54 protein-coding genes (1 of these 54 cut by a window edge) are annotated in these 56,284 nt (G+C 64.4%); 28 read left to right on the forward strand and 26 right to left on the reverse strand.

The window, feature by feature from the left end; all coding sequences use genetic code 11:
* The 8 genes from CFB24_RS23415 to CFB24_RS16690 all read left to right on the forward strand — a co-directional run.
* The coding region (locus CFB24_RS23415) for a hypothetical protein (RefSeq protein ID WP_210190744.1) at positions 1-279 on the forward strand (279 nt) is incomplete at its 5' end.
* 122 nt (positions 280-401) lie between these two features.
* Positions 402-827: a phage tail protein gene (locus CFB24_RS16660; RefSeq protein ID WP_088521777.1), complete on the forward strand. Its 426-nt coding sequence runs from the start codon at positions 402-404 to the stop codon at positions 825-827.
* A 7-nt stretch (positions 828-834) separates the two neighbouring features.
* Positions 835-1,056, forward strand: coding sequence for a tail protein X (locus tag CFB24_RS16665; protein WP_088521778.1), 222 nt, complete (start codon positions 835-837; stop codon positions 1,054-1,056).
* Positions 1,049-2,092 carry a phage late control D family protein gene (locus CFB24_RS16670; protein ID WP_088521779.1) on the forward strand — a complete coding sequence of 348 codons (1,044 nt, stop codon included), beginning with the start codon at positions 1,049-1,051 and terminating at the stop codon, positions 2,090-2,092. Before CFB24_RS16665 ends, CFB24_RS16670 begins: the two co-directional genes overlap by 8 nt.
* A 50-nt stretch (positions 2,093-2,142) precedes the next feature.
* Positions 2,143-2,922: a glycoside hydrolase family 19 protein gene (locus CFB24_RS16675; protein WP_088521780.1), complete on the forward strand. Its 780-nt coding sequence runs from the start codon at positions 2,143-2,145 to the stop codon at positions 2,920-2,922.
* A 28-nt stretch (positions 2,923-2,950) separates the two neighbouring features.
* Positions 2,951-3,163 carry a hypothetical protein gene (locus CFB24_RS16680; protein ID WP_088521781.1) on the forward strand — a complete coding sequence of 71 codons (213 nt, stop codon included), beginning with the start codon at positions 2,951-2,953 and terminating at the stop codon, positions 3,161-3,163.
* Positions 3,164-3,253: 90 nt separating this feature from the next.
* Positions 3,254-3,595, forward strand: a complete 342-nt coding sequence (locus CFB24_RS16685; protein ID WP_088521782.1) for a hypothetical protein — start codon at positions 3,254-3,256, stop codon at positions 3,593-3,595.
* A 287-nt stretch (positions 3,596-3,882) separates the two neighbouring features.
* A complete protein-coding gene (locus CFB24_RS16690; RefSeq protein ID WP_244593242.1) occupies positions 3,883-4,713 on the forward strand; it encodes a DNA adenine methylase in 831 nt (276 codons plus the stop codon).
* Between the two features lie 134 nt (positions 4,714-4,847).
* Here CFB24_RS16690 and CFB24_RS16695 read toward each other — a convergent pair whose 3' ends face one another.
* From CFB24_RS16695 to CFB24_RS23150, 3 genes are all read right to left on the reverse strand, one after another.
* Positions 4,848-5,243: a type II toxin-antitoxin system HicB family antitoxin gene (locus CFB24_RS16695; protein WP_088521784.1), complete on the reverse strand. Its 396-nt coding sequence runs from the start codon at positions 5,241-5,243 to the stop codon at positions 4,848-4,850.
* Positions 5,244-5,272: 29 nt separating this feature from the next.
* Positions 5,273-5,467 carry a type II toxin-antitoxin system HicA family toxin gene (locus CFB24_RS16700; protein ID WP_088521785.1) on the reverse strand — a complete coding sequence of 65 codons (195 nt, stop codon included), beginning with the start codon at positions 5,465-5,467 and terminating at the stop codon, positions 5,273-5,275.
* Positions 5,468-5,601: 134 nt separating this feature from the next.
* Positions 5,602-5,772, reverse strand: coding sequence for a hypothetical protein (locus CFB24_RS23150; protein ID WP_158255248.1), 171 nt, complete (start codon positions 5,770-5,772; stop codon positions 5,602-5,604).
* A 215-nt stretch (positions 5,773-5,987) separates the two neighbouring features.
* Here CFB24_RS23150 and mauJ point away from each other — a divergent pair, with 215 nt between their 5' ends.
* Positions 5,988-7,022 carry a methylamine utilization protein MauJ gene (mauJ, locus tag CFB24_RS16705; protein WP_141098475.1) on the forward strand — a complete coding sequence of 345 codons (1,035 nt, stop codon included), beginning with the start codon at positions 5,988-5,990 and terminating at the stop codon, positions 7,020-7,022.
* A 474-nt stretch (positions 7,023-7,496) separates the two neighbouring features.
* On the forward strand, positions 7,497-12,803 hold the full coding sequence (locus CFB24_RS16710; protein WP_088521860.1) for an NACHT domain-containing protein: 5,307 nt from the start codon (positions 7,497-7,499) through the stop codon (positions 12,801-12,803).
* Between the two features lie 903 nt (positions 12,804-13,706).
* Here CFB24_RS16710 and arsC read toward each other — a convergent pair.
* From arsC to CFB24_RS16750, 8 genes are all read right to left on the reverse strand, one after another.
* Entirely contained in the window at positions 13,707-14,141 is a 435-nt protein-coding gene (arsC, locus tag CFB24_RS16715) for an arsenate reductase (glutaredoxin) (protein ID WP_088521787.1), read from the reverse strand.
* Entirely contained in the window at positions 14,134-15,207 is a 1,074-nt protein-coding gene (gene arsB / locus CFB24_RS16720; protein WP_088521788.1) for an ACR3 family arsenite efflux transporter, read from the reverse strand. Before arsB ends, arsC begins: the two co-directional genes overlap by 8 nt.
* Before the next feature lie 108 nt (positions 15,208-15,315).
* Positions 15,316-15,672, reverse strand: a complete 357-nt coding sequence (locus CFB24_RS16725) for an ArsR/SmtB family transcription factor (RefSeq protein ID WP_088521789.1) — start codon at positions 15,670-15,672, stop codon at positions 15,316-15,318.
* Positions 15,673-15,720: 48 nt separating this feature from the next.
* Positions 15,721-15,957, reverse strand: a complete 237-nt coding sequence (locus CFB24_RS16730) for a thioredoxin family protein (protein ID WP_088521790.1) — start codon at positions 15,955-15,957, stop codon at positions 15,721-15,723.
* Positions 15,958-15,972: 15 nt separating this feature from the next.
* On the reverse strand, positions 15,973-17,025 hold the full coding sequence (locus tag CFB24_RS16735) for a permease (RefSeq protein WP_088521791.1): 1,053 nt from the start codon (positions 17,023-17,025) through the stop codon (positions 15,973-15,975).
* Positions 17,022-17,318, reverse strand: a complete 297-nt coding sequence (locus tag CFB24_RS16740; RefSeq protein ID WP_088521861.1) for an ArsR/SmtB family transcription factor — start codon at positions 17,316-17,318, stop codon at positions 17,022-17,024. The genes CFB24_RS16735 and CFB24_RS16740 overlap by 4 nt, the downstream gene beginning before the upstream one ends.
* A gap of 145 nt (positions 17,319-17,463) precedes the next feature.
* Positions 17,464-18,318 (reverse strand): transglutaminase-like domain-containing protein, encoded by an 855-nt coding sequence (locus CFB24_RS16745; protein WP_088521792.1) that lies wholly within the window; start codon positions 18,316-18,318, stop codon positions 17,464-17,466.
* Positions 18,319-18,411: 93 nt separating this feature from the next.
* On the reverse strand, positions 18,412-18,711 hold the full coding sequence (locus CFB24_RS16750) for a hypothetical protein (RefSeq protein WP_244593240.1): 300 nt from the start codon (positions 18,709-18,711) through the stop codon (positions 18,412-18,414).
* A gap of 654 nt (positions 18,712-19,365) precedes the next feature.
* Here CFB24_RS16750 and CFB24_RS16755 point away from each other — a divergent pair.
* The 5 genes from CFB24_RS16755 (at position 19,366) to CFB24_RS16770 (ending at position 29,404) form a co-directional block, all read left to right on the forward strand.
* Complete coding sequence (locus tag CFB24_RS16755; RefSeq protein ID WP_244593239.1) at positions 19,366-19,662, forward strand: cold-shock protein; 297 nt, start codon at positions 19,366-19,368, stop codon at positions 19,660-19,662.
* Positions 19,663-19,752: 90 nt separating this feature from the next.
* Positions 19,753-19,887 carry a hypothetical protein gene (locus CFB24_RS23950; RefSeq protein ID WP_264582810.1) on the forward strand — a complete coding sequence of 45 codons (135 nt, stop codon included), beginning with the start codon at positions 19,753-19,755 and terminating at the stop codon, positions 19,885-19,887.
* Between the two features lie 21 nt (positions 19,888-19,908).
* On the forward strand, positions 19,909-20,238 hold the full coding sequence (locus CFB24_RS16760) for a hypothetical protein (RefSeq protein ID WP_088521793.1): 330 nt from the start codon (positions 19,909-19,911) through the stop codon (positions 20,236-20,238).
* A complete protein-coding gene (locus CFB24_RS16765) occupies positions 20,231-20,710 on the forward strand; it encodes a hypothetical protein (protein ID WP_088521794.1) in 480 nt (159 codons plus the stop codon). The genes CFB24_RS16760 and CFB24_RS16765 overlap by 8 nt, the downstream gene beginning before the upstream one ends.
* A 156-nt stretch (positions 20,711-20,866) precedes the next feature.
* Complete coding sequence (locus CFB24_RS16770) at positions 20,867-29,404, forward strand: glycoside hydrolase family 94 protein (protein WP_244593238.1); 8,538 nt, start codon at positions 20,867-20,869, stop codon at positions 29,402-29,404.
* A gap of 121 nt (positions 29,405-29,525) precedes the next feature.
* Here the strand turns inward: CFB24_RS16770 and CFB24_RS16775 are convergent, their stop codons facing one another.
* The 3 genes from CFB24_RS16775 to CFB24_RS16785 all read right to left on the reverse strand — a co-directional run bounded on the left by CFB24_RS16775 (position 29,526) and on the right by CFB24_RS16785 (position 31,277).
* Positions 29,526-30,044, reverse strand: a complete 519-nt coding sequence (locus CFB24_RS16775; RefSeq protein ID WP_141098476.1) for a hypothetical protein — start codon at positions 30,042-30,044, stop codon at positions 29,526-29,528.
* Between the two features lie 95 nt (positions 30,045-30,139).
* On the reverse strand, positions 30,140-30,574 hold the full coding sequence (locus tag CFB24_RS16780) for an RrF2 family transcriptional regulator (RefSeq protein ID WP_088521797.1): 435 nt from the start codon (positions 30,572-30,574) through the stop codon (positions 30,140-30,142).
* Between the two features lie 100 nt (positions 30,575-30,674).
* Positions 30,675-31,277: a helix-turn-helix domain-containing protein gene (locus CFB24_RS16785; protein ID WP_158255247.1), complete on the reverse strand. Its 603-nt coding sequence runs from the start codon at positions 31,275-31,277 to the stop codon at positions 30,675-30,677.
* Positions 31,278-31,645: 368 nt separating this feature from the next.
* On the opposite strand from CFB24_RS16785, the gene CFB24_RS16790 reads away from it, so the two are divergent.
* The 7 genes from CFB24_RS16790 to CFB24_RS16820 all read left to right on the forward strand — a co-directional run bounded on the left by CFB24_RS16790 (position 31,646) and on the right by CFB24_RS16820 (position 37,555).
* The gene (locus CFB24_RS16790) at positions 31,646-31,810 is read left to right on the forward strand and encodes a hypothetical protein (RefSeq protein ID WP_244593237.1); all 165 of its coding nucleotides are present in this window, start codon (positions 31,646-31,648) and stop codon (positions 31,808-31,810) included.
* Between the two features lie 218 nt (positions 31,811-32,028).
* Positions 32,029-33,114, forward strand: coding sequence for an ABC transporter substrate-binding protein (locus tag CFB24_RS16795; protein WP_088521800.1), 1,086 nt, complete (start codon positions 32,029-32,031; stop codon positions 33,112-33,114).
* A gap of 10 nt (positions 33,115-33,124) precedes the next feature.
* A complete protein-coding gene (locus CFB24_RS16800) occupies positions 33,125-34,141 on the forward strand; it encodes an ABC transporter permease (protein WP_088521801.1) in 1,017 nt (338 codons plus the stop codon).
* Positions 34,135-34,923, forward strand: a complete 789-nt coding sequence (locus tag CFB24_RS16805; RefSeq protein WP_088521802.1) for an ABC transporter ATP-binding protein — start codon at positions 34,135-34,137, stop codon at positions 34,921-34,923. The genes CFB24_RS16800 and CFB24_RS16805 overlap by 7 nt, the downstream gene beginning before the upstream one ends.
* A 12-nt stretch (positions 34,924-34,935) precedes the next feature.
* Entirely contained in the window at positions 34,936-35,943 is a 1,008-nt protein-coding gene (locus tag CFB24_RS16810; protein WP_088521803.1) for a CoA transferase subunit A, read from the forward strand.
* The gene (locus tag CFB24_RS16815) at positions 35,940-36,734 is read left to right on the forward strand and encodes a CoA-transferase subunit beta (protein WP_088521804.1); all 795 of its coding nucleotides are present in this window, start codon (positions 35,940-35,942) and stop codon (positions 36,732-36,734) included. The genes CFB24_RS16810 and CFB24_RS16815 overlap by 4 nt, the downstream gene beginning before the upstream one ends.
* A 35-nt stretch (positions 36,735-36,769) precedes the next feature.
* Complete coding sequence (locus tag CFB24_RS16820; RefSeq protein ID WP_088521805.1) at positions 36,770-37,555, forward strand: enoyl-CoA hydratase; 786 nt, start codon at positions 36,770-36,772, stop codon at positions 37,553-37,555.
* 15 nt (positions 37,556-37,570) lie between these two features.
* On the opposite strand, the gene CFB24_RS16825 is transcribed toward CFB24_RS16820, so the two are convergent.
* From CFB24_RS16825 to CFB24_RS16850, 6 genes are all read right to left on the reverse strand, one after another.
* Positions 37,571-38,593, reverse strand: coding sequence for a sulfate/molybdate ABC transporter ATP-binding protein (locus CFB24_RS16825; RefSeq protein ID WP_088521806.1), 1,023 nt, complete (start codon positions 38,591-38,593; stop codon positions 37,571-37,573).
* Complete coding sequence (locus tag CFB24_RS16830) at positions 38,590-39,612, reverse strand: sulfate ABC transporter permease (protein ID WP_088521807.1); 1,023 nt, start codon at positions 39,610-39,612, stop codon at positions 38,590-38,592. The genes CFB24_RS16825 and CFB24_RS16830 overlap by 4 nt, the downstream gene beginning before the upstream one ends.
* 17 nt (positions 39,613-39,629) lie before the next feature.
* Positions 39,630-40,532, reverse strand: coding sequence for an ABC transporter permease (locus CFB24_RS16835; protein ID WP_088521808.1), 903 nt, complete (start codon positions 40,530-40,532; stop codon positions 39,630-39,632).
* Positions 40,533-40,592: 60 nt separating this feature from the next.
* A complete protein-coding gene (locus CFB24_RS16840) occupies positions 40,593-41,678 on the reverse strand; it encodes a sulfate ABC transporter substrate-binding protein (RefSeq protein WP_088521809.1) in 1,086 nt (361 codons plus the stop codon).
* Positions 41,679-41,933: 255 nt separating this feature from the next.
* On the reverse strand, positions 41,934-43,832 hold the full coding sequence (locus tag CFB24_RS16845; RefSeq protein ID WP_088521864.1) for a family 2A encapsulin nanocompartment cargo protein cysteine desulfurase: 1,899 nt from the start codon (positions 43,830-43,832) through the stop codon (positions 41,934-41,936).
* 177 nt (positions 43,833-44,009) lie between these two features.
* Positions 44,010-44,960, reverse strand: coding sequence for a family 2A encapsulin nanocompartment shell protein (locus tag CFB24_RS16850; protein WP_088521810.1), 951 nt, complete (start codon positions 44,958-44,960; stop codon positions 44,010-44,012).
* A gap of 363 nt (positions 44,961-45,323) precedes the next feature.
* Between CFB24_RS16850 and cysK the strand changes: the two genes are divergently transcribed.
* Both cysK and epsC read left to right on the forward strand, forming a co-directional pair.
* Complete coding sequence (cysK, locus tag CFB24_RS16855; RefSeq protein WP_088521811.1) at positions 45,324-46,295, forward strand: cysteine synthase A; 972 nt, start codon at positions 45,324-45,326, stop codon at positions 46,293-46,295.
* Between the two features lie 92 nt (positions 46,296-46,387).
* Positions 46,388-47,233 (forward strand): serine O-acetyltransferase EpsC, encoded by an 846-nt coding sequence (gene epsC / locus CFB24_RS16860; RefSeq protein WP_088521865.1) that lies wholly within the window; start codon positions 46,388-46,390, stop codon positions 47,231-47,233.
* Between the two features lie 147 nt (positions 47,234-47,380).
* Here epsC and CFB24_RS16865 read toward each other — a convergent pair whose 3' ends face one another.
* Positions 47,381-47,809, reverse strand: a complete 429-nt coding sequence (locus CFB24_RS16865; protein WP_088521812.1) for a DUF6691 family protein — start codon at positions 47,807-47,809, stop codon at positions 47,381-47,383.
* Positions 47,810-47,813: 4 nt separating this feature from the next.
* Positions 47,814-48,245 (reverse strand): YeeE/YedE family protein, encoded by a 432-nt coding sequence (locus CFB24_RS16870; protein WP_088521813.1) that lies wholly within the window; start codon positions 48,243-48,245, stop codon positions 47,814-47,816.
* Positions 48,246-48,632: 387 nt separating this feature from the next.
* Between CFB24_RS16870 and CFB24_RS16875 the strand changes: the two genes are divergently transcribed.
* Genes CFB24_RS16875 through CFB24_RS16890 form a run of 4 tightly spaced genes read left to right on the forward strand, consistent with a single transcriptional unit; the run spans position 48,633 to position 52,667 of the window.
* The gene (locus tag CFB24_RS16875) at positions 48,633-49,616 is read left to right on the forward strand and encodes a class I SAM-dependent methyltransferase (protein ID WP_088521814.1); all 984 of its coding nucleotides are present in this window, start codon (positions 48,633-48,635) and stop codon (positions 49,614-49,616) included.
* A complete protein-coding gene (locus tag CFB24_RS16880) occupies positions 49,613-50,206 on the forward strand; it encodes a dimethylsulfonioproprionate lyase family protein (protein WP_088521815.1) in 594 nt (197 codons plus the stop codon). The genes CFB24_RS16875 and CFB24_RS16880 overlap by 4 nt, the downstream gene beginning before the upstream one ends.
* The gene (locus CFB24_RS16885) at positions 50,203-51,375 is read left to right on the forward strand and encodes a PLP-dependent transferase (protein WP_206605477.1); all 1,173 of its coding nucleotides are present in this window, start codon (positions 50,203-50,205) and stop codon (positions 51,373-51,375) included. The genes CFB24_RS16880 and CFB24_RS16885 overlap by 4 nt, the downstream gene beginning before the upstream one ends.
* Before the next feature lie 8 nt (positions 51,376-51,383).
* Positions 51,384-52,667 (forward strand): O-acetylhomoserine aminocarboxypropyltransferase/cysteine synthase family protein, encoded by a 1,284-nt coding sequence (locus tag CFB24_RS16890; protein WP_088521817.1) that lies wholly within the window; start codon positions 51,384-51,386, stop codon positions 52,665-52,667.
* 92 nt (positions 52,668-52,759) lie between these two features.
* On the opposite strand, the gene CFB24_RS16895 is transcribed toward CFB24_RS16890, so the two are convergent.
* The 4 genes from CFB24_RS16895 to CFB24_RS16910 form a co-directional block, all read right to left on the reverse strand.
* Positions 52,760-53,122, reverse strand: coding sequence for a hypothetical protein (locus tag CFB24_RS16895; RefSeq protein WP_088521818.1), 363 nt, complete (start codon positions 53,120-53,122; stop codon positions 52,760-52,762).
* A gap of 23 nt (positions 53,123-53,145) precedes the next feature.
* Entirely contained in the window at positions 53,146-54,024 is an 879-nt protein-coding gene (cysE, locus tag CFB24_RS16900; RefSeq protein ID WP_088521819.1) for a serine O-acetyltransferase, read from the reverse strand.
* Positions 54,025-54,081: 57 nt separating this feature from the next.
* A complete protein-coding gene (locus CFB24_RS16905; protein ID WP_088521820.1) occupies positions 54,082-54,552 on the reverse strand; it encodes a thiol-disulfide oxidoreductase DCC family protein in 471 nt (156 codons plus the stop codon).
* Between the two features lie 92 nt (positions 54,553-54,644).
* Positions 54,645-56,284, reverse strand: the 3' portion of a protein-coding gene (locus tag CFB24_RS16910; RefSeq protein ID WP_088521821.1) for a C2 family cysteine protease. The gene runs 1,018 nt beyond the window's last position; only the last 1,640 of its 2,658 coding nucleotides appear in the window; its start codon lies beyond the right edge, outside the window — the gene reads right to left on this strand; it ends in the stop codon at positions 54,645-54,647.

Here is a 56,284-nt window from a genome sequence, read left to right on the forward strand (position 1 = left end):
CTATTCCATCAAGAGCGTCGAGCCGGACGGGCTTGGCCGCATTGTTTGTTCGATCCTCAAGGCCTGAAAATGGGTCTCCCCGGCCTCGCTCTCCTCATCATCGCGACCCAGGCGCTTCGCGCCCGTTTTGGCGCCGATGTCGTCATCAAGATGCAACCGGACGCCCCCGTCGAGATCGCGGCGAAGACGGTCTGCCTGTTCCTGGAGCGAGCCTCCGGTAAGCCGATCGGTGGATTTGGCGAGGGCGGCTCTCGATGCTCTGATCATCAAGGCGCGTAAGGCGCGCGCCGAATTGAGAAAGCTCTCCGCCGTCGCAGCTTCGCCGGGCGCGGGCGAGGCCCCCTCGTTCGGCTCGCTCCACCGCAACTCCTTCACGACAGGTCCGCAGGGGGAATAGGCCCGTGCTCTATCAGCTTGGCGCGCTCACGCTGGACGTGGCGCCATTCAACACGCATGAAGTCGAGCGCGAAGCCGGGTTCGACTTCGCGGCCAAGGACGTCGTCGGCGGCATGAAGCCGCGCGAGCCGATGGGCGAGGCGGATGAAACGATCACGCTGGAATGCAGGCTGTTCCCGCATCGCTTCGGCGGCCTCTCCGGACTGTCGGTGCTGGACGGCATGCGCGCCAGCGGTCAGCCGCAGATCCTCGTGCGTGGCGACGGACTGAATCGTGGCTGGTTTCTGATCGACAAGGTCAAGGAGACCGACGCCTTCCTGACGCGGGAAGGAATCGGACGGCAGATCGACGTGTCGATCAGCCTCACGCGATCCCCCGTCGGCGCCAGCGCCGGATCGATCCTCTCGACGCTGATGTCCTTGTTCCGGTGAGGCAGCCATGGCCACCGAAATCCTGACCTTCAACGGCTCCACGCCGCTCGATCTGCTGCTCTGGCGGCGCTATGGCCGCGACGTCGTCGGGCTGGTCGAACAGACGCTGGTCGCGAATCCACATCTGGCCGGGCTCGGCGTCTGCCCGCCGCGCGGCACGAAAGTGCTCGTGACCGTCCCGGCGGCACAGCAGGAGACCGCGACCAGGACGGTGTCGCTCTATGACTGACGTCTCGCGCGGCGCCTATTATCTCATCTCGATCGATGGCAGGCCGGTCACGGCGAATTTCGCGCCCTACCTGCTGTCGATGACGATCCGCGATACCGAGGGCGGCAAAAGCGACAGCCTCGATCTTGAGATGGATGATCGCAACGGCCAGATCATCCTGCCGCGCACCGGGGCGATGGTCAATGCGGAGATCGGCTGGAAAGGCGGCGGCTGCATCACCTTCGAGGGCAAGACAGACGAGCCGCATAGCCGGGGCTCGCGCGGCGGCGGCATGACGCTGTCGCTGAACGCCAAGAGCGCCGATCCGAAAGGGAAGGGCAAGGAGCCGCAGAGCCGCCACAAGGACAAGGCGAAGTTTGGCGATGTCGCCAAGGAATGGGGCAAGAAGATCGGCTATTCCGTGCAGGTCCATTCCGCGCTGTCGGCGATCTCGCGCGATTATTGGGAGATGGCCAACGAGTCGTTCCACGCCTGGGGCGCGCGCATCGCCCGCGAGATTGGCGCGACGTTCAAGGTGCAGGGCGGCAAGGCGGTGTTTGTGCCGCGCGGCGGCGCCAATGCGGCCTCGGGCGCGGCGCTGGCGACCGTTTACGCCACGCGGCCTGGCAACATTATCAACTGGGACCTCACGCCCTGTTTCAACCGCATGGCCTATCAGCAGTTCTCGGCGCGCTGGTACGACATCAAGAAGGCGCGATGGGTCACGGAGAAGGTCACCAGCGGCGGCGACGCGCTGGCGGACCTTACGCATCGGTTCAAGGCGACCGACAAGGATCACGCCAAGCAGCTCGCCAGTTCGAACAAGGACGAGGCCGACCGCGAGAAGGGCGGCGGAACTGTCATGATCATCGGTGAGCCAGCCGCACGTTCGCAGGCGACATGCGTCGTTTCGGGCGTCCGCGCCGGCATCAATGGGTCGTACCGCATCACCGAGGCGGCGCACACTTACACGCGCGGCGGCGGCTACGACACGGAAATGACGCTCAAGCAGCCAAGCGGCGACGCCGGCTCAGACAGCCGTAAGGCGTCGAGTTAAGCGCCCGCTCCTCAATCAACATCTTCTCCACGACCTGAAAGGACCAGCCGATGGCTGACGTGTCCAAAATTTTGCTCGCCATCGAACCGCACGCGAGGCCGGCGATCATCGCCGGCCTCGCCAATGCCTTTCTCGATTGCATCAACCGCGCCGATCTCGCGACGCAGCTGCGCCAGGGGCATTTTCTCGCCCAATGCGCCCACGAGTCCGACGGCTTCCAGACGACAGTCGAATATGCGTCGGGCCGCGCCTACGAAGGTCGCCGCGATCTCGGCAACGAGGAGCCCGGCGATGGCGTTCGCTACAAGGGGCGCGGCCTGATCCAGCTCACCGGCCGCGCGAACTATCGCAGCTTCGGGGCGATGCTGGGGCTTAACCTCGAAAGCGATCCCGCGCGTGCCGCCACATTCCCAGCTGCCGCGCTCGTCGCCGCCGCATATTGGCGCGCGCGGCGGATCAACGACTACGCCGACCATGACAGTATCGAAGGCGTCACGCGCAAGGTCAATGGCGGCCTGAACGGGCTCGCCAGCCGCAAGGCCTATCTGGCCCGGGCGAAGCACGCGCTCGCCGATCTCAAGGGCGCGCTGACGGCTCGCGCGGCGGAGGAGACGGCGAAAGCCAAAGCGAAAGCCAAGAGCGCTGCGGCTTCCATGACGGCCGGCGCTGCGACGACCGCCGCCGCGCCTGTCGCGCCGGACCATGTGCAGCTCGGCGCGCTGGTCATCTTGGGCCACCTTGGCGACCATCGCCAAGAAGGCGGTGCGGTAACCGCGCCCTTCCTCATCACCGGTTCCTTGCGTCGCTCGCCGGCCGGCGACGCGAGGTGATTCACCGCGCCGGCGCGAAGGAAAAATCATGTCCGCCATCGAAGACCTCGAAACCGCCTATGAAGCGATCCAGAAGGCGGTGTCCGACGCCGTCGCCAAAATCCAGTCGCAGAGCGCCGCGCTCGCCAGCGCCGTCGCTGCGAACGATCCCACGAAGATCGAAAGCATCGCCCAAGAGCTGACCGCGACGGCCGCCACGCTGGAAGCCGCCGTCAACCCGCCGGCGACGGCTGCGAGCTGATCGCGCGGAATCATTATGGCCGGGGCGCGCCGCCCCGGCTTTTCACACTGAACGACCCGGGCGGCGGCTCCTGGGCGAAGGAATTGAGCCATGGCGGATGCGGGCGGCGGCTTGGGGCAGAGCGAGACGGCGATCATTGGAATGGCGACGACGGTGCTCGCGGGATTCCTGGGAAAATTCTGGGACCACCTTTTTGGCGGTCACGCTGCAGCGGAAAAACAGCGAGCCGAAGCACGGAAGCTCCTCGAGGATGCCTTCGATGAAAAGACGCGAGCACTGATCGATAGCTACGGCAAGATGATCGATGATCTGAAAGAGTTCTACGAAAACCGAATCACAGAGCTGCGCGCTGATGTCGACCACTGGCGCGGCGAGACGATCTCGCTCCGCAAAGCACTGGACGCGCTGCGAGCCAGGGCGGCGGGGCAATAAATGGCGACGGCGATCAAAAAGACCGAATAGAAACGCCGGCTTCGAGCGATCGAGAAAGCCTTACGCGCTGGCGCTTGCTCGCCGTGCGTCGAGACGAGCCCGCGCGATCATGGCGCGCTCGTGGAGAAAATTGACTGAATATCCGCCGGCTCCCTCAGAAAGCGGGGGCCGGAAGCCGGACGCGGGCACAGTTTGGCGACCAACCCGCGCAGCGCCACCAAGGATAACGCTCCCCCGCCGCCGTCGACGGCTCGCGCAGGGTGCCAGAATCCTGGTTATAAGAAAACATGCAATCTGAAATGGACCTTGGAGACAGCCAATCTCGGCTACGCGTTGTCAGACCGGCGCGCCCGGCGGCAGGTTATATCGGAGGGAAAAAACAGCTGGCGGAACGGCTATCTCGGTTGATCGATCAGACTCCACATGATCTTTATGCCGAACCTTTCGTTGGGATGGGTGGAGTCTTTTTGCGACGGGTCCGCGCGCCTGATGTCGAGGTAATTAACGATCGCTCTCAGGACGTGGCCAATTTCTTCCGGATCCTGCAACGCCATTACGAGCCTTTCTTTGACATGCTAAAATGGCGGCTCACGTCGAGGGCCGAATTTGATCGGCTGCTGTCACAAGACCCGACGACGCTGACCGATCTTGAACGTGCTGCGCGGTTTCTCTACCTGCAGCGCTTGTCTTTTGGCGGTAAGGTTTCCGGCCGAACCTTCGGCTATTCTCTCACCGGCCCTGCGCGGTTTGATACGACCAAGCTCGGCGTGCTCCTCGAGGCGATCCATGATCGACTTGCGGGTGTGACAATAGAATGCCTCGACTGGCGCGATTTCATCGCGCGGTGGGATCGGCCCGGCGCGCTGTTTTTTTGTGACCCGCCATACTTTGGGACAGAGCGCTATTATGGAGCGGGGCTCTTTTCTCAGGCGAGCCATGCGGAAATGGCCGAGGCCCTTGGCGGCTTGAAAGGCAACTTCATCTTGACGATTAACGACCTGCCGCAGACGCGCGAGATCTATGCTGCTTTTCGGCTCGAAAGCGTCGATTTGACATATCAGGCCGGCGGCGCGGACGAAGCGAAGGCGGTTAAAGAACTTATCGTCTCTGGCCCTTGACGGCAGCATGGGCGGGCAATGCGCCATTGGCCTGCGCCCAGGGAGCGTAACGCCGGCCTGGCGCGCCTATCCCGCGCCCGGGCTGGCTAACCTGACATTGCGCGCCCCGGCCGGCGTGGCGGCCAGGTCGCCGATCAGACGCGAGCCAATTTCTCTCGCGCCGCGCTCGCGATGAAGGCCGAACGTGTAACCCCGCTTCTGCTTGCAGCTTCGTCGATGGCTTCCAGCAATCCGGCGTCCATGGTTAGATTGGCGCGGACGCTCCGGCCGGCGTCAAGGATCAGCGGGACAAGCACGGCCGTTTCGCCCGGGCCTATTTCCCCGCGGGCGAGGACCTCCGCAACCGACGAGGGCGGGGGCACTGGATGGCCCCCGCTTCTTTTATATGCGATGACGTCGCGCAGAGCGGCGGTCGCATCCGCAAGGGCGGTTTCTGGCGTATCGCCAGCGCCGACGCACCCGTCAATGTCGGCGATACGCACTCCCCAAGCGTCTGAGGCACCATCGAGAATGCCGACGTAATAGGCCATTTTGCTCCTCTCCTTGAGCTGTTGGCGGATCAGAACCAACCCGCCGCCTTGGCTATCGAGCGCGCCGTTCCGGGCGTCAGTTCGCGATGGCGGGGAACCGGGATCATGACGCCCGGCCGATCGTTATGAACATAACGATCGTGGCCTCCGCCGCCGACATTGTACCAGCCTTCAGCCTCAAGCCGGGCGATAATTTTGCGGGTGTTGGTTTCTGGCTTCGGCATGTCACGCGCTCGTTTAGTGCATATATATGCACGCGCGTTCAGTTCGCGCCAAGGCGGTCCGTGCAAAATAATGCACAACCCCTGACGGCATGCCTGCGTAGCATTTCGAAAATGTGTCCCCCAGCTTTGGCTCGTTAGGGTTGCCCGCCACTTCTTTTATATGCGATGACGTCGCGCAAAGCGGCGGTCGCATCCGCAAGGGCGGCTTCTGGCGTTTCGCCAGCGCCGACACACCAGTCAATGTCGGCGATACGCACGCCCCAAGTGTCCGAGGCGCCGTCGAGAATGCCGACGTAATAAGCCATTTTGCTCCTCCTTGAGCTGTTTGGCGGGTTAGAGCCAACCCGCCGGGCAAGCCGCCGATGGCGCCTGACTGCGTCACACTGCGATGGCTTTCCGTCGCAGACGTCTCAATGTAAGTGACACATCAATCAAAGGGTGCCGGCCAGCCTCTGCTGGGGCCGAAACGTTGGCCGCGCTCGAGCGTCAGCGACAATTAAAAATAAGCAAGGATACCGCGATGACTGATGGCAACACGCGATTTTTGGGAACAAGCACGACTAATTCGATGCAAATCGATTTGGAAAAACTACGCGCACCCGGCTTGCGCGGCACTCTCTCCATTCTTGCAATTCGGAAGAATGAAACTCGGAATAGCGACGAGCGACGAGACGACCAAACGGTGCGCAGCTTTACAGTATCAGCTCTCCTCGCCACGAGCGCCGCGGCTCCCGGCGACGCTAACGGGAACTTTACGGCTAACGACGGCACCTCATATGTGCTGATTGAGCCGAGCAAAGAGTTTCTCCAGGTCGAATTAGCGGGTTATACATTTCGCGTTTACAAAAACAGCGCCGGCGAATTGTCTATGATCTCTATGAATTTGATGGCACAAAACAATATGGAGGCAAAATTTATATTTATTGATTTAATCGGATCGTTTATAGATTATATATCATACATAAAAAATACGCCAATCCGCATTTCAAAAATACGAATAAAGGACAACAAGAATGACGCTCAATACATAGACATCATATCTCCATTCCGGCCATCATTCTTAATTGACGCTGAAATTGAAGTTTTTAATGAATTACGGCCGATTTATGCTCTATTTAGGGAGGCTAGAAACTCCGATAGCGCCTACTACCAGCTTCTTTGCTACTATAAAATAATGGAAGGCATCAACACCCTAAAATCTAAACAAATTAAACGTGCAAAAAAATTCGGTTTTAAACTGACAGCTTTGGCTGACATAGTACCGAACCACAGAGACCTGAGCCATGAAATTCGCCCTTACATTGGAAAGTCCATCCAGCATTTTAAAGACAATTTTCTCACGCGGCGCTATCGCGACGCAGCAGCGCATTTCACTTTAAGGGAAAACACCGTTCTCCACGTCAGCTCCCCCCAGGAACTTTTGAGCTTTTCCGAAGCAGCATTTGCCTGTGAGCTTTGCGTTCGGCAACTCATCAAAAATTATGAAAACCTCGCCAAGGAGGCGCAAAGATTCACCGCGGCTCTCGGGCAGCCCTTAAAAAGCAGCTTTGTATAGAACTCTAAAACTAGCGAACCATGTTATTCGAAAATCGGGGTCGCTGTAGCGGTACCAGCTAGACCTCAAGAAAAATCATGATTTTCGAAAATATTTTTTGTCCGCCGAGCGGCGCGGGACCGCGTGCGGAGCTAAACTGCCTGATTCTGGAAGTGCCCGCTTCCGCCGATCGCGTCGATACAAGCTGGGCCCTGGCTGATTGCCGGTGCGCAAGGTCTTCGGCACTGAACGGCTCGAAGGAGACCTTCCCCAACACTGGCCGCGGACGACTCGTCTAGACGCGAAGCGGACCTCCGTCCTTTCGTAGTTCGAACTCACTTACGTCTTCCAGTTGCGTGGTAGGTTATGGTTGAAGAATGAGGCTCATGATTCCCTTGCCCGTTTCCATATGGCAGCTAAGGGATTGGCCAGTGCGCGCATACTGCTCGCGTGCTCAAAAAAGAGTTTCCAACCGACATTTCCCGGCGGGACGCCTTGACCGATACACTTGATCCGACTCCAGCCTCCACCGAACTGACCGGCGGTGCAGGTTTCACATACGAAGACACTGTCGTCGCCTATTACCTCGCGAAGCTGCTAAGGCACGAGCGCGCGGCGGGGCGGCATGGAATCGTCATCAGCGTCGCCGTTCAACGGCAAGGTCACGGCCATCCGATGGATGATGTCATCGTCGGGCTCGACGATGCCGGGATGCATAAGTCGCTCGATCTTCAGGTCAAACGCTCCCTTACGATTAGCGGCGCTGACAAGCAATTTAAGGATATCGTCGCGGCCGCCATGAAGACGCAAGCGTCCAACGCCTTCGTTAGAGGTTGGGACGCGAGTGGGTTTGTCGTTGAGCACGTTAGCGATACGACATTCCGATGCCTTTCGCGGTTGATCAGCAAGGCAAATGCGAGTCCTGACGCCAAAGACTTCGAAGAGTACTTTGCGCCAACTGGCACGGCGGGAGCTGATGATAGGAAATTGCGAAAAAGCATGCTGTCCCTTACCGGCGCGGCAAATCTGGATGAGGAAGTCAGTTTCTATCGGAGTTTTGCCGCCCTCCATCTGGCCGGCCTGGAAGACGGCGGGGCGCTACGCGCCGAAATAGTCAATAGCCTACAAGAACTCGTTGCAGATAACGTGGACGGCCAGGATTTCCTTCTTTTTGACCGCCTCTGCCGCATCGCGCGCGCCGGCGCGGCAAACGCAGCAAAATGGACGCGTTTGTCCTTGCTTGCTCAACTGCATGGCTCGGTGCGCCTCAAAGTGGCGCCCAACTTCAGCCACGACATCGATCGGCTGAACGCGGCATCGATCGATGCGCTCAACGACGTTTCCGAAACTGTCGATGATTTTCATGTCGCGCGCGACGGTTTGCAGGCCGAAGTCGCTCAGATGCTCCATAAGCATCGCGTCGTTTCCATCGGCGGCTTGCCGGGATGTGGCAAGTCGGCGGTGCTAAAGCGCTTTGCTGCCAACGCGGCGAAGTCAGGACCGATCTTCTTCCTCAAGAACGACCGGCTGCAAGGAACGAGTTGGACAACATTCGCGACAGCCCTCGGTCTGCGCCACAGCCATGCGCCCGATCTTCTCGCTGAAATCGGCGCTTCAGGTACGCCCATTCTATTCATCGATGGGATCGACCGTATCCGACCAGATCAACAACATATCATCACCGATCTGATCCGCGCCATCGAGTCCGACCCTAGTCTCCAATCCTGGAAAGTTCTCGCCAGCTCGCGCGACCAAGGTCTTGAAGCCTACCGGGCTTGGTTTCCTCGGTCCTTCTATTCCGAAGAGGGAATGGGTAGCGTTTCGGTAAAGGAGTTCTCCGAGGATGAGGCGGAACTCCTTGCCAAATCGAAGCCTCACCTCCGCAGGCTTCTCTGCAGTCCCAGCCCAGCCGTGGAACAGATCGCCCGCCGCCCATTTTTTGCGTCGGTTCTCGCCAAGGCCCTTCCGCAAGAGGCCGAGCCACAAACCGAAGTCGATTTGATCGACGCGTGGTGGCTGCGCGCCGGGCACGATGCGATGCCAGAATCAGTGCCGCAACGTCAGCGCGCGCTCATCGATCTCGCCGAACAGAGCGTACGTAATCTCGGCAATGGCATCTCTGTCCGATACCTCAAGCCGGAGACCGTCGAACATCTGGTCGCGCTTCAGGCCGACCACATTCTACGCATGGAGCGCGGCGGCGCCATAGTGTCCTTTAGCCATGACATATTTTTTGAATGGGCTTTCTTCCGCCTGCTTGTCGATCTGGGTGACCAATGGCCTTCCGCGCTTGCCGCCGCGGGCGAACCACCTTTGCTTGGTCGCGTGGTGGGTCTGCTTGCGCAAGACGCGCTTACGGAGACGGGCCGATGGACAGCCGGCTATGCTATGCTTGAGAATCCCGCTCTTCGCGCCCAATGGCGGCGCGAATGGCTCACAGCCCCGCCTTTTACGAACGCGTTCAAGAACGCCATTGACGAATTCTCGCAACGCGTCGAGGCAAATGACTTTGCGCTTTGTGAAAAATTGCTGGTGTGGTTCCAGGCGCAGCATACCGTGCCAAGTCCCATCATCATGCGAAGCGCCATCAAGATCGAAGGCGTAGACCCTGTTCAAATGGCTGATCTCTTCGGTTGGCCGTCCGACGGAGTGGCATGGGGCCGCCTGATCGACTGGATTATCGAGCGCCAGACGACGCTACCGGCGCGTCTTGTTCCGCAGGCGATCGAAGTCTTTAGCGTGTGGCAGAACGCTCTCGCGGATTTCAAGAACAATCGTTCGAAGTGCATTCTAGCCACATGCAGCTCATGGCTAATTGACCTCGAAGCAGAAATTCACACGGAGACCTATCCGCGAGCACGCGGAAAATGGGATGTGCTCGGCCGCGAAGCGCAAAAGAGTCTTGCGACGGGCTTGCGAAGTCTCATTCTCCGCTCAGCCTGGAGTTATACCGAATTTGCGATCGCTCTTTTTGAGCGAACTACTCGCGACAAACAGAGGTTGCAGTCGGCGTTCGAGGAACTCATGGGCTTCACGCCAATCATGGCAGAAGTAGCGCCGGAGGCCGTTGAAAAGGCCGTTGAGGCGAAAATTATGCACGAGCTGCCGCAGGATGCGTACGATCGCCGTCGTCGCGAAGAAGCGGAACAAGTTGAATTGCGCAAAAAGATCAGGGCGATCCCGGAGGAAAAGCGCACACGCAAGCAAAGCATGACGCTATCGTCACCGCACTTTCCGACAAGCTGTTCTAATTTCAGATGGGATGATATTGGCCTCGAAGACCATAACCACTACTTCCACCCTCCCTCAGCGCTGCACGAACCTTTCGCCAGCCTGCTTGCGAAAAGCCCGAGCGTCGGACTTCGCCTCATCACCAAGCTGACAAACCATGCGACCACCGGCTGGCGTCAAATCCAAGAGTTCCGCCGCCGCGAATGCGGCACGCCGATCCCCGTCGTGCTGGAGTTTCCCTGGGGCCGGCAGCAGTTTTGGGGGGATTGGCATGTATTTGGCTGGGGGCTTGGGATGTTGGGCTCCGAACTGCTCCGGTGCGCCTATCTTTCGCTCGCTTATTGGGCATTCAAAGAGATCGAGAAAGGGCGCTCGACGAGCGACGTGATCAAGCAGATCCTCGAAGGCAGCGAATGTTACGCATCGCTAGGGCTTTGTTTGCGTCTTGCCATCGAGACGTTCGAGGTCTCGGAAATCACGCTACCGATTGTCACGTGCCAACGCCTCTGGGAAGACGATTTTTCGCGATTCGTCCACGAGCCGCACAAAGACATTGATCTATTCGGGCTCGGTTTCCTCACGAAATTGAAAGGCGACAAGGCCACGGCGAAGGCATTTCTTGAAAGCCGAGAATATCGCAAACACGATGTGCGTGTGCTCGCGATGCATTTTGCCATCACCAGTGACACGAGCTTGCGGGATCGCTTCAAGAAGGCGCTTGAGGCGTTTCCCGAGAACCTTCCTTACACCGTCGAAGAAGAACGCGACTCCGCAGCACGAACGACGTATTTGAAGGAGCAAGCGGAGTTCTGGTCCGGTCTTGGCAATATAGAGAACTACCGGCGCTATGAAATGGAAGGCAATCAAATCGCGATCGGCTACGAACCGCCGGAGCCGCCGTCCAACGCGATGCAAGAACGAGCCTCCGAGGCGACGGAGTCGTTGCAACATCAGCGGGCGCTCACTTGGGCCTTCAAATCCTTGAATGAGGGTAAGCCTACCGAGGGTTGGACGTTGGCAAACGCCATTGCCTTCGCCAAAGGGCACGACCACGACGACCTATTCAATGAGCGCGCCGGTGTCGGCCCCCACATGATTCAAAGCGGCGTCTCGGCTATCGCGGCATGCGTTATCCGATTTGGCGAAAGCGATTCACAGGATCGGCCCTGGGCATGGAACGTAATGGAACGCATTCTGAAAATGCGCGAACCCAGCGATTCCTATGGATCGAAAATTCCCTGGCACCCTTCTTTTCACCTCATTTCCGCGTTGTTTCATGACCGTAAGAGCAACGCGCCCCGCTCGGATTCCTCCGCTGGCCTGACCCGACTTGCGAGCCATCCGAACGAGGATGTGCAAATCATGGCTTTCCAGGCTCTCTTTATGGACCCCGACGCGCACGTGAAGTGGGTTGCCGCTCACTTCGCATTCGACCTTGCGCACTACATCGACCTGATCCGGGATGAAGATGCTTTCGAGCGCGACAACACAGCAGATCGAGAGGCGCGAAAAACCGCTCTCACGAAAGCATTGCATGCCCTAGGTGTAAAGGCCGAGAACGGTTTTAAGCTGCTACCGCCTGCGTGGGTAAAGGACTCGGAGCGACTCAGATGCGGAGGGGACTATTGGGGCAACCCCGAGCGCTGCTTCGACGGTCAATATGCGGCCAAGCTCTTCATGCACTTCCCGCTTGAGGAGTGGTGCCGTTCAGACGTTTACCGCCCAAGAATCAAGGCGCTTCTCGTTGATCTGGCGCGCTGGACCGCCGAGCGGTTGATGCCGCCCTGGGACGATGGAAAGACACGCCGAGACAAAGAAACGAATCTTTTCGAATGGAACCGGACCTTGGGCACAATGCTTGCTCGTGCCTTGCCATTTTTCGATCTCCAATGGGTTCGGGAAAATTTCGTTAAACCGTTTTCCGCCAACGAGGAGGAGGCGTTGCGCGTACTCGCGCCATTCGCGGAAAGCATCGTTACCCGTCACGTCCTCGATGCCCAAGACATTCCCGAAAATGCGCTGTCAGTTCTCGACGACTTTGTGCAACGGGTGATCGATGACGAAGCATTTAAGCCAAACGGCTACCGCGCGGGCGAAATTCACGGCTACAATATGGAGAATCTCATCAAGGCGCTTTTGTTTGTAAACGTCGACACGGAATGTCCGGGTGCGGCTCGGTTCGTCAATGGCGATTGGAGTAATGTCGCGATCATTATGCCTCTCGTGACGAAACTCGTTACAGCTGCCGGTTGGTCAACGTTCATTATGATGAATTTTTTGACCTTGTGTGAACGCGCAGCGGCGTTTTATCCTATCGATGCATTTATTGAACAGACCAGCGCAGCTTTAAAATCAATCGAGTATGCAAAAGGAAGTTGGGTGGGAACGTTATTGCCCGCGCGGCTTGCAGCCGTTATTCAACGACTTGCCGAGACAGACTATCCGCTTGAAGTCAATCGCGCACGGGGACTGCTGAACCTCCTCGACGTATTGATTGACATCGGAGACCGGCGCAGCGCAGCTCTCGAACAGGGCGAGGCGTTTCGCCGTGTTCAGGGCTTTGTTGTTTGATTATAGCTATTCTCGGCACGCCTTTTAGGCGTCGATATGTATGGAAATTGGACAAAATGACTCATAGGTTCGATTCCTCCGCGCACGCCACCTCCAATTTCAGCTTCGTTTTCGAAGATCCATTCGAGCGAAATGCGACGACTCGGCGATGTATCCCTGCGTTAAAGGTGTGGCGGCGGCATGAAAAAGCAATTACATTTCAATGACGGATAAAGCAGCTGCACCTTCACCCAAACCTTTGAAATATATAATCGCGTGGCACTTCTGTGGGGGCTCGAACCGTCGATATTCCCCATGCGTTCTCAAGCGATCCACGTGGCCGTAATTTGTTGGGGGATTTGCGGTAAACGCACCTCCGCTACCAACAATTTCAACGGGTCAAGCGGTATACGTAAGCAAGGTTGAGGCTTCGTAACACGCTCCGCACCGCGATCTCGGATCGAATTTCCTGAACGCTTAAAAAAGGCCACGGCCAAGGCGCGTTTCAGCCACTCGACAATTTGCGATCGATTGGAAAGAATCTTGGCATTGATTCTTGACGTGTCGGTGGTGAGACGCCGCCTCTCGAATCATGGAGGTGTCGCATGGGGCTGTTTGCCGAGCTTTCCGCGCAGCACCTGTTTGCTTCAGAAGCCGCCATGCCGAGCCGATGACGCTATCGGTGGTTTCCAGCCCGCTGAGCATGGCCGCCAGACGCGGTTCGCGCAGGACCGGGAACAGGCTGGCGAGGAGCATGCCGCAGCCGCCCCCAAGATGATGCCGATTTGCCGCGCCGGCTGAGGGAGCGTTTGCGAGCGGACCCATCGAGCAGCCGGATCTGCGGCGCGTGCCCGGGGCGCGCCGGCTTGAACAGGACCCGCTCGTCGATCTGGCGAAAGCAGGCCTCATTAAGATTGAGGCGCGTCAGGCGATGCGGTTTCCTTCTGCGTCGATGATCAACTGGCCGTCCTCCTTGGTGAGCGGGCCCGGCGGCAACCGGTCGAGCAAGTCAAGGATTCGTTCGCTCGGCCGGCACAGCCGCACGCCCTTGGCCGTGCAGACGATGGGGCGATTGACCAAAACAGGGTGCGCGATCATGGCGTCGAGCAGGGCCTCGTCCGAAACCTGAGGGTCGAGCAGACCGAGCTCCTGCGCCGGCGATTTCGTCGTTCGCAGCGCCGTGCGCGGGGTCAGGCCGGCGGCGGCGAACAGGCCGAGCAATTGCGGCTTGGTCCAGCCGGTCTTGAGATAGTCGATCACGACAGGCCGATAACCGGCCGCCTCGATGATCGCCAACACGTTGCGCGACGTGCCGCAAGCCGGGTTGTGGTGGATGACGACGTCGGTGACCTCAGGCATGGTCGCCTGCCTGTAGTTCGGCGAGCTTGCGTCGACGAACGGCGGCGCCGGCTTCGTACCAGCCGCGGCTGGCGTTGGCGATCTTGACCACTGTCAGCATGACGGGGACTTCGATCAGCACGCCGACCACGGTGGCGAGGGCGGCGCCGGATTTGAAGCCGAACAGGCTGATGGCGGCGGCGACCGCCAGTTCGAAGAAGTTGCTGGCGCCGATCAAGGCCGAAGGCGCGGCGACGCAATGCGCTTCGCCGGTCATGCGGTTGAGCAGATAGGCGAGACCCGCATTGAAATAGACCTGAATCAGGATCGGGACGGCGAGCAGCAGGATGACCACCGGCTGGGCGATGATCTGCTCGCCCTGGAAGCCGAACAGCAGCACCAGCGTCGTCAGCAGCGCGACCAGCGACAGCGGCTGCAAGCGGGCGAGCAGGGTTTTGAGCGCCGCCTCGCCGCCGGACGCCAGCACCCAACGGCGCAAAAACTGCGCCGCGACGACCGGCGTGACGATGTAGAGAACGACCGAGAGAACCAGCGTGGACCACGGCACGGTCATCGCCGACAGGCCGAGCAGCAGGCCGACGATGGGCGCGAAGGCGAACACCATGACGACATCGTTGAGCGCGACCTGACTCAGCGTGAAATGCGGCTCGCCGTTTGACAGGTTGCTCCAGACGAACACCATGGCCGTGCAGGGCGCGGCGGCGAGCAGGATCAGGCCGGCGATGTAGCTGTCGATCTGGTCGGCGGGCAGCCAGGCGCGGAAAAGCCCGCCGATGAACAGCCAGCCCAGCAGCGCCATCGAGAATGGCTTGACCGCCCAGTTGACGAACAGCGTCACGCCAATGCCGCGCCAATGCTCGGCGACCTGCGCCAGCGCGGAAAAATCGATTTTGACAAGCATCGGCACGATCATCAGCCAGATCAGCGCGGCGACCGGCAGATTGACCTTGGCGATTTCAGCGGCGCCTATGGCGTGGAAGACGCCGGGAAAGTAATGGCCCAGCGCGACGCCCGCGGCGATGCAGAGCGCGACCCACAGGGTCAGATAGCGTTCAAACGTGGACATGACAAAACTCCGGCGAGACCGGTGGAAAACGGTCCGCGTGGGAGGGAGAGGATGAGGATTTCGCGCGAGCGGGCGCTGGCGCAACGGAACAGTGCGTTGCTGATGCCGTCAGTCATCGCGAGGGGCCGGTTCGGGACAGCACGGGATGAGTTCGTCGGTCAGGGGCGCGCAGAGCTCGGCGCGGCCGCCGCAACAATCCTTGAGCAGAAAGAGCACGAGTTGGCGCAGGCGCTCGACGTCGGCGCGATAGATGATCGAACGGCTGCGGCGCTCCCCGGCGACAAGGCTGGCGTTGGCGAGGATCGACAGATGCGCCGATAGCGTGTTCTGCGGCACGCCGATCAGGCGGGCCAGCTCCCCGGCGGGAACGCCATCTGGCTCGCGGCTGACCAGCAGCTTCAAGGTTTGCAGGCGTGTGGCCTGGGCGAGCGCCGAGAGGGCCGCTAATGCGTTTGCTTCATCCATATATCCAGATTATTGGAAGCATGAATGAGAGGCAAGACGGTTTCGACGTCAGGCCGCCAGCCATTTGGCGACATCTTCAGGCTTGGGCAGACCGCCGGCATGCACGACCTTCCCGTCGATCACGAGTCCTGGCGTCGAGGCGACGCCGAACCCGGCGATGACCGCGTAGTCGCTGACTTTTTCAAGGTCGATCGCAATGCCCAGCTTGTGCGCCTCGGCGCGCACCATGTCGGCGGCGGCCTCGCAGCGTTTGCAGCCGGGGCCGAGAACTTTTATCGTTTTCATGGCGGATGGCCTTTCTCAGGAGAACAGGGCGTTGAAGAGATAGCCGACGGCCAGGATGCCGAGCGCGACCACGCCGACGAAAACCGCGATGAGACGCAGGGTCATCACTTTGCGCAGGATGACCATTTCGGGGAATGAAAGCGCGATGACGCTCATCATGAAAGCGAGGGTCGTTCCAAGCGCCGCGCCTTTGCTCAGCAGGGCCTCGACAACTGGAATGATGCCGGCGGCGTTGGAATACATCGGCGCCCCCAGCAGCACCACCGCGGGCACGGACCACCATGCGCCCTTGCCCATGATGGAGGCCAGCAGATCGGTCGGCGCATAGCCGTGGATGAAGGCGCCGACGCCAATGCCGACGAGGATCCAGATCCAGACCCGGCCGACGATGTCGCGCACAGCTTCAAGACCCGCCCCAATGCGGTCGGCGGCGGTCGCATGGTCGGGAATGACGACGTTCTCGCCCGCGCGCACATTGCGCACCCATTCCTCCAGCCAGCCTTCCAGGCGCAAACGCCCGATCACCCAGCCGCAGACGATCGCCAGCGTCATGCCGAAAACCAGATAGACCAGCGCCACCTTCCAGCCGACCAAAGCGAACAGCAGGCCGAGCGCGACCTCGTTCACCATCGGCGCCGCGATCAGGAAGGAAAAGGTCACCCCCAGCGGCAGGCCGGCCGATACGAAGCCGACGAACAGCGGCACGGCGGAGCAGGAGCAGAACGGCGTAAACACGCCGAGCGTCGCCGCAGCGACATTGCCGACCCCCTCGCGCCTGCCCGCGAGCAGGGCGCGGGTGCGCTCCGGCGAAAAGAAGCTGCGCACGATTCCCATGCCGAAGACGACCAGCGTCAGCAGCATCAGCACCTTCGGCGTCTCGAAGACAAGGAAGCGCGCCGCCTCTTCCATGCGACTGTTCAGAGGGAGGGGCAGCCATCCGGCCGCCCAAGCCGAGACACGTTCCAACTGCCAATAAACGGCAAACCAGAGCGCGACGGCGCCGAGCGTCGCGCCCACATAGACGGACGACCGTGATTTGGTCCATGCGTTGGAAAGCTCGGCGCTCATGCCGCCTCCGCTTCGGATCGCGGCATCGCCGCCACGACAGCGTCGACGATGGCGACGGCCTCGGGCGGCAATTTCGGATTGCGCCGGTAGCGGACCCATTGCGCGTCGCGCCGGTCGATCACCAGCCCGGCGACTTTCAGCGCCAACATATGCCGCGACATCCGCGATTGGCTGGCGGGGATTTTCTTCATCAGCTCGCAGACGCAATGCTCGTCGCCGTCCCACAGGAGGCTGATGGCCGCGAGGCGGGTCGGCTCGGCCAGAGCCGACAGGATAGCGACGACGTCTTGCATGCAATAGCGGTGCGCCTCAATGCGCTTATGCGCTTTGAGGCATATCAAAGCATGAGGCCGCGTCTTTGAAACCGCAAGGCGAGTCAGGACGATGTTGCGTCGGTCTGCGATCAAGCCCCGCGCGCGAGTCGGGGCAGGGGCTCGCTCAAAGAGCGCCTTCGCTTTGCGTTGGCGGCGGCGGAAATCCCGATGCGGGCGCCTGCAAGGCATAGGTCCACACCCGAAAGGTTTTCAGGATATGCGGGCCGAATGAGTTGATCAGCGGCACATCGGCGGCGTCGCGCCCGCGCGCGACGACGATCCGGCCGATCCTGGGAACGTTGAGGCGCGCATCGAACGTATGCCAGGCGCCGTCGAGATAAACCTCCATCCATGCGCTGAAATCCATCGGGCCTCCGTCGGGAACGCCGATGTCGCCAAGATGGCCGTTCACATAGCGCGCTGGAATATTCAGGCACCGGCAAAACGTGACCGCCAGATGCGCGAAGTCGCGGCACACTCCGACGCGCTCGTGAAAGACCTCCCACGCGGAGCGGGTCGCGCGCGCCTGCATGTAGTCGAAATGGATGTGGCCGTGGACGAAGTCGCAGACCGCCTGCACGCGGCCCCAGCCGGGCGCAATCTTTCCGAATGTGTCCCAGGCGATCTGGCTGAGGCGGTCCGTCTCGCAATAACGGCTGCCCATGAGAAAGACGAGGCACTCGACCGGCAGGTCCTGCACGGGCGTTTCCCGGGCCTCCGGGATGACCGGGTCCGGCCTGCCGTCATCTTCGAGCGTGGCGTCGCCCCAGATCATCAGGTCGCCCCGCGGCGCGACGAGGCGCAGGCAGCGATTGCCGTAGAGGTCCCGGTAGGTCGAGACCGGCGTGATCGGAGTCGTGAATGTTTTTTCGGGATCGCGAATGTCGCCCCTGCGCTCCTCGTGCACCGACAGCAGGCACACCAGCGGCGTCGGTTGCGCGCAGGTCAGGGTGATCTCGTAGCCATAGCGAATCAGCATTGTCGCCGCCTTCCGGGAAATCTTTGAAGCTCAGTGTGTTCAGGTTGCTGCGACGCCGGCTTCTCGATCTCGCGATGGCGGCGTTGCCGCGCTTCAGCCATGACCGAAGGTTCTGGCGATCAGATCGGCGCCGCCGGACCTTGCGTCCACCGCTTCGAGTTCATTCTGTGACGCCAGCCGCTCATGGGTCTCGTCATCGTTGCGGATGCGGTATTGCGGAAACTCTCCCAGCAGCGGAAGCGTGCGGGTGACGTGGTAAACGCCCTTGGCCAGAGTCCGTTGCGCGAAACCGCCCTTCAGCCGAACGGACTGCCCCACCACGTAGAGGTGCGGCGCGCTTTCATGGCCGGCCTTGCGGGGGGCGCGGCGGCAAATCTGCGTTGTATTCATCATGTGTGTTATCTTTCGTTTCGGCGGTCGCAGCCGAAGGGCGCCTCATCCGAGGCGTCGGGCGTTTGCGGGCCGATCGCGGGCCAAGGATCGCGGGCCAAGGGATGCGATGCGCAACGCGCCAAGCGTGCGATCAGGACGCGACGGCGTCGGGTTGCGGCCATTCTCTGGCCGCGGCGGCGATGGGGGCTTGTCCGATGGCGCCCACCTGAGCAGGAACGCCTCCGAGCCGCCAGTACATCCGTGGTCGGCGTCGGAACACAGTCCAACTCGCGATGAGCTGATCGCAGCGCTCAACAGCGCAGCCACCAAGTCTCGTAAATTTGAAGGAGGATGGCGGGTCTCTGACACCGCGTAGCCATTTCGGCCAAATCAACGCAATAACTATGCGCCTTGATTGCGTTCAAGACAAGACAAATCGCAGGATTGTTTCCTGGCGGCGCGAACGACTTTTCGTCCGCACGCGATTCCACCCGTGATCTCCCAAGTACCGGTCCTTCGCGTCAAAAAAACATCAATCCCCCCGAGGCGGCGCAGAAATTGCCTGCGACAGAAAATATAAAAAAAGAAAGTCGCTTGTAAAAATATAAATAACTCCTATTTTGATTTTGTCGGACAGTGGTCTCTTGGCGTCTTTTCTACGGAAATACGTCTGGCATGCCCCTCAAATATCCTGCCAAAACGTGCAAATTCGACCGCCGGCTGCGTCCGCAAGCATGTTGGCTTGTGCAGAAAGGGGTTTCCATGTCTCAGGAGACCGTGGAAGGGTTTAATCCGCAAAATGGCTTCAGTTTCATCGCGTTGGATGGCGGCGGTCAAGACGACTTCGCCCATTCCGGCGCGGTCGAGCGCGTCGGCGCAACCCAATGGCGCGAGAGTGACGGGGTTCTGTTCGAACTCGTCGCGCGCCGCGGCGGAAATATTTCGGCGGAAAAGATCAAAATCGTGAATTGACCTTCGCGCCGGAAGGCGTCCTGCGCCTCAAGGTTTTGAGGCTTCTCTTTCCATCGGGCGCGCCGTCAGGGCGCGCGACAGGAGTGACGCATGGCCCAGGAACGCAAGCGCGGCAATCGCGAAGCCAAGAAGCCGAAGGCGGCCAAGCCGGCGGCGGATCCCAATCCGCCGAAAATGCCGCTGGGGCGATCCACCCCGATCAAAACGCCGAAGCCGGCGCGGTGAACAGGAAGAACGAGCAAGACTATGGCTTTCAAGACAAAGGCGCTGCGCTATCTCGGACGGCTGTCCGGACGCGGCGAGATCATTCACAACGGCAAGAAGATGGCGCCGGCGACCTTCGATTTCGACGGGTATCACCGCCCCGCGGCTGGCGTTTCGGGGTGCGGCGAGATCCGCCTGGACGCCGATGCGCTGAAAGGTCTCTTCGGCCGCAACGACCTGCAAATGCTGACGGAGCAGGGGCAGGTCTTCGACATCATCTTCTCGGACAAGGTGTTGCCCGACGAAAGTTGCGTCGCCCACATCGATTTGACCGGCATGCTCGATCCCGCCGATTGGCGTCTTCGTGGCTGAACGCCCGCCAACCCGGAGCCGGAACGGCGCGCCAAAAGCGTTTCCGCCGCTGGGAGCCGAGTTCGAGCCTTTCCTCTATGCCGTGCTCTACGAGGACGGACATGGCATGCCGCTGACCATGGTGTCGGCGATCGCGCGCTCCGGCGCCGATCCGTGGAAAGAAGCGGCGCGCATCGCAAAAATGCCCAAACCCCTGGCGCTCGACGCACTGGCGGGTCTCATGCCGGGACGCAGCGACGCGACCGTCATCGCCGACCGCATGCTCGCGCTGCTTCAGCCCGCCCGGCGAATGGCGACCGTACCCCTCATCGGCGGCGTTCATGCAAAGCCGCGCTGGAGCCCGCTTGTTCCAGCCATTCTCATCTTGCTGCTCATTTTGACGCTGGCCGCCGTTTTCCGGCGGACGCCGCACATCGATGCGGGCGCGTTTGAGCAGCCGGCGGCGCCGGTGGCCGAAAAGGCCGATCCGTAACGCCATCGCCCATCCTCAAGGCGCGTCCCGGCGCCAGGAGGATGCGAGTCTTCCCACCCAAACGAACTTTGCCGCTTGCCGCCGCCCCGCAGGACGCCACGGTGTCGCACGCACATGAGGGCGCGCCTGTCCTCCGACATGAATTCGAGGCTCTTCTTGAAATTTTTCAACCGTTTCGCGCGCGCGCCGTCGGCCTGGGACAATCCCGAACCCGTCCGCGAAGAATTGTTCAGCGCGGAGCGTCTCGACGACCATGCGCGCAGTCTCGCCGCCGCGCAGACGGTGACGCCCGAGCCGATCAGGGTGCGGCCGCTCTCCACCCGCCTCGCGCAGAACAGCGCGGTCCTGCTCGCCGCCTACAAGACATTGCTGCAGGGAACCGAAGAGGGCCGCGCCGTCACGCCCACGGCCGAATGGCTGATCGACAATTATCATCTCATCGAGAAGCAGATCCGCGCCATTCAATCGGACCTGCCCGCCGGCTATTACCGGCAACTGCCCAAGCTCGGCGTCGGGCCGTTCGCCGGCTATCCTCGCGTATTCGGCATGGCCTGGGCGTTCGTGGCCCACACGGACAGCCGTTTCGACCCGGACATGCTGGTCGGCTATGTGCGGGCCTATCAGCAGGTGCAGCCGCTGAACATCGGCGAATTGTGGGCGGTGTCGATCACGCTGCGCCTCGTGATGATCGAGAACTTGCGGCGTCTCGCCGTGCAGATCGTGCAAGGGCGAGCGGCGCGGCATTTGGCCGACAATCTCGCTGACCGTCTGCTGGGCGCATCGGGCCAGGAGGCCCAGCCGACGCATATCGTGCTCTCCGACCACGAGGACGACGCGCGCTCGGAAGATTTCGCCCTCCAACTCATTCATCGGTTGCGCGATCAGGATCCGAAGGTCACGCCCGCGCTCGATTGGCTCGACCAGCGTCTCGCGGCGCGTGAGATCTGCGCCGACGATCTGGTGCGCGACGCGCACCGGCGCCAGGGCGCGGCCAGCGTCACCGTGCGCAACATCATCACCAGCCTGCGCCTGATCTCGGACGTCAACTGGCAGGATCTGTTCGAGGAGGTCTGCCTGGTCGATGCGGCGCTCGCCGCCGACGCCACTTACAAGACCATGGATTTCCCGACGCGCAATCTCTACCGCGGCGCCATAGAGGAATTGGCGCGCGGCTCCGAGGGCGCCGAGCTCGATATCGCCCGACAGGCCATCGCGGCGGGCAAGCGCTTTCACGATTTGACGCCGGCGCCGACGGACGCGCGGAAAACCGACACCGGCTATCATCTCATCGGCGGGGGGCGCGCCGATTTCGAGGCCGAGATCGGCTATCACCCACGCCAGCGCCGCTGGCGGGTGCGGCTGCATCGGATGAACCGCATCGGCTATTACGCGGGCGCCATCGCGGCGGCCGCCCTCATCCTGCTCGCCGCGCCGCTTTTCGCCCTTGCGGCCATGGGGGTCGGCGCGGGCGCGCTGTGGCTTCTCGGCGTTCTCGGCGCGATCCCGGCCATCGACGCGAGCGTCGCGCTGGTCAATCGCGCGGTCGGTTTCGGCTTTCACGCCAACCTGCTGCCGGCGCTGGAGCTGGCCGGCGGCATTCCCGCGCATTTGCGCACGCTCGTCGCCGTGCCGACGCTGCTGACGACGCCGGAAGCCATCGAACAGCAGATCGAGGGCCTGGAGATTCATCATCTCGCCAGCCCCGAGGGCGACCTGCATTTCGCGTTGCTGTCCGATTGGCTGGACGCCGACGAGAAACACGTCGAGGGCGACGACGCGCTGCTGGCTGTGGCCATCGCGGGCGTGGCGCGGCTGAACGCGCTTTATGGCCCCGCGCCCGGCGGCCCGCGCTTTCTGCTGCTGCATCGCCACCGCGTCTGGAACGAAAGCCAGGCGCGCTGGATCGGCTGGGAGCGCAAGCGCGGCAAGCTGCATGAACTGAACCGGTTTTTGCGCGGCGCCGACGACACCGGCTTTGTCGTTCTCGACGGCGTGCCGCTCGCGCCGCCGTTGAACGTCCGCTATGTGGTGACGCTCGACGGCGACACCCGCCTGCCGCGCGAAACCGTGCGCCGCCTGATCGGCAAGATGGCGCATCCGCTCAACCGGCCGCGATTCGACGAAGCCTCCGGCCGCATCGTCGAGGGCTATGGCGTGCTGCAACCGCGCGTCACCCCGTCGCTGCCGGTCGGGCTCGAAGGCTCGCTGTTCCAGCGCATCTTTTCCAGCCTGAGCGGCATAGATCCCTACGCCTCCGCCGTTTCCGACGTCTATCAGGACATGTTCGGCGAAGGGTCTTACGCCGGCAAGGGCATTTACGACATCGACGCGTTCGAGGCCGCCCTGGCGGGCCGCGCGCCCGACTCGACGCTGCTCAGTCATGACTTGTTCGAAGGCGTGTTCGCCCGCGCCGGCTTGGCCTCCGACGTCGAAGTCGTCGAGGAATTTCCGTCGCGCTACGATGTCGGCGCCTTGCGCCACCATCGCTGGGCGCGCGGCGACTGGCAATTGCTGCCGTGGATTCTCGGCGTTGGGCCGCGCGCGCCGGGCGCGCCGAAAACCGCGTCGCGCATGCCGGCGATCGGGCGCTGGAAAATGCTCGACAATTTGCGCCGCACCCTTTCGGCGCCGCTGGCGGTGGTCGCCTTGCTCGCGGGCTTCCTGCTGCCGTTCCCGGCGTCGCTGGTCTGGACGCTGTTCGTCGTCGCGACCATCGCCTTGCCGTCGATGATTCCCGTGATCGCCGCGATTCCCCCGCTGCGGCCGGGCGTCACGCTCGCAAGCCATTTTCGCGCGCTCGGCGGCGATTTGAAACTCGCGCTGATCCTGTCGGCGCTCACCGTCATCTTCCTGGCCGATCAGGCCTGGCTGATGGGCGACGCCATCTGTCGCACGCTGTATCGCCTGCTCGTCAGCCGCAAGAACCTGCTGGAATGGGTTCCGGCGGCTCAGGCGTCCCAGGCGCGGCGGCTCGACCTCGCCGGCTTTTACCGGCGCATGTTCGGCGCCTCGGTCATCGGCGCGCTCACCCTGATCGCCGGACTGTTCGCCGGCGGCGGCGCGGCCCTGCTGGCTTGCGGTTGCGCGGCGCTCTGGCTGGCTTCGCCCGCCATCGCGCGCTGGGTCAGCCTGCCGCCGCGCCTCGCCGCCCGCAAGCCCCTGGCGGACGAGGACGCCCGCGCCTTGCGCCTCACGGCGCGCTGCACATGGCGTTATTTCGAAACCTTCGTCACCGCCGCCGACCACCACCTGCCGCCCGATAATTTTCAGGAAGACCCGAACGCGCTGGCGCGCCGGACCTCGCCGACCAATTTGGGCCTCTATCTGCTGGCGGCGGCCAGCGCGCACGATTTCGGCTGGATCGGCCTTGACGAGACCGTGGCGCGTCTCGAAGCGACGCTCGCGGCCATGGGCGGCATGGCGCGGTTTCGCGGCCATTTCTACAATTGGTACGACACCGGCGATCTGCGTCCGCTCGATCCCAAATATGTCTCCTCCGTCGACAGCGGCAATCTGGCCGGGCACCTGATCGCGCTGGCCAACGCCTGCCGCGAATGGCGGGCGCCCAAGGCGGACAGGGCGCGCATGCTCGTCGGCGTCGGCGACGCGCTCGCCCTGACGCGCGCGGAGGCGGCGAGCCTGCGCGATGGCCCGAAGACGCAAACCGTCACCTGGCGCCAACTCGACACCGCTTTGGCGGAGCTTGCCGGCGCCGTGGACGAAGCGCTTCGCCCGCAGGACAATTTCGCCGAGCGCCTGCTCAATCTCGCGCTGCAAGCCGCCAACATGGCCGACATGGCCAAGGCGCTCGCCAACGAGCGCGGCGACACGGCGGGCGCGGACATGCTGTTCTGGGCGCAGGCCAGCGTGAACGCCATAGCCGCGCACCGCGCCGATTTTTCGCGCGGCGCCGAGGACTCGGCGGCGCTGTGCGCGCGGCTGGAACAGCTGGAGGAGATTGCGCGGGCGATGGCGCTCGACATGGACTTCGGCTTCCTGATCGACAAGCAGCGCAACCTGCTGTCGATCGGCTGCGTCGCGCCGGAAGGCGCGCTCGACGCGAACTGCTACGACCTGCTGGCCTCGGAAGCGCGGCTGGCGAGCTTCTTCGCCATCGCCAAGGGCGATGTTCCCGCCCGCCACTGGTTCCGCCTGGGACGCGTCGCCACCCCGGTCGCCCATGGCGCCGCGCTGATCTCCTGGTCGGGATCGATGTTCGAATATCTGATGCCCTCGCTGGTGATGCGGGCGCCGGCGGGAAGCCTGCTGGACGACACCAACCGTCTGGTCGTGCGCCGGCAGATCGCCTTCGCCGAACAACAGAATCTGCCCTGGGGAGTGTCGGAATCCGCGTATAACGCGCGAGATCTGGAACTGACCTATCAATATTCGAATTTCGGCGTTCCCGGCCTTGGGCTGAAGCGCGGACTCGCGGACAATTCGGTGGTGGCGCCGTATGCGACGGGGCTGGCGGCCATGGTCGATCCGGAAGCCGCCCGCGCCAATCTGGAGCGCCTCGCCGGGATCGGCGCGCGCGGCCGCTACGGCTATTATGAGGCGCTCGATTACACCCGCGCGCGCGTGCCGGAGGGGCGGGATTTCGTCGTCGTCCGCGCCTTCATGGCCCATCATCAGGGCATGACCATCGTCGCCATCGCCAATGCCGTGCTGGACGCGAAAATGCGGACCCGCTTTCATAGCGAGCCCATGGTCCAGGCGACGGAACTTCTGTTGCAGGAGCGGATGCCGCGCGATGTCGCGGTCAGCCGCCCCTGGGCGTCGGAATTAAAGTCGCCCGTGCGGAAAGGGCGCGATGTCGAGCCGCTGGGCGAACGGCGTTTCGTCTCGCCGCATCAGGCCAATCCGGCGACGCATCTTCTGTCCAACGGATGTTTTTCCACAATGCTGACCGCCGCCGGCTCGGGCTACAGCCGCTGGGGCACGCTCGCCTTGACCCGCTGGCGCGAAGACGCGACCAGCGACGATTTCGGCTCCTACATATTCCTGCGCGACGTTCGCTCCGACGCGGTGTGGTCGGCGGCGTTCCAGCCAATCGGCCAGGAGCCGGACTCCTATCATGTCGCCTTCAACGAGGATCGCGCCGAATTCACCCGCCACGACGGCGCGCTGACCACCACGCTCGATGTGGTGGTCTCCTCCGAGAGCGATTCCGAAGTGCGGCGCGTCAGCGTCGCCAATGGCGGCGCCCGCATGCGCGAGATCGAAATCACCTCTTACGCCGAACTCGCCCTGGCGCCGCAGGCCGCCGATGTCGCCCATCCCGCCTTTTCAAAGCTGTTCGTCGCAACCGAGTTCTTGGCCGACGTCGGCGTTCTCGTCGCCACGCGGCGCCGTCGCACGCCCGACGAGCCGGAAATCTGGGTCGGCCAGCTCGCCGTCGTCGATGGCGAAGTTGTTGGCGACGCCGAATTCGAAACCGACCGCGCCCGCTTTCTCGGACGCGGGCAGGGCGTCAGAACGCCCAACGCCATGATCGACGGACGCAGGCTGTCGAACAGCGCCGGCTCCGTGCTCGACCCGATCTTCGCTCTGCGCCGTCGCGTGCGCATCGCGCCCGGCGCCGTGGCGCGCATTTCCTTCTGGACCATGGCGGCCTCGACGCGCGAAACGCTGCTCGACATCGCCGACAAGCACCGCGACGCCGCCGCTTTTTCGCGCGCGACGACGCTGGCCTGGACACAGGCGCAAGTGCAATTGCATCACCTCGGCGTCACCGCGGGCGAAGCCAGCCTGTTCCAGCGCCTCGCCAGTCCCGTGATCTACGCCAACGCAACCCTGCGGCCGCCGTCCCCGACGATCGTCGCGGGGTCCGGCGCGCAGTCGGGGCTGTGGGCGCAGGGGATTTCCGGCGACCTGCCCATCGTTCTGCTGCGGATCAACAACGCCGACGATCTCGATATCGCCCGCGAACTGCTGCAAGCGCACGAATATTGGCGGATGAAGCAACTCGCCGTCGATCTGGTGATCCTCAACGAGCGGCAGTCTTCCTATGTGCAGGACCTTCAGATCGCGCTGGAAACCCTGATCCGCGCCCGCCAGATGCGCCGCCGTCTGCCCGGCGAGGAGTCCGGCGGCGCCGCCTTCGTGCTGCGCAGCGATCTCATTCCGGCGGAAACCTCGGCGCTGCTGGCGTCGATCGCGCGTGTCGTGATCGTGGCGCAGCGCGGCGGTTTGCTGGACCAGCTCGAACGCATCGTCGAGACCGGCAAACCCGCCGTGGCGAAGCCGAAGCGTCGAATCGAACGCGCCCCGCAGCCGGCCGCGCCGCCCGCGCAAAAACTCGAATTCTTCAACGGCCTCGGCGGCTTCGCGCGAGACGGCCAAGAATATGTCGTCATTCTCGGACCGGGACAGGCGACGCCCGCGCCCTGGATCAATGTCGTCGCCAACCAAAACTTCGGCTTCCAGGCGGCGACAGAGGGCGGCGGCTATACGTGGTCGGTGAACAGTCGGGAGAACCAGCTCACGCCGTGGTCGAACGATCCGGTGTCCGACCGCTCCGGCGAAGCTTTTTTCCTGCGCGACGAGGACACCGGCGATTTCTGGAGCCCGACGGCGCTGCCCATCCGCCTGGACGAGGCGACCTATGCCGCCCGCTTCGGTCGCGGCTACTGCCGGTTCGAACACGCGAGTCACGACATTGAATCCGACCTGCTGCAATTCGTTCCGGTCGAAGGCGCCATCAAGATTTCACGCCTGAAACTCCGCAATCTCAGCAATCGCGTGCGTCATCTCAGCGTCACCGCCTTTGTGGAATGGGCGCTGGGTCCGTCGCGCTCTGCGGGTTTGCCGTTCGTGACGACGGAGCTGGATTCCACCGGCGCGATCTTCGCGCGCAACCGCTGGATCTCAGGCTTCGGCGCGCGCGTCGCCTTCGCCGATCTCTGCGGCCGCCAGACCGACTGGACCGGCGACCGTCGCGAATTCATCGGCCGTAACGGGACGCTGCGCCACCCGGCGGCGGTGGCCAGCGGCGCCGGCCTGTCGAAAACGCTGGGCGCTGGCCTCGATCCCTGCGCGGCGTTGCGCTCCGGCGTCACGCTCGCGCCCGGCGGCGTCGTCGAAATCACCTTTCTGCTCGGCCAGGGCGAGGAGGCGCAGGAGGCGCGCCGCCTTGTCGAATTTTATCGCGGCGCCGACCTCGACGCAGTCTTCGCTGAGGTCAGCCGCCATTGGGACGGCCTTCTCGGCGCCGTGACCGTCAAGACGCCTGACCGCGCCATGGACATCATGCTCAACGGCTGGCTGCTCTACCAGACCATCGCCTGCCGCCTCTGGGCGCGCGCGGCCTTCTATCAGGCCAGCGGCGCCTATGGATTCCGCGATCAGTTGCAGGACGTGCTGGCGCTGGCGGCCTCCCATCCGGCCATGACGCGCGCCCACATCTTGCGCGCGGCGGGGCGGCAGTTCCCGGAAGGCGACGTCCAGCATTGGTGGCTGCCGCATTCAGGCCAGGGCGTGCGCACCCGCATTTCCGACGACCGGGCGTGGCTGTCCCTGGTCATCGGCCACTATGTCCAGGTCAGCGGCGACGCCGCCATTCTCGACGAACCTCTCCCCTTTCTCGAGGGGCGGCGCCTGGAGCCGGCCGAGCATGACGGCTTCTTCACGCCGTCGATCGGCGAGGAAACCGCCAGCCTTTACGAACATGGCGCCCGCGCGCTCGACAGCAGTCTTGACCTCGGCGTCCATGGCCTGCCGCTGATCGGCTCCGGCGACTGGAACGACGGCATGAACCGCGTCGGCGTCGGCGGCGCCGGAGAGAGCGTCTGGCTTGGCTGGCTGGTTTTCGCCGCCCTGAACCGTTTCGCCCCGCTGGCCGAAGCGCGCGGCGACCTTGCGCGCGCGGAGAAATGGCGCGCGCATGCCGGCGTGCTCAAGACAGCGCTCGAACGCGAAGGTTGGGACGGCGACTGGTACCGGCGCGGCTTCTTCGACGACGGCGCGCCGCTTGGCTCCAGCCAGAGCGAGGAATGCCGCATCGACTGCATCGCGCAATCCTGGGCCGTCCTGTCCGGCGCGGCCTCGCCCGAACGGGCGGCGCAGGCGATGGCTTCGGTCGAGCGCGAGCTGATCCGCCCGCAAGACGGGCTGGCGCCGCTGTTCGCCCCGCCGTTTGACAAGACCGCACGCGATCCCGGCTACATCAAAGGCTATCCGCCGGGCGTCCGCGAGAACGGCGGCCAGTACACCCACGCCGCGCTGTGGTCGGTGATGGCTTTTGCCCAACTTGGCCAAGGCGACAAGGCCGCCCGACTGTTCTCGATGCTGAACCCGATCAATCACGCCCGCTCGCGCGCGGACGCGCATCGTTACAAGGTCGAGCCTTATGTCGTCGCCGCCGATGTTTATGCCGTGGCGCCGCATGTGGGCCGCGGCGGCTGGACCTGGTACACCGGATCAGCCGCCTGGATGCAGCGCGCCGGCGTGGAAGAAATCCTTGGGATCAGGAAAGAGGGGGATCGTCTCCACGTCGATCCCTGCATACCGAAAGGCTGGACGGGCTTCGATGTGTCGCTTCTGCATGACGCTTCGCGCTACGATATCTGCGTCGAGAATCCCTTGGGAGTCGAACGCGGCGTCGTTTCCGTTTCCGTAGATGGGGAAGATCTTGATTGCGTTCCGCTTTGCGCCGACGGACGCGCGCGGCGAGTCGTCGTGCGGATGGGGTGAATATCGCGCATTGGGATAAAGGCGGCGATGCGGCCGGTCACCCCATGGCCGGCGCGCGTGACGCCTGAACGCCCTTGGCATGGCGTCCCCGGCGCATCACGGCGGATTGGAAAACCGCATCTTACAAGTTTTGATGCAGTGACGCCGAGAACAGCGCCAGCACGGCGTCAGCCTCGTCTGCGGCCATTCCGCAGGCGGTGAGCGTCGCCATGTTGAGGCGTGGTTCGCCGTGTTCCCACGGGATGTCCAGCTTGCGTTCACGCCCGGCGGCCCGAAAGACGATGCGGCCTTGCACCTTCACGCCCGTCGGCTGCTCCGTAAAAGCGTCCACGAGATAAAGGTAGTAGCCGCCGTTGGTGGCTTTCGCCGCGGCCTCGACGGCGTCGGAAGGCGAGTCCTGAGGATCGACCGGAAACGGGAATACGATCTCCACGAACTGGCCGACGCGTCCATTGAGGATGGCGGCGGCCTGATCCGCGTCTTCAGGAACCACGCCGTCTATTGCGCCGGCGTAATAGTCGACCTCTGCCGCCAGCTTGGCGGCTGTGTGAGGGACCAGGAGGATAATGCGAGGGTCCATTCCTTCATTATAACCCCATCTTCGATGCGGCGTCAGCAGGCGGAGGTTGCGTAGTCGCATTCATATCGCATCGCGATATATTTCGCGGCGGCTTCGTTCAATCGGGAGAACGCCGGCATCGAGAACGGCCACGGGATTTGCGGGGCAGACGCCGGTTAGCGCAACGCCAACTGCCGGGCGAGGCCGCGCGCCCGCATGGCCGCGATGGTGGTTCTGTCCAGAATCAGCGCCATGGCGTCGCGGACGTCGAGCATGACGTCGCGGATCGCGCAGGCTTCGACGTCGCCGCAATCGGGGCAGGGGCGATAAGCGGTGCGGCTGGCGCAGGCGATCGGCGCCAGCGGGCCGTCGAGAATGCGAATCACCTGTCCGGCCGTGATGGCGTCGGCCGGGCGCGCCAGTTGGTAGCCGCCGCCCTTGCCCTTCTTGCTGGTCAAAAGACCGGCTTTGGTCAATTCCAGCAGGATCGCGTCGAGGAACTTGCGCGGAATGTTGTTGTCTTGCGCGATTTGGGCGGCGAGCGAGATTCCATCCGCTCCGGCGAGATGCATCATCGCCTTCAATCCGTATTTCGCCTTGTTCGATAGCATTCTCGTTCCATTCGCGGTCCGACCCTGGCCGCACACGGGATTTTCAGGACATTCGCCGCTCGAAAATCGACGGCGCCGAGGGGAAGTTCAAGTCCGGGCTTCAGTCGCGGGGACCGTAGGCCAGCACCAGATGCGCGATCACCTCCTCCGCGCCCAGCGCGCAATAGGCGTGGGGCACGTCGGCGTCGAAGTGAATCGCGTCGCCCGGGCCAAGCCGGTAGGCGGGTTCGCGGCCCGCGACGATTTCAAGCTCGCCTTTCACGACGAGAATGTCCTCCGACGTGCCAGGCGCGTGCGCCAGCGAATGTTCACGATGGCCGGCGGCGACCGTGAGTTCGTAGATTTCGACGCGCGGCGCCTCGCCGAACACGGTCAGGGCGCGCGAGCGGAACGCGCCGCCGCTGGATGTGAGCACATTGGCGTCGGACTTGCGGATCACCGCCGCGCCGCGCCGCGGGGCCGGCGCGATCAGGCTGCCGAACGGCACGTTGAGCGCGTTGGCGATCTTCCACAGCACGTCGATGCTCGGCGCGCGCTGGCCGTTGACGATGGCTTCGAGGCGATCGGCCGGCACGCCGGCGGCCTCGGCCAGCTTGTCCAGCGCCCCGGCTTCCTGCCGCAGGCGCGCGCGCAGCCGCGCGGCGATCACCAGAGTCAGATCCTGCTCGGTGACAGGCGGCCCTTCAGCATGCTTGGCGTTCATGTGGCGCGCTCCGGAACATGACGAACGCCATCGGATAAACCACTTATGAGGAAGGTCAAGCGCGTTCGGCGGCCGAACAGACGATTTGGCTCGCGACGCCTCGCGCGGCGAACGGTTGTTTTCCGGGCGGTCCAAGCTTCGAAACAGCCATCTCTTGATCCTTTGCGTCCCTTTTTCTATATTTTTTATATGGTTAAGCGGTTTGCCGGCCGCGCAAACAGGGGAGGGCGCGATCATGGCTTCCTGTCGATGTTGGACCGACCTGACGTCGTGTTCCGTTGTCGTCGCCCGCCCTTTGCGAGCGCCGCCCAGTTTTCGCAAACCCTTGGTCGCTCATGTCTCAAGCCTATGTCATCGAGTGCGGCGAATTGGCCGCCGGCATCGTCATCCGCGAACAGCGCGGATTTCTCTTTCATGCGGCGGCGGACGCCTATCGCCGCCTCAATGGACAGATGTTCCGGACGCCGCAGGAGGCGCAGCGCGCAGCTGAAAAACTGCGGCTTGGCAAAGGCTCCCCCGTGAAACGGATTTGAAATCCGGCGAGTCGCCGGCGTCCCGATGGGCGCGATCTCCTTCTCCAGGCCCGAACGGTTGTCGCCGTCCGGGCCTGTTTCATTGCGGGCGCGAAGCCGCCAAATCGGTGAAAAAATATCTGGTCTATAAAAATAATAGACTATATCCTGAAGGCAGAGTCGATGAGCTTCGCTGACGCATCCGCGCGAAGCCGCCTCGCACAAGGAGTTTGGTCTGAATGAACCGCAAGGATAATTTCGGCTCGCGTCGCGCCTTCCTGGTTGGCGCCGCTTCCGTCGGCGCCTCGGTCCCGCTGGGGCTGGTCGGCGAAACCGTCTTCGCCACGCCGCAAATTCCCCGCGCGCCGTTCGAGGGCGCGCCGATCTGCACGACGGCGGCGGGCGACGCCGCGGCCGCCGCCGGGCCGCTGAAGAAAATCACCTTCGCCTGGAACGCCGGGGCGCCGTGCCTGGTCGGCGTCACCGTCGCCAAGGAAAAGGGCTTTTTCGCCAAACACGGCCTCGACGTCGAGCTGACCAATTATTCCGGCTCGACCGACCAGTTGCTGGAAACGCTGGCCACCGGCAAGGCCGACGCCGCCGCCGGCATGGCGTTGCGCTGGCTGAAGCCGATGGAGCAGGGGTTCGACGTCAAGATCGTCGCCTCGACCCATGGCGGCTGCCTGCGCCTGCTGGCGCCGACCGCCTCGAACATTAAAAACCTGAAGGATCTCAAGGGGAAAATCATCGCCGTCAGCGACATGAATTCGCCCGGCAAGAATTTTTTCGCCATCCGGCTGAAGAAGGTCGGGCTGGACCCCGAAAAAGACGTCGAGTTCAAGCAATTCCCCGGCCCGCTGCTGCGCGTGTCGGTGGAAAAGGGCGAGGCCCATGCGCTGGCCGACAACGACCCGCTGACTTTCCTGTTCCAGAAGGACGGCGCCTTCCGCGAAATCTCGTCCAATCTCGACGGCGAATACGCCTCCCGCGTCTGCTGCATCATCGGCGTGCGCGGCAGTCTCATCCGCGACGACAAGCCGACGGCGGCGGCGATCGCCCGCGCGCTGATCGAGGCGTCGGAATACGCCGCGCATCATCCCGAGGAAGCCGCCGCGACCTATGCGCCCTACGGACCGGGCAAGGTGGAGCTGGCCGATCTGGTGACGCTGGCCAAATATCACAGCCACCACCATCACCCCGTCGGGGCCGACCTGAAGAAGGAGTTGGCGCTCTACGCCGAGGAGCTGAAGCTGGTGTCGATCTTCAAGCCCTCGACCGATCCCGCAAAATTCGCCGAACGCATCTACGCCGACGTGCTGAGCTGAGGAGGTTGCGATGTCGCTGATTTCAATCGAGGCCGCGTCCGCCGGCGCCGCGCCCACGCGCGGCCTGCCGTCGCGGGAGACGCTGACGCGCGCCGCGCTGGCGATCGCCGCCGGGGCGGCGTGGATCGCCTTCGCCTTCGTCACGCGCCATTGGCCGGACGCCGGCGAATGGGGGCGGGGCGAGGAACTGGCTCAGGCGGCGGCCGGTTTTGGCGCGGCCCTGTTTCTCGCCGGCCTGCTCGGCGGCCTGTGGCCGCGCGGCGCCGAGCGTTTGCGCCGCTATACGCCGTGGCTGCTGGCGCTGGGCCTGTTCTTCATCCTGTGGCAGGCGACCACCGCCAAGCTCGCGCTGCTGCCGCAGCCGTTCTTCCCGCCGCCGCATGCGCTGGTCGAGGTGTTCGTGGACGATTGGCCGAAGCTGTGGGAGAGCGTGGTCGCCTCGCTTAAGCTGGAGCTGCTCGGCTTCCTCGCCGGCGCCGGCGCCGGCTTCGTCGTCGGCGTGTCCTTGGGCTGGTCGCGCGCCTTCGGCTACTGGGTCCATCCGGCGATGCGGCTGATCGGCCCGATGCCGTCGATCGCCTGGCTGCCGATCGCGTTTTTCGCCTTTCCGTCGAGCTATTCCGCGTCGATCTTCCTGATCGGCCTGACCACGGGCTTTCCGGTGGCGGTGCTGACCTGGTCCGGCGTCGCCAGCGTCAATTCCGCCTATTACGACGTGGCGCGCACGCTGGGCGCCAGCCGCGCCTTCCTGATCTTCAAGGTGGCGATTCCCGCCGCGCTGCCGCATGTGTTCGTCGGCCTGTTCATGGGGCTGGGCGCCTCCTTCGCGGTGCTGGTCACCGCCGAAATGATGGGCGTGAAGGCGGGGCTGGGCTTCTACCTGCAATGGGCGCAGGGGTGGGCCGCCTACGCCAATATGTATGCGGCGCTGCTGGTGATGTCGCTGATGTGCTCGGGCCTGATCACGCTGCTGTTCCGGCTGCGCGACCGGCTGTTGTCCTGGCAGAAGGCGGAGGTGCAGTGGTGAGTCTCGCTCATGACATCGCCCGCGAACCCGGCGTCGAAATCTCGGTCCACGAGGTCAGCCATCGCTTCGATCTCGAAGGCGCGCCGCTGCCCGTGCTCGACCGGGTCAGCTTCACCGCGCGCCGCGGCGAATTCGTCGCGCTGCTCGGCCCCTCCGGCTGCGGAAAATCGACGCTGCTGCGGCTGGTCGCGGGGCTGGAGCCTCCGACCGAGGGCGTGGTCGCCGCCGATGGCGCGCGCATCGACGGCCCCGATCCGTCGCGCGTCGTGGTGTTTCAGGATCCGACCCTGTTCCCCTGGCGCAATGTGCGCGACAATGTCGCGCTTGGGCTTGAGGCGCAGGGCCTGCTGAAGCAGCGCGGCGCCCGGATCGACGAAACGCTGCGCCTCGTCGGTCTGGAGAATTTCGCCAAGGCGTTGCCGCATCAATTGTCCGGCGGCATGGCGCAACGCGTCGCGTTGGCGCGCGCCCTGGTCAACGATCCCGATCTGCTCATCCTCGACGAGCCGCTCGGCAAGCTTGACTCGCTCACCCGCCTGTCGATGCAGGGCGAAATCGTCAATCTGTGGCGCCGCGCCGGCTTCACCGCCCTGCTGGTCACGCATGACATCGAGGAGGCGCTGCTGATGGCGACGCGGGTGATCGTGTTCAGCGAACGCCCGGCCTCGATCAAGGCCGACATCGCCATCGACAAGCCTTATCCGCGCCATCGCGACGATCCCGACCTGGTCGAGCGCCGCCGCGAAATCCTCGGCCTGCTCGGCCTCGACGCCTCCTGGTAAGACGGACTTTTTATGCCCAACAAATTGATCTCACTGGCTGAAGCGGGCCGCCGCTTCAGCTGGGACGGCATGTGCTACGCCAGCGGCGCCGCGCTGCCGGTCGGCTCCGACGCGCTGGTGTTCGGCCGCGAACTGCTGCGCCAGAAACGCAAGGATCTGCACGCCATTTTCCATTGCTGCGGCCAGCAGCTCAATCTGCTGGCGGCGGCCGGCGCGGCGACCAAGGCGGAATGCGGCTTCGCCGCGCTGGAAGTGGTCGGCTTCGCCAATGGCCTGCGCCGTGCGGTCGAAAGCGGGCGTCTGGCGCTGGAGGATTATTCCAACCTCGCCATGGCCCTGCGCCTGCTCGGCGGCGCGCTGAACTGGCCGTTCGTGCCGGCGACGGTGAACATCGGCTCCGACTTGCAGGACCGCAGCGCCTTCGCCCCCGACGCCTATCCGTCGCGAGAGAAAATTCCCGCCATCACCGATCCGTTCAGCGGCAAGGAGATCGGCGCCTTCAGCCCGCTCAAGCCCGATGTCGCCGCCATTCACGTCACGCTTGCCGACGCCAATGGCAACGCCATCCTGCTCGGCACGGAATGGAGCCGCTTCGAGCTTTCGCGCGCGGCGAAGCGGGTGGTGGTGATCGCCGACGCCATCGTCGATCCCGGCTGCATCCGGCAATATCCCAATCTCGTCCGCATCCCCGAACTCCTTGTCGAGGCCGTGGTTTACTGGCCCTTCGCCGCGTGGCCGCATTCCTCGCCGGGCATGTACGACATGGACGAGGAACACATGTTCTTCATGAACAAGGCGCTGGCCAGCGAGCAGGGAACGGCGGACTACATTCGCGATTTCGTCGAGAGCTATTCGGACCTCGACAGCTATCTCGACATGATCGGCCGCGACAAAATCGCGCATCTGTCCGACAGCGTCTCCAGCTTCCTGCTCGACCCCTATCGCCGTTGGATACTGCCCGCCGACGAGGTCGCGCGCCTGACGGCGCCGGACGCCGGATCGAAGGAGATCGCGGCATGAGCGCGGCGCTCGATTACACGCGTCAGGAGATGATGGCCATCGCCACGGGACGCGAGATCCGCGATGGCGAACTGGCGATTTTCGGCGTGGGCCTGTCCATGCTGGCGGGGTTCTTCGCCCAGGCCAATCACGCGCCCAACCTGCGCAGCATGACCGAAGGCGGGGTTTACGGCGCGACGCCGGTCGGCGGCCTGCCCTGGGGCATCGAATGCAACCGCCTCGCCGCCAACGCCACCAGTTTCACTTCGGCGCTGGACGCGCTGGGCTTTCTGGTGGCCTCGGGCCGCTGCGACGTCGGCGTGATCGGCGCGGCGCAGGTGGACAAGTTCGGCAATGTCAACACGACAGGAATCTGGGACGGCGACATCGGCCCGCATTACCGGCCGCCGAAGACGCGACTGCCCGGCGCCGGCGGGGCCAATGACATCGCCTGCGGCGCCGGCCGCTTCATCGTGATGGCCAGCCACGAGCGCAAACGCTTCACCAACAAGGTCGATTACATCAGTTCGCCCGGCTATCTCGACGGCGGCGACTCGCGTGCGCGAAAAGGGTTCGTCGGCGGCGGCCCCTCGGCGATCGTCACCACGCTCGGAATCCTCCGGCCGGAGCCGGGAACGCGCGAATTCGTGCTCGACGGCTGGTTCGCCTTTTCCAGCGTCGATGAAATCAAGGCCCACACCGGCTGGGACTTGCGGGTCGCGCCGGATGCGCGCGAAATTCCCGAGCCGACCGCCACGGAGCTGGCGAATTTGCGCCGGGTCGATGAGACCGGCGCCTTGCGCAAGAAATAAACCTCCGCAAAATTGATCCGAACCTGGAGACAGCCATGACTGAGGCTCCCTTGTTGCTGCGCGCCGACGATTCCGGCGTGGTCACCCTCACGTTGAACCGCCCGCAGGCGCGCAACGGCCTGTCGCTCGGTCTGTTGCAGGCGTTGCGCGACGCGCTGGCGCAGATCGACGCCGACCCCGCCGCGCGCGTCGTCATCATCGCCGGGGCCGGCCCGGCCTTTTGCGCCGGGCACGATCTCAAGGAATTGCGCGCGAAGAATTACGACCCCGCCTATGTCGACGCTCTCTTCGCCTTATGCGCAGATGTGATGCAGGCCATCATCCATCTGTCCAAGCCGGTGATCGCGCGGGTGCATGGCGTCGCCACGGCTGCGGGCGCGCAACTGGTCGCCAGCGCCGATCTGGCGTTCGCCGCCGAGGACGCCCGCTTCGCCACGCCGGGCGTCAATATCGGCCTGTTCTGCTCGACGCCGATGGTGGCGCTGTCGCGCAATGTCGGCAAGAAACAGGCGATGGAGATGCTGCTGTCCGGCGATCTGATCGACGCGCCGACCGCGCTGCGGTTCGGCCTGATCAATGCGGTGGTTCCGGCGGCGGAGCTGGAGGCGCAGGCTCTGGCGTTCGCGCGGAAAATCGCGTCGAAATCGCCGCTGACGCTGGCCATTGGCAAGAAGGCGTTTTACGCGCAGGCGGAGCTGCCGCTGGCCGAGGCCTACGCCTATACGCGCGAGGTGATGGCGCAGAACCTCAAGGCGCAGGACGCGCGCGAGGGCATCGGCGCCTTCCTCGACAAGCGCGTCCCGGTCTGGACCGGGACGTAAGCGTCCGGCCGCGCGTCAGATGACAAAGTCGGGGACGTATTCCTGCGCGTTGCGCAGGGCGAACCAGACTTTGTCGCCGCGTTTCAGGTTGAGGTCGCGGAAGGTCGGCGCGCTGACCTCGACATCGACATGGGTCTTGTCCTCGGTTTCCAGCTCGATCTTCACCACGGCGCCGCCGAAGCCGATATGCGTCACCACGCCGGGCCGGGCGCTCGCGCCCGCCGCGTTGGGATCCCGGGCGATGGCGATGTCATGCGGGCGCACCAGCGCCTCGCCGGGCTCGTCGCCGCGCGTGCGGCCGTGGAACAGGTTGTAATTGCCTAAAAATTTGAACACGAAGGGGCTGGCGGGCTTTTCATAGACCTCCTGCGGCGGGGCGTATTGCTCGATCCGCCCGGCGTTCATCACCGCGACGCGGTCGGACACTTCCAGCGCTTCCTCCTGGTCGTGGGTGACGAAAATGGTAGTGACGTGGATCGTGTCGTGCAGGCGGCGCAGCCAGCGGCGGAGTTCCCTGCGCACCGTCGCGTCGAGCGCGCCAAAAGGCTCGTCGAGCAGCAGCACGCGCGGTTCGACCGCCAGCGCGCGGGCCAGCGCCACGCGCTGGCGCTGGCCGCCCGAAAGCTGCGAGGGATAGCGCTGGCTGAGATTGCCAAGCTGGATCAGGTCGAGCAGCGATTGCGTCTTTTCGCGGATCTGCGCCTCGCTCGGGCGCTCGCGGCGCGGCTTGGCGCGCAGGCCGAAGGCGATGTTCTCGAACACGTTCATGTGCTTGAACAAGGCGTAGTGCTGGAAGACGAAGCCGATCCGCCGCTTGCCGAGATCGACGTTGGAGACGTCGACATCGTCGAACAGCACCGGGCCGGAGCCTTCGTCCGCCTGCTCGATGCCCGCGATCACCCGCAACAGCGTGGTCTTGCCGGAGCCGGACGGCCCGAGCAGCGCCACCAGCTCGCCGGAATTGATCTTGAGGTCGATGTCGCGCAGAATCCTTTCGCCGCCATAACTCTTGGAAATGTTGCGGATTTCAATGGTCATTGCTTTCCCTCGGCGGTGGCGTGATCGCGCGCCGTCTTCCATTCGATCGCGGTCTTGGCGACCAGCGTGAAGACGGCGAGCAGCGTCAGCACGGAGGCGACGGTGAACGCCGCCTGGTTGTTATATTCGTTCCAGAGTTTTTCGATGCGCAGCGGCATGGTGTCGTTCACGTCGATATGGCCGGAGACCACCGACACCGCGCCGAATTCGCCAAACGCGCGCGCCGTGCACAGGATCACGCCGTAGAGCAGCGCCCATTTCACATTGGGCGCAGTGATCTTCCAAAACGTGCGCCAGCCCGAGGCGCCGAGCGACAGCGCCGCCAACTCCTCGTCGGTCCCCTGCGATTCCATCAGCGGCGTCAGCGACCGCGCCACGAACGGGAAGGTGACGAAGATGCTCGCCATCACGATCGCCAGCGGCGTGAAGATCACGCCGGTGAAATCGCGCTCGAAGTCGAGCGGAAAGCCGGCGTCGAACCCGACCCAGCGCAGCGAGAACGGGTCGGGCCAGGACAGATGGGTGGCCCAGTCGCCGAACACGCCGTTGCGGCCGAGCAACAGCACGAAGACCAGGCCGGCGACGACGGGTGAAACGGAAAACGGCAGGTCGATCAGCGAGACCAGCAGCGCGCGCCCGCGAAAGCGGAATTTCGTGGTCGCCCAGGCCGCCGCGAGGCCGAACACGATGTTGAGCGGCACGACCACCGCCGCCACGGCCAGCGTCAGGCGGATGGCGCTCCAGGTGCGCTCGCTCTGCACGGCGGCTTCCGCCAGCTTGCGTTGCTGAATGACGCCGAGCGTCGCGCCTTCGGGCGGCGACGGCGGCCAGAACACCGCGAGATAGCCGTCAAGTCCCTTGGCGAAGGCCTGCGCGAACACGTTGACCAGCGGCGCGAGGATGAAGATCGACAGAAAGCCGATCGTCAGCGCGATCAGCAGGGCGCGAACGCGCGGGTTGCCGTTGGCGGCGCGGCGATTGAGGGTGGCGGATGTGGATGCGAGGGGCGCTCCGGCCATGGGTGGGGACTCCGCGATCAGGCCTGCCGCTCGTGGCGGCGGGAGAAGGATTCGAGGCCGTTGATGACCAGAAGGACCAGCAGGGAGATGGTCAACAGCGCCACGCCGATCGCCGCGGCCTGCGCATATTGGAAATCGTCGAGCCGCGTCACGATCTGCAGCGGCGCGATCTGCGACCTGCCGGGAATATTGGCGGCGATGAAAATCACCGAGCCATACTCGCCCACCGCGCGGGCGAAGGCCAGCGCGACGCCCGACACCCAGGCCGGCAGGATTTCGGGGAAGATCACGCGGCGGAAAATGGTGGCGGAATCGGCGCCGAGGCTGCGCGCGGCGGTTTCAAATTCGGGGTCCCACTCCAGCAGAACCGGCTGCACCGTGCGCACCACGAACGGCAGGCCGACGAAGATCAGCACGACCACGATGCCGCCGGTCTGGCCGGTATAGGGAAAGGTCAAAAAGTCCAGCGCGTCGGCGGGCAGCGGCGCGCCCAGCCCGAGCGTGTGCGCCAGCGCATTGATCCCTGCCGTGATATGGCCGCCGACGCCGCCAAGCCAGCCGTCCTTCAAGAACAGATTGGCGAAGGTCAGGCCGGCGACCGCCGTGGGCAGCGCGAAGGGAAAGTCGATGATGGCGTCGAACAGGCGGCGGAACGGAAAATCGTAACGCACCAGCGTCCAGGCCACGATCAGGCCGAAAACGGCGTTGACGAGCGCGGCTATGGTCGAGGCGGCGAAGGTCAGGCGCAGCGACGCCGTGACCACGGGGTCGGTGAGCACGCGATACAGCTCCGGCCCGCTCATCTGCCCCGCCTTGAGCGCCAGAGCAGCCAGCGGCAACAGCACCAGCGCCGAAAGATAAAACAAGGTGTAGCCGAGCGTGAGCGGCAAGCCCGGTATGACGCGGTGATGTCGTGACATGAGCCTTCCTGCAAGCCGTGGGAGGGCGCGCCGGGCGGCGCGTCCTCTCGAAGCGTCGAATCAGTTCGTCGGCTTGTAGAACTGGTCGAACACGCCACCATCGGCGAAGAAGGTGGTCTGGGCCTTGGCCCAGCCGCCATAGGTTTCGTCGATGGTGAAGAAGGGGATCTTCGGCAGTTCGGCGCTGTATTTGTTGAGGGCGGCGACGTCGCGCGGGCGATAGTGCAACTGGCCGATCACGTCCTGCGCTTCCGGCGTGTAGAGATAGTTCAGATAGGCCTCGGCCGCCTTGCGCGTGCCGCGCTGGTCCACGACCTTGTCGACCACGGCGACCGGCGGTTCCGTGAGGATCGAGGTCGAGGGATAGACGATATCGAACTTGTCCGCGCCGAACTCGTCCTTGGCGAGCCAGAGTTCGTTTTCCCAGTTCAGCAGCACGTCGCCGATCTGCTTTTGCGCGAAGGTCACGGTGGAGCCGCGCGCGCCGGCGTCGAGCACGGGCACATGCTTGTTGAAGATTTCCGCGACCTTTTTCCGCGCCTCCTCATCGTTGTAGATCGGGAAGTCCTTGGCGGAATCGGCGGCGGACTTGGCCTCGGCCTGGCCGGCGGCGGTGGAGAAATCGTGGGTCTTGGCCTTTGCGAAGGCGCCCCACAGCGACAGGAACGACCAGCGCGCGCCGCCGGACGTTTTCGGATTGGCGGTGATCACCTGCACGTCGCTGCGCAGCAGGTCGTTCCAGTCCTTGATGCCCTTCGGATTGCCCTTGCGCACCAGGAAGGCGATGGTCGAGGTGTAGGGCGAGGCGTGGTTGGGGAACTTGTTCTGCCAGCCGGAATTGATCAGCCCGGCCTTTTCGATGGCGGTGATGTCCCAGCCGAGCGCCAGCGTGACGACATCGGCGTTAAGGCCGTCAATGACCGAGCGCGCCTGCTTGCCCGAGCCGCCGTTCGACAGCTCCACTTTCACGGTGTCGCCGGTCTGGGCTTTCCATTTGGCGGCGAAAGACTGGCCGATGGCGGCGTAAAGCTCGCGGGTCGGGTCGTAGGAGACATTGAGTAGGCGGATATCCGCCGCCAGGGCGAGGCCGGCGGAAGCGATCACGCCCAGGGCGGCGCCGGCGAGAGGAATGAAGCGCGAGGACATGGCGGTTCCTTGTCGTTGAAGAGGATTCGGCTCCTCGCAAAGAACATTATTTTATCTATAAAACTTGTCAACTAAGTGTTTGCGTCCGGGGACATGAAATTCCGCGCCATCCCGGCGCCGGCGCGATCACATCGCTCACGGTTTGGAAGGGGCATTGGGGACGCCGCCGACCTCCGCACGCGTCGCGCGGCTCTGTGCGGTTCGGCTCAGGCGGAGGGGGACCGGCGGCCTCGACCGGGCCGCCGGGAAAAATGTCTATCGGCGCGTCAGCCCGTGCAGGACGTCCACGAGCAGATCGACATCCTCGCAGGTGTTGTAGAAGGCGAGCGAGGGCCGCACGGTCGCTTCCAGCCCGAACCGGCGCAGAATCGGCTGGGCGCAATGATGGCCCGAGCGCACCGCGATGCCCTCCGCGTCGAGCGCCTTGCCGACCTCTTGCGTGTCCTTGCCGTCGAGCACGAAGGACAGCACGCTGGCCTTCTCCCGCGCCGTGCCGACCATATGCAGGCCGGGAACCGCCAGCATTTTCGCGGTCGCATATTCCAGCAGGCCGTGTTCGTAGGCGGCGATATTGGGCCGGCCGAGTTGCTCGACATAGTCGAGCGCGGCGCCCAGGCCCACGGCGTCGGCGATATTGCCGGTGCCGGCCTCGAAACGGTCCGGCGGCGGGTTGAACAGCGTGCGCTCGAACGTGACGTCGGCGATCATGTTGCCGCCGCCCTGCCACGGCGGCGTCTTTTCCAGCACGGCGCTGCGGCCATAGACCGCGCCGATGCCGGTGGGGCCGAAAACCTTGTGGCCGGAGAAGACGAAGAAGTCGCAGTCGATCGCCTGCACGTCCACCGGCATGTGCGACACGCTTTGCGCGCCGTCGACCAGCACGCAGACGCCGTGCTTGTGGGCGAGGGCGGTCATTTCCGCCACCGGCGTCACCGTGCCCAGCGCGTTGGAGACCTGGGTGAAGGCCGCGATCCGGGTTTTCGGCCCCAGCAGCTTTTCAAAGGCCGCGAGGTCGATCTGGCCGTCGTCGTCCACCGGCGCGACCCGCAGTTTCGCGCCGGTCTGGGCGCAAAGCTGCTGCCAGGGCACGATATTGGCGTGGTGCTCCAAATGGGTGACGAGGATTTCGTCGCCCTCCTTGACGTTTTCGCGCCCCCAGCTTTGGGCGACGAAATTGATTCCCTCGGTGGCGCCGCGCACGAAGACGATGTCGCGCGCCGAGGGGGCGTTGAGGAAGCGCCGGGTTTTTTCGCGGGCGGCTTCGTAGGCGTCGGTGGCGCGCGCCGCCAGCGCGTGGGCGGCGCGGTGGATGTTGGAGTTCTCGTGCTTGTAGAACTCCGAGATGCGTTCGATCACGGCGAGGGGTTTTTGCGTGGTCGCGGCGTTGTCGAGCCACACCAGCCGCTTGCCGTGAACGCGCTCCTGAAGGATCGGGAAGTCGCGCTTGATCGTCTCGGGATCGAGCGGAAAGCCGACCGCGCTCCGCGTCGGCGCGGCCAGCGGGCGAAGATCGAGTTCCAGGAACGAATAGCTGGCCTTGGGCGCGACGCTTTCGGAGGCGACGCTTTCCGGCGAGCCGCCGGAGGCCGGAGCGGCGGGAACGCTCGCGGGTGGGTTCGTTTCAGGGGCGGGGGCCGCCGGCGCGGGCGTCGCGGCCGCAGGGGCTTGGGCGAACGCGGTTTCCGCCAGGAAATAAGGCGCGGCCGTCTCGGGATTTTGCGCGCGATGCGCTTCCGGGATCAGCTGCGCGCTCTCGCCGACCGGAACCGGCGCGCCCAGGGCGCCGAACGAGGCGCCTGGCAGCGGCGGTTCGCCATAGCCGGCGGGCGCGGAGGACAGGCTCGGCGCGTGCGGCAGGGTCAGGTTTGGCGTCGGCGCGATGGATGGAATCGTCGAGGGCGGCAGATCCGGCGGCCCCACTAAAGGATTGGCCGGCGTGAACGGCGCGACGACGGTCATGAAATTGGGCGCCGGAATCATCAGCGGGCTGGGCGGCGCCACGGGAACGCCGGGCTCGTCGCTGGCGGGATTCGGCGTCGCCTGGAACAAGGCGTTGGCCATGCGGGCGATCAGCGCCGGATCGGGAAAGGCTTGGGACGGAGAGTCCGGCGCTTCGCCAGACGGAACTTCAGACGCGGAAAGGCCGAGCGGCATGATCTTGTCCTGCAACCATCTAGAGCATGATCCCAAAAAGTGGACACCGGTTTTTGGAAAAGATCATGCGAAAACAAAGACTCTGGAACATGATGTGTTTCCGTGGAAACGCATCGTGTTCTAGGGGAGAGCGGCGGCGCGTCGGGACGCGCGCCGCCGCCGCGATCGGTTGAACGGCTACTTGGCGTAAGTATCCTTGTAGTCGTGATATTTATCGAGTTCGACGCCCTCGAGCACGGCCAGCGCGTCATGGGTGAGCACGGCGGTCGAGCAGTAGAGCGAGATCAGGTAGGAGGCGATGGCCTTCCTGTTGATGCCCATGAAGCGCACCGACAGACTGGGTGCGACCTCGCCGGGAATGCCCGGCTGGAACAAGCCGATCACGCCCTGGCGCTTTTCTCCGGTGCGCAGCAGCAGGATCTTCGAGCGGCCCTTCTCATCCACCGGCAGCTTGTCTGACGGCACCAGCGGCAGGCCGCGCCAAGTGAGGAACTGCGCGCCAAAAAGGGTGACCGTTGGCGGGGGAACGCCCCGGCGGGTGCATTCGCGCCCGAACGCCGCGATGGCGCGCGGATGGGCGAGGAAGAACGCCGGCTCCTTCCACACTTTGGTGATCAGCTCGTCGAGATCGTCCGGGGTCGGCGCGCCGGTCCGGGTGGAAATGATCTGGCGCGGATCGACGTTGGCGAACAGGCCATAGTCGGCGTTGTTGAGGATCTCGTTTTCCTGCTTCTCCTTCACCTTCTCGATCAGCAGGCGCAACTGCTCCTGAATCTGGTCGTAGGGGTGGGAATAGAGGTCGGAGACGCGGGTCTGCACGTCGAGCACGGTGGTGACGGCGTTGAGCGAATATTCGCGCGGCGCGTCCTCGTAATCGACGAAAGTTTCGGGGAGGTCGGCGTCACGGTCGCGGGCGGGCGAGCACTGCACGTCGGCGTCGGTGAGGACCGCGCCTTCCTTGACGCGGTTGAGGCGGTAGATGCCGGCCTCCACCGGCGTCCAGGGCAGGAACGAAACCAGCCAGCGCGGGGTGATGCCCGACCATTGCGCCCTGGTCTTGGTGGCGTTGGCGAGCTGCCTTGCGGCGGGCTCGCTCAAGGTTCTACGGATTTCAACATCGTCGGACATAAGATCCTCGCGTAAAAGCAAAGACGGCATCATCGCAGAGAAAATTTATCTATATAAAGAAAAAATCATTCTCTGTTCTGATTCATTCGCCTGATGCAAAGGTTTATGGTCAGATTTTCATCTGGGCAAGCGGTTTCATTTTGATGGAAATCAAAAAATAATTTCCATAAAAACGCTAAACATCGAAACATGCAACTCGATTACTGTCATCGTCCGGCGCTGTCGCTGCGGCGCGCCGCCGACAACGCATCGTCGACGTCGAGAAAAAAATCGGCGAAACGGCCAGCGGCGCTTTGCTGTGAGAAAAAAAGTTGATAAGTTCCATAGAATAAATTTGTCGTAAGCGACGCAATGGAGCCTGCCATGCCCAAATGGTTTGAAGACAATTCCCACTCGATCGGTCATACGCCGCTGGTGCGCCTCAACCGCGTCATCGACCATGCGCCCGCGACGGTGCTGGCCAAGATCGAGGGGCGCAATCCCGCCTATTCCGTGAAATGCCGCATCGGCGCCGCGCTGATCTGGGACGCCGAGCAGAAGGGCCTGCTCGGCCCCGGCAAGGAGCTGGTCGAGCCGACCTCGGGCAATACCGGCATCGCGCTGGCCTTCGTCGCCGCCGCGCGCGGCATTCCGCTCACCCTCACCATGCCGGAGACCATGAGCCTGGAGCGCCGCAAGCTGCTGACCGCCTTCGGCGCCAAGCTGGTGCTGACCGAGGGGCCGCGCGGCATGGCCGGCGCCGTCGCCAAGGCCGAGGAGATCGCCGCCTCCAATCCGAATCGCTACGTGCTGCTGCAGCAGTTCAAGAATCCGGCCAACCCCGCCATTCACGAGAAGACCACCGGCCCGGAAATCTGGGACGACACTGACGGCGCCGTGGATATTGTGGTGGCGGGCGTCGGCACCGGCGGCACCATCACCGGCGTTTCGCGCTTCCTGAAAGGGAAGAAGACCATTCAGGCCGTGGCGGTCGAGCCGGAGGCCAGCCCGGTGATCACCCAGAAGCGCGCCGGCCTCGAAATCAAGCCCGGCCCGCACAAGATCCAGGGCATTGGCGCCGGCTTCATTCCCGGCGTGCTTGATCTCAACCTGATCGATTCGGTCGAACTGGTCGGCAATGAGGAGGCCATTCACTATGCCCGCCGCCTCGCCCGCGAGGAGGGCGTGATCTCCGGCATTTCCTCCGGCGCCGCCGTCGCCGCCGCCGTGCGCCTGGCGAAGAAGCCCGAAAACGCCCACAAGACCATCGTGGTGATCCTGCCGGATTCGGGGGAGCGCTACCTGTCTTCGGCTTTGTTCGAAGGCCTGTTCAATGAAAAGGGTCTCGCCGCGTGAACCGCGTTGAAGTCGGGTTTGAGGAGGTTGGCGACGATCTGGCGATCGAAGGGATCGTCGCCGACCTGCAGGCCCTGCGCGCCGCATCGCAGATGCGGCGCTATCGCGGGACGCCGCCCAATCTGCCGTCGCGCGCGGAAACCGTCGCGGCGGTGGAGGGGCTGGTGGCCGCTTTGTTTCCCCGGCATTTCGGCCCGTCGGGCCTGCGCGCCCGCGAGGTCGATTCCTTTGTGGCGCTGAAACTGTCGGAAAGCCTCGCCAGCCTGCGCCGCCAGATCGAGCTGGAGCTTCGGCTCGCCGCCGCGCGCGAGGGGGCTTCGCACGCGCTCACTCGTCATGCGACGCGCATCATTCATGAATTCGCCGAAAACCTGCCGCGCGTGCGCCAACTGCTTGACGCCGATATTCTCGCCGCCTACAATGGCGATCCCTCCGCCAAAAGCGTCGATGAGGTGGTGTTCTGCTTCCCGGGCGTCGCGGCGGTCGTGCGCCATCGCCTCGCCCATGAGCTTTACCGGCTCGGCGCGCCAATGCTGGCGCGCATCGTGGCGGAAAAGGCCCATTCCGAAACCGGCATCGACATTCATCCCGGCGCCGAGATCGCCGAAGGTTTTTTCATCGACCACGGCACCGGCGTGGTGATCGGCGAAACCACCATCATCGGCAGCAATGTCCGACTCTATCAGGCGGTGACGCTCGGCGCCAAACGGTTCGAAACCGGCGCCGAAGGGCAATTGCTGAAGAACTATCCGCGCCATCCGATTTTGGAGGACGATGTGGTGATCTACGCCGGCGCCACGGTGCTTGGCCGCATCACCCTCGGCAAGGGCGCGTCCATCGGCGGCAATGTCTGGCTCACCCACAGCGTGCCGGCCGGCGCCTCCGTCACCCAGGCCAAGGCGAGCGAGGATCTGTTCCTCGACGGCGCGGGCATCTGAGCCTTGTTCCGCGCCTCCAGCACGGTGGCGCAGGCCCAGGCCAGAAAGGCCAGCGTGGCCAGAAGCGCCAGCGCGCAACAGGCGCGCCGCGCCGGCGACATCTGGCGGAACGGGGGCGGGGAGTTCAGGATCTCGAACGCCATGGCCTCACCCGTCCTCCGCCGTCAGCCGCGCGGTTCGCGCCTCGGCGAGCGCGAAATCGGCGGCGCGCACGCCCGAGGCCATCGCCAGTGCGAACAGCAGCGCGCGTCCGTCGAGAAGCCCCAGATCGGCCAGCGCGGGGCCGGGGCAAAGGCCCACTAGCCCCCAGCCCAGGCCGAAAATCGCGGCGCCGCCGAGCAGGCGGCCGTCGATGGTTTTCGGCGTCGCCGGGGCGGGCGCGAACGGGCCGCGCCCGGCGCAGCGGAACGCGACGAAAGCCACGGCCCAGGCGCCGCCCATCACCAGCGCCAGCGAGGGATCCCAGTTTCCTGCGAGGTCGAGGAACGCCAGCACCTTGTGCGGATCGGTCATGCCGGCGAGGCAAAGGCCGAGGCCAAACAGCAGGCCCGAGACAAACGGGACGATCCGTTTCATCGCCTCACCCCAGCAGATGCCGCGATGCGAACACAGCGGCGAAACCGGCGGTCATGAAGGTCAGAGTCGCCGCCAGCGAGCGCGGCGACAGCCGCGCCAGGCCGCAGACGCCGTGGCCGCTGGTGCAGCCGTTGGCGAGCCGCGCGCCGAAGCCGACGAGCAAGCCGCCGACGATCAGCGTGTTAGGCGCGGCGGCGATCGCCGGCGCCGCGACGCCGAACAGCAGCGCCGCCAGCGCCGGCGCCGCGACGAGGCCGGCGACGAAGGCCAGTCGCCAGTCCAGATCCCCTGCCTTGGGGCGCGCCAGTCCGGCGAATATGCCGGAGGCGCCGAGGATGCGCCCCTCGCGCAGCAGCAGCAGCGCCGCCGCCAGCCCGATCAGCGCGCCGCCGGCCAATGCGGAGGCGGGCGTGAACTGCGCCCAGTCGATGTGCATGAGGGTCGCCTCTGTCGAATTAAATTCTACAGATATACTAAACTAAGCATGACGCGGCGCCAAGGCCTGCTGCGTCAGCCGGTCCCCAAAGGGGGCAGAGCCGGCTTGGGAAATTAGATGACATAAATTATAGACAAACATGATTAGTCGCCCTAAGACATGGGTATGTTGCAATTGGTTTTGATGGGAATCGCTCGATGTCTGGCTTTGCGCTCCTCAGAAAACGGCCGCTTTGGCCTGGAGGCGCCTGAGAGACGCCATGACGAACATTGACGGTCCCGTCTGCTCCCAACGCCGGCGCCGCGCTCTCCCCCTCAGTTCCCACAATTTCCGCCTGCTCGGTCAGGAGCGGTTGAACAGTTTTTGACCGCCCGGAGGTCTGCCTTCATGAACGCCATCGCCCCATCCCCGTCGCTGTCGCTCGACTTCGCGCCCTATCTGGAGGTCGCCGAGGTTGTCCGGGTTCGCCCGCGCGTGAGCATCGCCGTCGCCGACCGCGCCTGGCGGCCGCAGGTCGAGGACCGCCAACGCGACTGGGTGGCCAGCGTCGCCGCGCCGGCTCTGAAAATCTTGCGCGCCCGTCGCGGCGCCGAGGCCTGCAAGGCGTTTTGCGCGCTGGGGACCGGCGCCGGCGTCGACGCCCTCGCGGCGGTCGAACTGCTGGGCGCGGAGGTGATCGGCCTGACCGATCTTTTCCCCGATATCGTGGACGTTGCGGCCGCCAATGTCCGGCGCAACCTCGCGCCCGGCCATGAGATCGCCTTGCACGCCGGCGCTGGCGATCTGCTCACGCCGTTGCGGGGCGGCGGCGCAAAGTTCGATCTGATTTACGAGAACCTGCCCAACCTGCCGGCGCCGGACGCCGCCGCTGTCGAGGCGGACAAGACCAGCGCGGCCTTCCTGGCCCCACGCGGCGAGGCCTTGCCGGGTCCGGTGCGCGACTGGCTGCTGGCGCTGCACTATCTCGCTTTGGTCCAGGCCCATGATTTTCTCAAGCCGGGCGGGGCGGTGCTCTCCACCATCGGCGCCCGGCCGCCGCTCGCCGTCCTTGTCGAAATGGCCGAGGCCGCCGGCCATGCGGCGAGCTTCGTCGGCTATTGGTGGAAGGCCCAGGCCGACGCCGACGATGTCATCGCCTCCTATGCGCAGTGGCGGCGGCAGGGGCTTGGGCCGTTCCATTTCTACCCGGTCGAAGTGCTCGAAGCCGCCTTCGCGGATCTGAATTTCGAACAGGCCGGACGCGACGCCCTGTCGATCGAACGCGACCTGCGCTCCTATCAGCTCGACGCCCCCGAAGCCTGGGATCTGCACCGCAGCGGGCGGCGCATCGGCCACACCGTGGCGGCGCTGCTTTCGGAGCCGAAAGCATGAGCGTCGGACTCGCCGATCTGGTGCGCCGCCTGCGCGACCGGCTCGAACGGGCGGAAGGGCCTGCGGCGGCGGAGGCCGCGCATGTTCAGGCGCTGCTCGACCGGGCGTCGGTCGAACAAACGGACTATGTCGCCACGGCGCATCCGCTGACGCAACATCTTGCCGCCACTCTGGCCGGACTGGACCGTGACGCACCTGACATCGCCGCCGCCTTGCGTCCGCTGGCGGAGGGGCTGCCCTGGCGTTACGGCTATGCGCCCCGCGACGATCTGCCCGATCTGCATCGCAACATGGGCTGGGCGGAATTCGTCGGGCCGGCGGCGCCGTTTCACAGCGACGAGGTCTGCCTCGGCCTCACCCTGATCGGCCCGCACGCGCATTACGCCAGCCACAGCCATCCGGCGGTCGAGCTTTACCATGTGCTGACCGGGGCCGCCGAATGGAACGGCGCCGCGCGCCCGCCCGGCGCCTTCATCCTGCACGACGCCAACCAGCCGCACGCCATGCGCGCCGGCGCCGCGCCGCTGCTGGCGCTCTACACATGGAGCGGCGACATCGTGTCTCCCTCGGTCTGGAATCCCGTTCAATGAGCCTGCATCCGCAAACCCTGGCCCTGCATGGCGGCCATCGCGCCGATCCCGTCACCGGGGCGACGGCGCCGCCGATCTATTTCACCACCTCCTACCATTACCCCAGCGCCGACTACGCCCGCCGCCTGTTCGGCATGGAGGTGATCGGCTACACCTACACCCGCACCAGCAATCCCTCGCGCGAAGTGCTGGAGCGCCGGGTGGCGGCGATGGAAGGCGGCAAGGCGGCGCTGGCTCTCGCTTCCGGCGCGGCGGCGGTGGCCGACGCCCTGCTGGCGCTGGCGCAGACCGGCGACAATGTGGTGTTCGCGCGCGCCACGCTGCGCGGCGCCGGGCGCGATCTGGCGATCCAGTTGCGCCGGTTCGGCATCGAGCCGCGCGAGGCGGAAACGGTTGCGGATTTCGCCGCGGCCACCGACGCGCGCACCCGCCTCTGGTTCGCCGAAAGCGTTTCGGCGCCGGGCCTGCAGCGCTTCCCCATCGCCGCCGTCGCGGCGGCGGGCCGCGCCCTCGGCGTGCCGCTGGCGATCGACAATTCGCGCCTGCCCGCGCTGGTCCGCCCGGTGGAGGAGGGGGCCGCCATCGTGATCTACGCCGCCGACTCTTGGCTGACCGGGCGCGAAGGCTCTCTCGGCGGGGTTCTGGTCGACGCCGGGACATTTTCTTGGGAGTCGCACCGCTTCCCCACGCTTTACACGCCCGACCCGTCTTATCACGGCGCGATCTGGACCGAGGTGGTGAAGCAATGGAACGCCTCGCCGCTGATCGCGCGGGCGCGCGGCGGCGTGCTGCGCGATTTCGGCGCCGCCATCAGCCCGATGGCCGTGTTCCAAATTCTGCAAGGTCTCGAAAGCCTGCCGCTGCGGATGCGCGCCCATGCCGAAAACGCCGCGCGTGTCGCCGATTGGCTGACGTTGCGGCCGGAGGCGCGCGATCTGCGCGTCGCCGGCGGGCTGGTGGCGTTCGCCTGGCCCGCCGCCGAAAAATTCCTCGCCGCGCTGACCCTGTTCCAGCGCGACGGCGGCCTCGGCGGCCTGCGCAGCGCGGCGACGGCCACGGACGACGGCCGCATCCTGCTGTCGGTCGGCGTGGAACATCCCGACGACATTCTGGCCGACCTTCAGGCCGCCCTTATTTCCACCCCCACCCTTGTTTCTAACCCAACGTGAGACACGCCATGACCTTGAAGCCGGAAACCCTCGTCCTGCACGCAGGCTATCGCAGCGATCCCGCCACGACTTCGGTGGCGGTGCCGATCTACCAGACCACCAGCTACCAGTTCAACAATACGGAGCACGCGGCCAATCTGTTTGGACTCGCCGAACTCGGCAACATCTACAGCCGCATCATGAACCCCACCAATGACGTGCTGGAGAAGCGGCTGGCGGCGCTGGAGGGCGGCGTCGCCGCGCTGGCGGTGGCCTCGGGACAGGCGGCCAGCACGTTCTCGATCCTCAACGTCGCCCAGGCCGGCGACAATTTCGTCACCTCCACCGATCTCTATGGCGGGACGTGGAACCTGTTCGCCAACACGTTCAAGCAGCTCGGCATCGAGGCGCGCTTCGTCGATCCGTCCGATCCCGAAAACTTCCGCCGCGCCACCGATGCGAAAACCCGCGCCTATTACGCCGAAACCCTGCCCAATCCCAAGCTTCAGGTGTTTCCGATCCCGGAAGTCGCCAAGATCGCCAATGAACTGGGCGTGCCGCTGATCATCGACAATACGGCGGCGCCGATCATCGCGCGGCCGTTCGACCATGGCGCCCATATCGTCGTCTATTCCACCACCAAATATATCGGCGGCCACGGCGTCGCCATCGGCGGCGCCATCATCGATTCCGGCACATTCGACTGGGAGAAGCACGCCGACCGCTTCCCGTTGCTGAACCAGCCCGATCCCAGCTATCACGGCGCGGTCTGGACGCAGGCGGTCAAGCCGCTCGGCCCCATCGCCTATATTTTGCGCGCGCGCGTGACGTTGCAGCGCGACATTGGCGCGGCGGTCAGCCCGTTCAACGCTTTCCAGACGCTGCAGGGGTTGGAGACGCTGCCGCTGCGCATCCGCGAGCACAACAAGAACGCGGTGGCGGTGGCCGATTATCTGGCCAAGCATCCCAAGGTAACCAAGGTGATCCATCCCAGCGTGCAGTCGGGCGAGCCGCGCCGGCGCGCCGACGCCGTGCTCAAGGGCGGTTACGGCGGCTTGGTGGGCTTTGAGCTGGCCGGCGGCAAGGAGGCCGGCAAGAGCTTCATCGACGCGCTGAAACTGCTCTATCACGTCGCCAATATCGGCGACGCCCGCAGCCTCGCCATCCATCCCGCGACGACCACACATTCGCAATTGTCGCCGGAGGACCAGCAGGCGACTGGCGTGTCGGACGGCTATGTGCGGCTGTCCGTGGGGATCGAGCATATCGACGACATTCTCGCCGACATCGCCCAGGCGCTCGACGCGGCCTGAAACAGAACAGGCGGCGCCGCTGAGGCTCGGCGCCGCCTGTCTTGCGCGGGCGCCGCTGAGGAGAGCCGGCGCCTTAACAACCCTTAACAACCTTAATTCAGGGCGAGCAGCCGGTCGCCGCGCCAGTCGAAATCGATGTGGTCGAGGATTCCGGCGAGCGGCGGCAGTTGCAGCAGGAACGCCATGCCCTCCAGCGCCGCGAGGCGCGGCAGCGTCCGCACGCAGGCGCCGCGATAACTTTCGACGCGGGTCGCGCTCAGGACGAAACCCGGCGGCCGCGTCGTGACCGCGCCGGTCGCCCGGTCGGCGTGAAGGCAGGACGGCTCCAGCGAGATCAGGGGAACCAGCCCCTCGCCCCAGGCGCCGCGATAAACATTTGTCACGAAAGCGTATAACTCGAGCCGGGCGCTGGGCGTGAAGCTGACCGTGATCGGGCGGAAGGCGCTTGCCGTCATGATTTCCTGCGCGCTCCCGCCGCTCAGATCGCGTAGGCGAAGGCGCGATATTCGAGGTCGCGCAACACCTGATCCATGTCGCGGTAAGGCTCGTCCTGATGACAGGCGACGACCTTGGCGGGCACGCCGGCGACGGTGGTGTGGGCCGGCACGGGATGCAGCACCACCGATCCCGCCGCCACCCGCGCATAGTCGCCCACTTCGATATTGCCGAGGATTTTCGCGCCGGCGCCGAGCAGAACGCCGCGCCGCACCTTGGGATGGCGGTCGCCCGCCTCCTTGCCGGTGCCGCCGAGCGTGACGTTTTGCAGGATCGAAACATCGTCGTCGATCACCGCCGTCGAGCCGACGACAAAACCGGTGGCGTGATCCAGCAGCACGCCGCGCCCGATGCGCGCCGCCGGATGAATGTCGGTCTGGAACAGGTCGGACGAGCGGCTTTGCAGGTAAAGCGCGAGATCCTGCCGGCCGCGCGTCCACAAATGATGGGCGAGGCGGTGGATTTGCAGCGCGTGATAACCCTTGAAATACAGGAACGGCTCGATGAAACGGTCGCAGGCGGGGTCGCGGTCGATCACGGCGTTGATGTCGGCGCGAAAGGCGAGGCCGATGGCGGGCTCGGCCTTCAGCGCCGCCGTGAACGCCGCGACGATCTGGCCGACGGGAACGAAATCGCTGGCGAAGCGGCTGGCGACGCGGTGGATCACCGCGTCCTCGAACGAATCCCGGTCGAGGATGGTCTGCCGCAGCATGGCGCGCAAATTGGGCTCGGCTTCGAAAGCGGCGTCAGCCTCTTCGAGCAGCTTGCGCCACAGGGAATCCTTCGCGGCGGCCGGATGGTTCAACGGCGCGGCCGCGGTGGAGGAGGCGGCCAGAGTCAAATGGCGTGGGGATGAAGTCATGGGACACCCGTCAAAAAGAGCGTCCCAAATAGTCTATTATTATAGTAGAATTGTCAACTAAACAGAGGGACGAAAATCCCGCGGCGGCGCGGCGTCCGGCCCCACCACGCGGGCGCGCCATTCGGGCGGCGGCGCCATGCAGAAGGTCTGCTTGCCGGTCAGCAAATGGCGGTTGCGCGCGATCAGGTCATAGGCCCAGTCGCGCAATGGGCGCGGAAACAAAGTGCTGAAGGCGGCGAAGGACCAGGGACGCCGCAGCCGCGCGCAGACCGCCGCGACGCCGTCGGATTTCACCAGCGCCTTGCCATGCTCGACGAACAGAAACGAATCCGTGGCGTCCGGATCGACGCCGTGGCGCGCGGCGAGGCGCCGGCCCTCGTCGGACTGGAGCGCCACGAAACGAATCTGCGGCGCCGCCTCCCGGCGCAGCACGAACAGCACCCAGCGCGAGCAGAACGCGCAAGCGCCATCGTAAAGCCACACCGGCGCCGGTGCGTCCGCATCGGGCGGGAGGACGGGTTGGCTCATCGGGCGGCGCTCCTGTCGCGGCTTGGGTCGCGGGCGACCTTTAGCATCTCGACAGCGCGCCGTCGCGCATGACGTCGGCGCCTGCGGTCGGGCTAATGCACGGGCTTGCCCTCGGTCACGAAGACGGCCGCGTAATTGTTGGCCAGCGCCGCGATCGGCTCCCAGAATTTCATCGACAGGCTCGCCGATGCGCTGGCCTGACCCCACGGGTTGACCATCTGCACCAGCCCTTTCGCCGCGTCGACCCCGCTGACGAAATACATGTGGTTCTCAACCAGATTGCCGCTGAGGTTCAACCAGGTGGTGCCGACCATGATCTCCTCGCCCGCGTTGAACGCGTTTTGCATCGTCGTCATCAAGGCGGCGGTCGGGTCGCCGGGGCCGACCCGGTAGATGTCGCAGGCCTGGCCGGTGACCGCCGTCAGCGCATTGCTCCAGCCGCCGGCGATGTCGGCATAGGCGTTGCCGTTGATATTGAGCGTCATGCCCGGCGTCACCCCTTTCTGCTCGACCAGCTGGACATAGGCCTTCTCGATCAGTTGCGACCACATGTTGGTCGTGTTGTGAGCAAAAGTCTGTTTCGAGCCGTTCTGCCAGGCGTAGCCGCTGGGCATCATCGCCAGATCGGCGTTGACGGTCACGTAGTCGTCCTTGCCGTTGACGATGAAGTCGACCGAATAGGTTCCGTTGCCGTTCGCCTTGATCATGTTCTTGATCGTGTCGGGGTGCTGCAGGGCGGTCTCGGCCAGCGCCGCCATCAAATAGCAATCGCCGACATAGCCCTGGTTGATGTCGGACCATTGCGGTCCGTTCGCGCCGAACAGCGGCAAGGCGCAGGCGACATAGGTCGATTTCAGATTTGTGCCCACGGCGGACAGATCCGTGCCGGGCAGGTCGGTTCCGAGGAACCACTTGCCGATCAGTCTGTTCGCCTGCAGCTCCGACGTGCCGGCCGTCATGTCGCCCAGCGCCTGCGCAATGGCGCCGCCGCCATGCCAACTGGCGTTGGCGGAATTGCCGAGCACCACATCGTCAAAGATCTGATCGACATAGGCGGATGTCTTGTACACGCCGGTCACGCCCATCTGATCCGCGAGCGTCTTCAGCGCGCCGAACTCGTCGGCGGTGACGCCGCCCGCCGCCACGTCCTGGAGGATCTTCAGGGTCTCGTCGTAGGTCAGCACGCCGTCGGCGCCGAACGACTTGGCCTCGGCGAGGATCGGATTGTCCTGCCGCATCACGATGGCGAGCTGGTTCGCGCTCATGGCGGCGAGCTGGCCGGCGGTGAACTGGCCGTCCTGAATCGCCGTCAGCGACTTCAGCTGGTCAAGGGTGATCGCCTTGATCGCTGTGGCGGACAGCGCGGCGAGATTGCGGCCGCACAACGCATCGAATTGCGCCACCGACATGGCGGCGATCTGCGACGCGGTGAGTCCGGCCGCCTGTTTGGCGCCGAACCAGGACGTGTTGAGCGAGAACAGCTTCGCCGTCGACAGGCCGGACACCTGCGTCGCCGTCAGCGCCTGCGTCTGGGCCTGGGTTATCCCGCCAATCTGCGCTGCGGTGAGGCCGTTGAGCAACGTCGCTGACAGTTCGGAGAATGCGGCGGCGGAGATCTGCCCGATCTGGCTTGCGTTCAAGGAAGCGAGGAAGGTCGCCGCCGCCGCGGTCAGCGTCGCCGCCGACAGGCCGCCGATCTGGGCCGCCGACAATTGCGCCACCTGCGTTTTGG

Source organism: Rhodoblastus acidophilus (assembly GCF_900187365.1).
Lineage (GTDB): Bacteria > Pseudomonadota > Alphaproteobacteria > Rhizobiales > Beijerinckiaceae > Rhodoblastus > Rhodoblastus acidophilus.

Excerpts from the sequence above, each read along its gene's own strand:
- CFB24_RS16665 (WP_088521778.1), top strand. The coding sequence starts at position 835 with ATGGCCACCGAAATCCTGACCTTCAACGGCTCCACGCCGCTCGATCTG.
- CFB24_RS16670 (WP_088521779.1), top strand. The coding sequence starts at position 1,049 with ATGACTGACGTCTCGCGCGGCGCCTATTATCTCATCTCGATCGATGGC.
- CFB24_RS16675 (WP_088521780.1), top strand. The coding sequence starts at position 2,143 with ATGGCTGACGTGTCCAAAATTTTGCTCGCCATCGAACCGCACGCGAGG.
- CFB24_RS16680 (WP_088521781.1), top strand. The coding sequence starts at position 2,951 with ATGTCCGCCATCGAAGACCTCGAAACCGCCTATGAAGCGATCCAGAAG.
- CFB24_RS16685 (WP_088521782.1), top strand. The coding sequence starts at position 3,254 with ATGGCGGATGCGGGCGGCGGCTTGGGGCAGAGCGAGACGGCGATCATT.
- CFB24_RS16690 (WP_244593242.1), top strand. The coding sequence starts at position 3,883 with ATGCAATCTGAAATGGACCTTGGAGACAGCCAATCTCGGCTACGCGTT.
- CFB24_RS16695 (WP_088521784.1), bottom strand. The coding sequence starts at position 5,243 with ATGGCCTATTACGTCGGCATTCTCGATGGTGCCTCAGACGCTTGGGGA.
- CFB24_RS16700 (WP_088521785.1), bottom strand. The coding sequence starts at position 5,467 with ATGCCGAAGCCAGAAACCAACACCCGCAAAATTATCGCCCGGCTTGAG.
- CFB24_RS23150 (WP_158255248.1), bottom strand. The coding sequence starts at position 5,772 with ATGGCTTATTACGTCGGCATTCTCGACGGCGCCTCGGACACTTGGGGC.
- mauJ (WP_141098475.1), top strand. The coding sequence starts at position 5,988 with ATGACTGATGGCAACACGCGATTTTTGGGAACAAGCACGACTAATTCG.
- arsC (WP_088521787.1), bottom strand. The coding sequence starts at position 14,141 with ATGCCTGAGGTCACCGACGTCGTCATCCACCACAACCCGGCTTGCGGC.
- arsB (WP_088521788.1), bottom strand. The coding sequence starts at position 15,207 with ATGTCCACGTTTGAACGCTATCTGACCCTGTGGGTCGCGCTCTGCATC.
- CFB24_RS16725 (WP_088521789.1), bottom strand. The coding sequence starts at position 15,672 with ATGGATGAAGCAAACGCATTAGCGGCCCTCTCGGCGCTCGCCCAGGCC.
- CFB24_RS16730 (WP_088521790.1), bottom strand. The coding sequence starts at position 15,957 with ATGAAAACGATAAAAGTTCTCGGCCCCGGCTGCAAACGCTGCGAGGCC.
- CFB24_RS16735 (WP_088521791.1), bottom strand. The coding sequence starts at position 17,025 with ATGAGCGCCGAGCTTTCCAACGCATGGACCAAATCACGGTCGTCCGTC.
- CFB24_RS16740 (WP_088521861.1), bottom strand. The coding sequence starts at position 17,318 with ATGCAAGACGTCGTCGCTATCCTGTCGGCTCTGGCCGAGCCGACCCGC.
- CFB24_RS16745 (WP_088521792.1), bottom strand. The coding sequence starts at position 18,318 with ATGCTGATTCGCTATGGCTACGAGATCACCCTGACCTGCGCGCAACCG.
- CFB24_RS16750 (WP_244593240.1), bottom strand. The coding sequence starts at position 18,711 with ATGATGAATACAACGCAGATTTGCCGCCGCGCCCCCCGCAAGGCCGGC.
- CFB24_RS16755 (WP_244593239.1), top strand. The coding sequence starts at position 19,366 with ATGCCCCTCAAATATCCTGCCAAAACGTGCAAATTCGACCGCCGGCTG.
- CFB24_RS23950 (WP_264582810.1), top strand. The coding sequence starts at position 19,753 with ATGGCCCAGGAACGCAAGCGCGGCAATCGCGAAGCCAAGAAGCCGAAG.
- CFB24_RS16760 (WP_088521793.1), top strand. The coding sequence starts at position 19,909 with ATGGCTTTCAAGACAAAGGCGCTGCGCTATCTCGGACGGCTGTCCGGA.
- CFB24_RS16775 (WP_141098476.1), bottom strand. The coding sequence starts at position 30,044 with ATGCGACTACGCAACCTCCGCCTGCTGACGCCGCATCGAAGATGGGGT.
- CFB24_RS16780 (WP_088521797.1), bottom strand. The coding sequence starts at position 30,574 with ATGCTATCGAACAAGGCGAAATACGGATTGAAGGCGATGATGCATCTC.
- CFB24_RS16785 (WP_158255247.1), bottom strand. The coding sequence starts at position 31,277 with ATGAACGCCAAGCATGCTGAAGGGCCGCCTGTCACCGAGCAGGATCTG.
- CFB24_RS16795 (WP_088521800.1), top strand. The coding sequence starts at position 32,029 with ATGAACCGCAAGGATAATTTCGGCTCGCGTCGCGCCTTCCTGGTTGGC.
- CFB24_RS16800 (WP_088521801.1), top strand. The coding sequence starts at position 33,125 with ATGTCGCTGATTTCAATCGAGGCCGCGTCCGCCGGCGCCGCGCCCACG.
- CFB24_RS16810 (WP_088521803.1), top strand. The coding sequence starts at position 34,936 with ATGCCCAACAAATTGATCTCACTGGCTGAAGCGGGCCGCCGCTTCAGC.
- CFB24_RS16815 (WP_088521804.1), top strand. The coding sequence starts at position 35,940 with ATGAGCGCGGCGCTCGATTACACGCGTCAGGAGATGATGGCCATCGCC.
- CFB24_RS16820 (WP_088521805.1), top strand. The coding sequence starts at position 36,770 with ATGACTGAGGCTCCCTTGTTGCTGCGCGCCGACGATTCCGGCGTGGTC.
- CFB24_RS16825 (WP_088521806.1), bottom strand. The coding sequence starts at position 38,593 with ATGACCATTGAAATCCGCAACATTTCCAAGAGTTATGGCGGCGAAAGG.
- CFB24_RS16830 (WP_088521807.1), bottom strand. The coding sequence starts at position 39,612 with ATGGCCGGAGCGCCCCTCGCATCCACATCCGCCACCCTCAATCGCCGC.
- CFB24_RS16835 (WP_088521808.1), bottom strand. The coding sequence starts at position 40,532 with ATGTCACGACATCACCGCGTCATACCGGGCTTGCCGCTCACGCTCGGC.
- CFB24_RS16840 (WP_088521809.1), bottom strand. The coding sequence starts at position 41,678 with ATGTCCTCGCGCTTCATTCCTCTCGCCGGCGCCGCCCTGGGCGTGATC.
- CFB24_RS16845 (WP_088521864.1), bottom strand. The coding sequence starts at position 43,832 with ATGCCGCTCGGCCTTTCCGCGTCTGAAGTTCCGTCTGGCGAAGCGCCG.
- CFB24_RS16850 (WP_088521810.1), bottom strand. The coding sequence starts at position 44,960 with ATGTCCGACGATGTTGAAATCCGTAGAACCTTGAGCGAGCCCGCCGCA.
- cysK (WP_088521811.1), top strand. The coding sequence starts at position 45,324 with ATGCCCAAATGGTTTGAAGACAATTCCCACTCGATCGGTCATACGCCG.
- epsC (WP_088521865.1), top strand. The coding sequence starts at position 46,388 with ATGCGGCGCTATCGCGGGACGCCGCCCAATCTGCCGTCGCGCGCGGAA.
- CFB24_RS16865 (WP_088521812.1), bottom strand. The coding sequence starts at position 47,809 with ATGAAACGGATCGTCCCGTTTGTCTCGGGCCTGCTGTTTGGCCTCGGC.
- CFB24_RS16870 (WP_088521813.1), bottom strand. The coding sequence starts at position 48,245 with ATGCACATCGACTGGGCGCAGTTCACGCCCGCCTCCGCATTGGCCGGC.
- CFB24_RS16875 (WP_088521814.1), top strand. The coding sequence starts at position 48,633 with ATGAACGCCATCGCCCCATCCCCGTCGCTGTCGCTCGACTTCGCGCCC.
- CFB24_RS16880 (WP_088521815.1), top strand. The coding sequence starts at position 49,613 with ATGAGCGTCGGACTCGCCGATCTGGTGCGCCGCCTGCGCGACCGGCTC.
- CFB24_RS16885 (WP_206605477.1), top strand. The coding sequence starts at position 50,203 with ATGAGCCTGCATCCGCAAACCCTGGCCCTGCATGGCGGCCATCGCGCC.
- CFB24_RS16890 (WP_088521817.1), top strand. The coding sequence starts at position 51,384 with ATGACCTTGAAGCCGGAAACCCTCGTCCTGCACGCAGGCTATCGCAGC.
- CFB24_RS16895 (WP_088521818.1), bottom strand. The coding sequence starts at position 53,122 with ATGACGGCAAGCGCCTTCCGCCCGATCACGGTCAGCTTCACGCCCAGC.
- cysE (WP_088521819.1), bottom strand. The coding sequence starts at position 54,024 with ATGACTTCATCCCCACGCCATTTGACTCTGGCCGCCTCCTCCACCGCG.
- CFB24_RS16905 (WP_088521820.1), bottom strand. The coding sequence starts at position 54,552 with ATGAGCCAACCCGTCCTCCCGCCCGATGCGGACGCACCGGCGCCGGTG.